Origin of the sequence: Pseudomonas brassicacearum subsp. neoaurantiaca (assembly GCF_013608025.1) — a bacterium.
In the GTDB taxonomy this organism is placed as follows: Bacteria; Pseudomonadota; Gammaproteobacteria; order Pseudomonadales; family Pseudomonadaceae; genus Aquipseudomonas.
Map to the genome: position 1 here is coordinate 131355 of NZ_VDLV01000044.1, position 57671 is coordinate 189025.

Annotated in this window: 37 protein-coding genes and 2 tRNA genes (1 of these 39 only partly in view); 26 read left to right on the forward strand and 13 right to left on the reverse strand. The window is 62.0% G+C overall.

What is annotated here, in order from left to right; all coding sequences use genetic code 11:
• Positions 1-104: 104 nt before the first annotated feature.
• From FHK92_RS21610 to FHK92_RS21645, 8 genes are all read left to right on the forward strand, one after another.
• Positions 105-180, forward strand: a tRNA-Glu gene (locus FHK92_RS21610).
• Between the two features lie 2 nt (positions 181-182).
• Positions 183-258, forward strand: a tRNA-Gly gene (locus tag FHK92_RS21615).
• A 271-nt stretch (positions 259-529) separates the two neighbouring features.
• The gene (locus FHK92_RS21620) at positions 530-3805 is read left to right on the forward strand and encodes a non-ribosomal peptide synthetase (RefSeq protein ID WP_181289862.1); all 3276 of its coding nucleotides are present in this window, start codon (positions 530-532) and stop codon (positions 3803-3805) included.
• Positions 3806-3850: 45 nt separating this feature from the next.
• A complete protein-coding gene (locus FHK92_RS21625; RefSeq protein WP_181289863.1) occupies positions 3851-5515 on the forward strand; it encodes a cyclic peptide export ABC transporter in 1665 nt (554 codons plus the stop codon).
• A 246-nt stretch (positions 5516-5761) separates the two neighbouring features.
• Positions 5762-7843: a TonB-dependent siderophore receptor gene (locus FHK92_RS21630; RefSeq protein ID WP_258232715.1), complete on the forward strand. Its 2082-nt coding sequence runs from the start codon at positions 5762-5764 to the stop codon at positions 7841-7843.
• Between the two features lie 91 nt (positions 7844-7934).
• Complete coding sequence (locus tag FHK92_RS21635; protein WP_181289865.1) at positions 7935-8246, forward strand: hypothetical protein; 312 nt, start codon at positions 7935-7937, stop codon at positions 8244-8246.
• Complete coding sequence (locus FHK92_RS21640; RefSeq protein WP_181289866.1) at positions 8246-9793, forward strand: PepSY-associated TM helix domain-containing protein; 1548 nt, start codon at positions 8246-8248, stop codon at positions 9791-9793. Before FHK92_RS21635 ends, FHK92_RS21640 begins: the two co-directional genes overlap by 1 nt.
• 16 nt (positions 9794-9809) lie before the next feature.
• Positions 9810-10097: a DUF3325 domain-containing protein gene (locus FHK92_RS21645; RefSeq protein ID WP_258232716.1), complete on the forward strand. Its 288-nt coding sequence runs from the start codon at positions 9810-9812 to the stop codon at positions 10095-10097.
• A gap of 55 nt (positions 10098-10152) precedes the next feature.
• On the opposite strand, the gene FHK92_RS21650 is transcribed toward FHK92_RS21645, so the two are convergent.
• Genes FHK92_RS21650 through FHK92_RS21675 form a run of 6 tightly spaced genes read right to left on the reverse strand, consistent with a single transcriptional unit; the run spans position 10153 to position 33720 of the window.
• Positions 10153-14781, reverse strand: coding sequence for a non-ribosomal peptide synthetase (locus tag FHK92_RS21650; protein ID WP_181289870.1), 4629 nt, complete (start codon positions 14779-14781; stop codon positions 10153-10155).
• 46 nt (positions 14782-14827) lie between these two features.
• Positions 14828-15880, reverse strand: coding sequence for a TauD/TfdA family dioxygenase (locus FHK92_RS21655; protein WP_181289872.1), 1053 nt, complete (start codon positions 15878-15880; stop codon positions 14828-14830).
• A gap of 3 nt (positions 15881-15883) precedes the next feature.
• A complete protein-coding gene (locus tag FHK92_RS21660; protein ID WP_181289874.1) occupies positions 15884-20650 on the reverse strand; it encodes a non-ribosomal peptide synthetase in 4767 nt (1588 codons plus the stop codon).
• 23 nt (positions 20651-20673) lie between these two features.
• Entirely contained in the window at positions 20674-23790 is a 3117-nt protein-coding gene (locus tag FHK92_RS21665) for a non-ribosomal peptide synthetase (protein WP_181289876.1), read from the reverse strand.
• Positions 23791-23798: 8 nt separating this feature from the next.
• On the reverse strand, positions 23799-32732 hold the full coding sequence (locus FHK92_RS21670) for a non-ribosomal peptide synthetase (protein ID WP_181289878.1): 8934 nt from the start codon (positions 32730-32732) through the stop codon (positions 23799-23801).
• A gap of 1 nt (position 32733) precedes the next feature.
• A complete protein-coding gene (locus FHK92_RS21675; protein WP_181289880.1) occupies positions 32734-33720 on the reverse strand; it encodes a TauD/TfdA family dioxygenase in 987 nt (328 codons plus the stop codon).
• A 201-nt stretch (positions 33721-33921) separates the two neighbouring features.
• On the opposite strand from FHK92_RS21675, the gene FHK92_RS21680 reads away from it, so the two are divergent.
• Together FHK92_RS21680 and FHK92_RS21685 are read left to right on the forward strand one after the other, a co-directional pair.
• On the forward strand, positions 33922-34137 hold the full coding sequence (locus FHK92_RS21680) for an MbtH family protein (protein ID WP_181289882.1): 216 nt from the start codon (positions 33922-33924) through the stop codon (positions 34135-34137).
• A gap of 24 nt (positions 34138-34161) precedes the next feature.
• Positions 34162-35562 carry a diaminobutyrate--2-oxoglutarate transaminase gene (locus FHK92_RS21685; protein ID WP_181289883.1) on the forward strand — a complete coding sequence of 467 codons (1401 nt, stop codon included), beginning with the start codon at positions 34162-34164 and terminating at the stop codon, positions 35560-35562.
• 103 nt (positions 35563-35665) lie between these two features.
• On the opposite strand, the gene FHK92_RS21690 is transcribed toward FHK92_RS21685, so the two are convergent.
• A complete protein-coding gene (locus FHK92_RS21690; RefSeq protein ID WP_181289885.1) occupies positions 35666-36535 on the reverse strand; it encodes a response regulator transcription factor in 870 nt (289 codons plus the stop codon).
• 300 nt (positions 36536-36835) lie between these two features.
• On the opposite strand from FHK92_RS21690, the gene FHK92_RS21695 reads away from it, so the two are divergent.
• From FHK92_RS21695 to FHK92_RS21750, 12 genes are all read left to right on the forward strand, one after another.
• Entirely contained in the window at positions 36836-37030 is a 195-nt protein-coding gene (locus FHK92_RS21695; protein ID WP_181289887.1) for a Flp family type IVb pilin, read from the forward strand.
• 129 nt (positions 37031-37159) lie between these two features.
• On the forward strand, positions 37160-37354 hold the full coding sequence (locus tag FHK92_RS21700) for a Flp family type IVb pilin (RefSeq protein ID WP_181289889.1): 195 nt from the start codon (positions 37160-37162) through the stop codon (positions 37352-37354).
• A 22-nt stretch (positions 37355-37376) separates the two neighbouring features.
• Complete coding sequence (locus tag FHK92_RS21705) at positions 37377-37907, forward strand: A24 family peptidase (protein ID WP_181289891.1); 531 nt, start codon at positions 37377-37379, stop codon at positions 37905-37907.
• A 2-nt stretch (positions 37908-37909) separates the two neighbouring features.
• On the forward strand, positions 37910-39238 hold the full coding sequence (locus tag FHK92_RS21710; RefSeq protein ID WP_181289893.1) for an AAA family ATPase: 1329 nt from the start codon (positions 37910-37912) through the stop codon (positions 39236-39238).
• A 15-nt stretch (positions 39239-39253) separates the two neighbouring features.
• On the forward strand, positions 39254-40069 hold the full coding sequence (cpaB, locus tag FHK92_RS21715; RefSeq protein ID WP_181289894.1) for a Flp pilus assembly protein CpaB: 816 nt from the start codon (positions 39254-39256) through the stop codon (positions 40067-40069).
• A gap of 69 nt (positions 40070-40138) precedes the next feature.
• On the forward strand, positions 40139-41476 hold the full coding sequence (locus FHK92_RS21720) for a Tad domain-containing protein (protein WP_181289896.1): 1338 nt from the start codon (positions 40139-40141) through the stop codon (positions 41474-41476).
• An 8-nt stretch (positions 41477-41484) separates the two neighbouring features.
• Positions 41485-41964: a TadE/TadG family type IV pilus assembly protein gene (locus FHK92_RS21725; protein WP_181289898.1), complete on the forward strand. Its 480-nt coding sequence runs from the start codon at positions 41485-41487 to the stop codon at positions 41962-41964.
• A complete protein-coding gene (locus FHK92_RS21730; RefSeq protein WP_181289900.1) occupies positions 41964-42458 on the forward strand; it encodes a TadE/TadG family type IV pilus assembly protein in 495 nt (164 codons plus the stop codon). Before FHK92_RS21725 ends, FHK92_RS21730 begins: the two co-directional genes overlap by 1 nt.
• Entirely contained in the window at positions 42452-43672 is a 1221-nt protein-coding gene (locus FHK92_RS21735; RefSeq protein WP_181289902.1) for an AAA family ATPase, read from the forward strand. The genes FHK92_RS21730 and FHK92_RS21735 overlap by 7 nt, the downstream gene beginning before the upstream one ends.
• A gap of 3 nt (positions 43673-43675) precedes the next feature.
• Positions 43676-45118: a CpaF family protein gene (locus tag FHK92_RS21740; protein ID WP_181289903.1), complete on the forward strand. Its 1443-nt coding sequence runs from the start codon at positions 43676-43678 to the stop codon at positions 45116-45118.
• Positions 45115-46101: a type II secretion system F family protein gene (locus FHK92_RS21745; RefSeq protein ID WP_181289905.1), complete on the forward strand. Its 987-nt coding sequence runs from the start codon at positions 45115-45117 to the stop codon at positions 46099-46101. Before FHK92_RS21740 ends, FHK92_RS21745 begins: the two co-directional genes overlap by 4 nt.
• 26 nt (positions 46102-46127) lie before the next feature.
• The gene (locus FHK92_RS21750) at positions 46128-47093 is read left to right on the forward strand and encodes a type II secretion system F family protein (RefSeq protein WP_181289907.1); all 966 of its coding nucleotides are present in this window, start codon (positions 46128-46130) and stop codon (positions 47091-47093) included.
• A gap of 1032 nt (positions 47094-48125) precedes the next feature.
• Here the strand turns inward: FHK92_RS21750 and FHK92_RS21755 are convergent.
• The 5 genes from FHK92_RS21755 to FHK92_RS21775 form a co-directional block, all read right to left on the reverse strand.
• A complete protein-coding gene (locus FHK92_RS21755; RefSeq protein ID WP_181289908.1) occupies positions 48126-48395 on the reverse strand; it encodes a DUF3613 domain-containing protein in 270 nt (89 codons plus the stop codon).
• Between the two features lie 22 nt (positions 48396-48417).
• On the reverse strand, positions 48418-49131 hold the full coding sequence (locus FHK92_RS21760) for a tetratricopeptide repeat protein (protein ID WP_181289910.1): 714 nt from the start codon (positions 49129-49131) through the stop codon (positions 48418-48420).
• A gap of 56 nt (positions 49132-49187) precedes the next feature.
• A complete protein-coding gene (locus tag FHK92_RS21765) occupies positions 49188-50411 on the reverse strand; it encodes a type II and III secretion system protein family protein (RefSeq protein WP_181289912.1) in 1224 nt (407 codons plus the stop codon).
• A 474-nt stretch (positions 50412-50885) separates the two neighbouring features.
• On the reverse strand, positions 50886-51293 hold the full coding sequence (locus tag FHK92_RS21770; RefSeq protein WP_181289914.1) for a PA2817 family protein: 408 nt from the start codon (positions 51291-51293) through the stop codon (positions 50886-50888).
• A gap of 78 nt (positions 51294-51371) precedes the next feature.
• The gene (locus FHK92_RS21775) at positions 51372-53819 is read right to left on the reverse strand and encodes an acyl-CoA dehydrogenase (protein WP_181289915.1); all 2448 of its coding nucleotides are present in this window, start codon (positions 53817-53819) and stop codon (positions 51372-51374) included.
• Positions 53820-54113: 294 nt separating this feature from the next.
• Between FHK92_RS21775 and FHK92_RS21780 the strand changes: the two genes are divergently transcribed.
• The 3 genes from FHK92_RS21780 to FHK92_RS21790 all read left to right on the forward strand — a co-directional run bounded on the left by FHK92_RS21780 (position 54114) and on the right by FHK92_RS21790 (position 56580).
• Positions 54114-54737: a glutathione S-transferase family protein gene (locus FHK92_RS21780; RefSeq protein WP_181289917.1), complete on the forward strand. Its 624-nt coding sequence runs from the start codon at positions 54114-54116 to the stop codon at positions 54735-54737.
• 134 nt (positions 54738-54871) lie between these two features.
• Positions 54872-55804 (forward strand): ABC transporter ATP-binding protein, encoded by a 933-nt coding sequence (locus tag FHK92_RS21785; RefSeq protein WP_181289919.1) that lies wholly within the window; start codon positions 54872-54874, stop codon positions 55802-55804.
• A complete protein-coding gene (locus FHK92_RS21790) occupies positions 55801-56580 on the forward strand; it encodes an ABC transporter permease (RefSeq protein ID WP_181289921.1) in 780 nt (259 codons plus the stop codon). The genes FHK92_RS21785 and FHK92_RS21790 overlap by 4 nt, the downstream gene beginning before the upstream one ends.
• A 165-nt stretch (positions 56581-56745) precedes the next feature.
• On the opposite strand, the gene FHK92_RS21795 is transcribed toward FHK92_RS21790, so the two are convergent.
• Positions 56746-57261 carry a DUF2062 domain-containing protein gene (locus FHK92_RS21795; protein ID WP_181289923.1) on the reverse strand — a complete coding sequence of 172 codons (516 nt, stop codon included), beginning with the start codon at positions 57259-57261 and terminating at the stop codon, positions 56746-56748.
• Positions 57262-57405: 144 nt separating this feature from the next.
• On the opposite strand from FHK92_RS21795, the gene FHK92_RS21800 reads away from it, so the two are divergent.
• Positions 57406-57671, forward strand: the 5' end (the start) of a protein-coding gene (locus tag FHK92_RS21800; protein ID WP_181289924.1) for a DNA internalization-related competence protein ComEC/Rec2. It continues 1981 nt past the right edge of the window; only the first 266 of its 2247 coding nucleotides appear in the window; it begins with the start codon at positions 57406-57408; its stop codon lies off the right edge, out of view.

Below are 57671 nucleotides of genomic sequence, written 5' to 3' on the forward strand. Positions count from 1 at the left end.
TTTTAAACAGCGTTGCTTTCGGGCAGGGCTGAGTGAAGCCAGAGCCGACATCTTCGGGTGCGGATTTGGGCACTGGAATACACACCATGTGTTTCAGTTAGTGTGTCCCCTTCGTCTAGTGGCCTAGGACACCGCCCTTTCACGGCGGTAACAGGGGTTCGAGTCCCCTAGGGGACGCCAATGCGGGAATAGCTCAGTTGGTAGAGCACGACCTTGCCAAGGTCGGGGTCGCGAGTTCGAGTCTCGTTTCCCGCTCCAAATACCTCGCTTCAGAGTTCTGATGAGCTCTGCGGGCGGCCAAAAAAGGACCTTCGGGTCCTTTTTTCGTTCTTGCGATTTTTTATTCGAAATCCCGCCCCAGCGTCGTCATCGAACCGCGCTGCGCTATCCCGTGCGTCCTGATCAAGTGCTTCCAGCCAATACAAAACGGCACGAAAGCGCTTCGTTGCAATTGACATTAATTATCATTGGCATCTAATATTCGTTCCCCTTGTTACCGGTCGGACCGTATAAGGATATAGAAGCGCCGATGAATGACTTTGATGATGCTTTGCTTGCCTTGCTTCAGGACGATGAGTTGCAGCTGCCGGACAGTCTTCAAAGGCAGTATGGGGGCGGGCCTCAGGTCCTTTCCTTCGCGCAGCAGCGTCTCTGGTTCCTGCAGCGGCTGGAACCGGATGCTACGGCTTACAACCTGACCCGCGCCTTTTTGTTGACTGGCAATCTGGACGTTCGCGCTTTGCGCCTTGCGTTCGAGGCGCTGATCAAGCGCCATGGGGTCTTGCGCACACGTTTTATCGAAGTGGATGGCGAACCCCGGCAAGAGCTGCTGGATGAGGTGTCGTTTGCCCTGCAGCGGTACGAGATGCCAGGCATCGATCGTGCATCACGGCTTCAGCACCTGGCGTCGTTGATGGCGCTGGAGGACCGGGCGGCGTTTATGCTTTCCCAGGCGCCGTTGCTGGAAGTGAAACTGATTCGCTATGAAGAGTCCTGCCATGCGCTGCTCTTGAAAATGCATCACATCGTCACTGACGCCTGGTCCAATCCGATTCTGGTGGGTGATCTCGCGACGGCCTATGCGCAGGCTATCCGAGGTGAGGCCCCGGCCCTGGCCCCGTTGCCCGTGCAATATGTCGATTATGCGATCTGGCAGCGTGAACGCCTGGACACCGACGGCGTGCAGGCTGATCTCGAGTACTGGAAAAACTATCTCGGCCCGTCGGTACCGGTGCTGGAGTTGCCTACCGACTTTACCCGTCCCGCCCAGCAAAGCCAGCGTGGACAACGGCTGCGGTTCGGCCTGGACCCCGGGCAGTGCAGCCGGATCCAGGCGTTCTGCCGCGATTGCGCATCGACCCCCTTTGTCATTCTCCTGGCAGCCTGGCAATTGCTGTTGGCGCGTTATAGCGGGCAGCAGGCATTCGCCGTGGGCGTGCCCCACGGGGGGCGCAGCCGCGAAGAGCTTGAGCAGTTGCTGGGTTTCTTCGTCAATACCCTGGTCTATCGTGTCCAGTTGGACCCGCAACTGACGGGCCGTGCGCTATGCCAGCGTCTGCGCGGTGAGTCGCTGTCCGCGCTGCAGCACGCCGAGCTTCCGTTCGAGCTTTTGCTGGAACATCTTGAAGTCGAGCGTGACGTCAGCCGCACTCCGGTGTTCCAGGCGATGTTCAATTTGAGCACGGGTTCGGCAGTCAACCTTGCGCTGCCCGGACTCGAGGTCGAACGCGTATTGCCGACCCAGGACAGCGCCAAGTTCGATCTGACCCTGGACGTAGCGGTTCGACCAGACGGTGTGTATTGCGAGCTGGAATACAATCTTGACCTGTTCACGCCTGCCACCGCCGAGCGTCTCGCCGGATGCTACCGGCAATTGCTCGACGGCTTGTTGACCCAACCCGACGTGCCGGTCTGGCATCTGCCGATGCTCGATGAGGCCCAACGCTCCCACCACTTGGAGGCCTGGAACCGGACTCAACGCGCGCTATTACCGACTCAAGACTTGCCCAGCTTGTTCGAGCGACAGGTCGATCGCGATCCAGATCGCTGCGCGTTGATCTGCGGCGACCAACAGTTGAGTTACGCAGTGCTTAACGCCCGTGCCAATCGACTGGCCCATTGGTTGAGAGCGGCCGGTATTGTCGAGGAGCTACGGGTAGGCGTCTGCCTGGATCGCGAAGCTGATTTGCTGGTGACGTTGCTTGCCATCCAGAAAAGCGGCGGCGCCTACCTGCCAATCGACCCTGGTCAACCCGCGGCGCGCAATGCCGATATCATCGAGCAGGCCCGTCCTGGCCTGGTGCTGACACGTGAGGCCTTGCGAGGCGTGGTGGGTTCCGCCGCTCGGGTGATCACGCTGGAGTCGCTGGACGATGCACTGCCAGCATTGCCCGATACCAACCTGGCGCTGGACAGCCATCCCCGTCAGTTGGCTTATACCCTTTATACATCCGGCTCCACTGGACGACCCAAAGGCGTCGACATCGAGCGCCAGGCATTCACCAATTTCCTGCTGGGTATCCAAGAGCACGCGCAGTTGGACAATACCGATCGGCTCCTGGCGGTGACCACGCTGGGCTTCGATATCGCCGGGCTTGAACTGTTCCTGCCGTTGACGCAGGGCGCGACGGTGGTCCTGGCCAGTCGCGAAGCCGCCTTGGCCCCAACGGAACTGATCGACATGCTCGAGCGCCATGGGATCAGTGTCATGCAAGCAACACCGGCCACCTGGCAGATGCTGGTCGATCACGATTCAACCGCCTGGAAAGGGTTGCGCGTCCTTTGCGGCGGCGAAGCCCTGGGCTCGGAACTGGCTGAACGCCTGTTGGCGCGTCAGGTCAGGCTGTTGAACGTCTACGGACCCACGGAGACCACGGTGTGGTCGGCGGTGCACGCCGTGGACCGGGTGGACAGTGCGGTCATCCCGATTGGTCGTCCGTTGGCCAACAACCGCTTGTATGTCCTGGATGAGTTCCTTGAGCCGCAGCCGGTTGGCGTTGCTGGCGACCTGTACATCGGCGGCAGCGGTGTCGCCCGGGGATATGCTGATCGGCCGGAATTGACCGCCGCGTCATTCATTCCCAATCCCTTCGTACAGGCCGATGCGCCGGGCGTCCAGGCGGGCAGCCGGTTGTACCGCACGGGTGATCGTGCGCGTTTTCGCGATGACGGTGGGTTGGAGTTCCTGGGACGCAGCGATTTCCAGATCAAGCTGCGCGGCTTCCGCATCGAGCCGGGTGAGATCGAGGCGGCATTGGCCGCGTTGCCAGGCGTGGCCCAGGCTGTGGTGGTGTTGCGACGCGGCCCGGGTAATCAGGACGTGCTGGTGGCGTATCTGTGCGGTGAAATCGCCGAGGTCGACAATGCGGCCGTGACCCAGCGACTGCGCGAGCGGCTGCCGGCCTACATGATTCCACAAGCTTTTGTGGTGGTGACGAAACTGCCGCTCAACACCAACGCAAAGGTCGATCGCAAGGCATTGCCGGAGCCAGTCTGGAGCGCCGGGGAGGGCGGCGAAAAGCCTGTGGGCCATTGGCAGGCCGGCCTCGCTGAAATATGGAAAGACGTGCTAGGGGTCTCGCCTATCGCAGCCGACTCCGATCTGTTCCGGCTGGGCGCGCAATCGCTGCAACTGGTCAGGATTCAGGCGCGGATCAGGCATCAGTTCGGTTGTGAGGTCGCACTCGCGCAGTTGTTCGCTTGCCCGGTGCTCAGCGACATGGCGGCGCTGATCGAACGAGCCTGCGCTACGCCCGAGGTTGATGAATTGTCTGCCATTGAAAAATTGTTGCTGGCCTTCGAATAAATCATTCGATCCGCCACGCGCCTATGCGGCTTCCGAGGAATTTGCATGACCCTGTTTTTATCTCTGCTCAAGCGTCACCGTACGTTGCTGAGCCTGGGCCTTTTGGCCAGCCTGGTCAGCGCCGCTGCCGGCATTGGGTTGCTCAATGAAATCAATCGCCTGATTTCGGGTGCAGTCGTCATCGATCCGTTGCTGGGTGCGAAGTTTCTTGGCTTGCTGGTGCTGCTGTTTGCCTGCGGCTTCGGTTCCCAGGCCTTGCTGACCGCGCTGGGCCATCGAGTGGTCTACGAGTTGCGCCTGCAAATGGTCAAGCGCTTGCTGGACACCTCCATCGAACAGTTGGAAAAAATCGGCGAAGCCAGCCTGTATGCGACGCTGAGCAAGGATATCGTCAGCATCGGCCAAGCCTTCAACCGCTTGCCGTTCGTGTTCTATAACACCGTCCTGATGCTCGGTGGTTGCCTCTACATGGCCTGGTTGTCTTGGCAGCTGTTGCTGATCTGCGCCGTGGGCTTAAGCCTGGGGACCTGGCTGGCCCACGGCTGGTTCAACAAGATGCGCCAGTTGATGACTCGCGTGCGGGAAACCGACGACCGCTTGTACGCCGCTTACCAAGGCGCCATCGAGGGGCGTTTTGAGCTGGCTCTCAACGCCCGGCGCAAGGAGCGCTTTTATTCACTGGACCTGCAACCTGCCGCCGAATACGCCCGGCGCAACGAAGTGCACGCCGATCGTTACTGGACCTTGAGCCTGAACTGGACCGTGGCCCTGATCCTGGCGCTGGCGGGCGGTTTGTTCGCCGCCGGAGCCTGGTTGGGCTTGAGCAACGGCGTCATAGGTGCCTTTGTCCTGGTGTTGATGTTCTTGCGCATGCCACTGAATGACCTGATCGGAAGCTTGCCGACCCTGGTGGCGGGCAACGTGTCGCTGGCCAAGATTGAGACCCTGGCCTTCGCTGACTATCGCACCGAATTCTCGACCCGGACCGGCGAGCCGGACCTGCGGCAACCCATGCTCGAACTGCGCGGGCTGGGCTACGACTATCCCCACGCGGCCGACGATTATGGTTTCCGCCTGGGGCCGGTGGATTTGAGTGTTGCCAAGGGTGAAATCCTGTTCATTGTCGGCGGCAACGGCAGCGGCAAGTCGACCCTGGCCAAATTGCTGACCGGGTTGTACGAACCCAGCACCGGCACCCTGTGCCTGCAAGGCGTGGAAATCACACCCCAGTTGCGGGACTGGTACCGGTCGCATTTCTCCACTGTGTTCTCCAGCTTCTATCTATTCGAGCGCCTGGTCGGCCCGAGCGGGGACTTTGACAGGGACCTGGCGCAGGCATGGCTGGAGCGTCTGCGCATGGAGCGCAAGGTCACCATCGACGAACAGGGCGGCCTGTCCACCACCCGACTGTCCCAAGGCCAGCGCAAGCGGCTGGCGTTGCTGGTGGCATTGGTGGAAGAACGGCCAATCCTGTTGCTGGATGAGTGGGCTGCGGACCAGGATCCCGGTTTTCGCGGGTTCTTCTATCAAGAGCTTCTGCCTGAGCTGAAAGCCCAGGGCAAAACCATCATCGCAATCAGTCATGACGATCGTTATTTCTCCATCGCGGATCGGGTTCTCAAGTGCGATGGCGGCCAGCTGTATCCGTTCGACGCTGCCGGGGCGGATGTCGAACAGCTTTCAGGGCCGGAGCGTTGTATTCCTGTCTGAAAGACAGTCTCTGCAGTGTTTCTTGGCGAGCAGCGTTTTCGCACTACAACAATCAAAAAAATGAGGGTCCTGATAGGGCCACACATAGGAGCAAGCGGCATGCAACAACGGGCTAAAGGTCGACCGACGACCAGGGTGGGGAATCTGCTGTTGGTACCGATGGTGAGCGGGGGGATGTTGCTCACGACGTCGGCATGGGCAGAAGAAAGCGAAGCCACACAGGCGCCAACGGAGACGACGAGCACGATGACACTGCCGATGCAGTCGATCGTGGGCATGCAGACTGAAGCGCCGACGGTGTCGGTGGGGACCAAGGTGCCGTTGCGTCTTCGTGAAGTGCCGCAGACCATCAACGTGATCGGCCAGGAGCGTATCCAGAAGCAGAACCTGTATACCCTCGAGGATGCCCTGGGCAAGGTCGGCGGTGTCACCGTGCAGCGTATCGACGCCAGCCGCCTGAGCTTTTATTCCCGTGGTTTCGAGATCACCTCGTTGCAGCTGGACGGCACGCCGACCACCATGGACAACCGGATTTTCCTGTCTCCGGACCTGACCATGTACGACCGCGTCGAAGTGCTCAAGGGCCCGGCCGGCAGCCTGACCGGCGCCGGCGGCCCCGGCGGCAGCATCAACCTGGTACGCAAGCGTCCATTGAGCGAGGCGGCAGCGTCGGTCGAGATCGGCGCCGGATCCTGGGACGACTATCGGGGCATGGTCGACGTCACCGGACCGTTGATCGAGAGCGGCAATGTACGTGGACGCCTGGTGCTCAGCGAACGCCAGCAAGGGTTCTACTACGACGGTGGTGGTAAGCGCGAGTCGAACCAGATCTACGGCGTTGTCGACATCGACCTGACGCCCGATACCGTCTGGACCATCGGTGCCAGCAACCAGAACACCGATATCCGGGGCGCCCAGCGCTCGCTGCCAGCCTATCGCTACACCAACGCCGCCGGCGAACCGGCCATGTCGTTGCCGGACGCTTCGCGCAAGGATTTCTTCGGCGCCGACTGGAACCGCGATTACTTCTGGAGTACCGCTGTCTTCACCGAAGTCGAGCACCAGTTGGGCGACGGCTGGACCACCAAACTGGCCTTGCGTCACGCTGACAACAACTATGACCTGACCCAGGCTTATGCTCGCAATAGCGGAGGAATCAACCCAGCGGACAACCTGGTGTCCATGAACTCGGTCATGTTCGACTATCGGGAAAAGCAGGACGAGGCGGACGTCTACCTCGACGGGCCGTTCAACTTCCTCGGCCGTGAGCACAAGCTGCTGGTCGGCGCCAACTACTCGCGCTCCGAGTTTTCCTCGAACGGTGGATACTTCTCCAACGTCCTGGGGAATGTGGACCTTGACGATCCGCAGGTGGACTTCCCTTATCCAGCGTTCCCGGACTCGGACAAACTGCCGACCAGCGTGGCCAACACCCGCTCCAAAGCGGTCTATGGCAACCTGCGCCTGAGCCTTGCGGACCCCTTGACCCTGGTTCTTGGCGGACGGGTAACGTGGTTGGATATGCACCGCAGCCAGCATCAGCCCACCCCAGGTTCACCCGCGGAAAAAGTCAGCGATGGAGTTTCGCAGAAGTTCACGCCGTTCTATGGCCTGATCTATCAGCTCAACGACACCTACTCGCTGTACGGCAACTACGCCGGCGTGTTCCAGCCGCAGCCGGTCAGCAACCTGGACAGGAAAAACGGCATTCTCAAGCCGCTCGAAGGTGAGCAGTACGAGCTGGGCATCAAGGGCGAGTTCCTTGACGGCGCGTTGAACGCTTCGCTGGCGGCATTCCAGATCGAAGAAGAAAACCGCGCGGTTCCCGACATGAACGACCCGAGCTCCCGGGCAAGTGTCGCCAGCGGCAAGGCCAGGACCCGGGGTTTCGAAGCTGAGCTGAGCGGGCAGTTGACGCCGGACTGGTTCCTCACCGCCAACTTCACTCACACCTACAAACGCTACGACAGCCCCAACGAGCAGCTGCAGACTTACCTGCCGAAAAACATGCTGCGCGTCTGGACGCTCTACAAATTGTCGGGCGAGTTTGAAAAGTGGAGCGTGCAGGGCGGCGTGAGTGCTGTCAGCGAAACGTTCAACAAGCTGGATGTTCCTTCGATCGGCATGGATGGCACCAAACTGCGCCAGGGCGGCTATGCCCTGTACGATGCTGGCATCGGCTACCAGATCACGCCGAACCTGTCGGCTGACCTGCTCGGTACCAACCTGACCGACAAGAAATATTTCCAGCGCATCAACACTTTCCAGGACGGGAATATCTTTGGTGATCCCCGTGCAGTGTCCATGACGTTGCGCGCCAAGTTCTGACCGGGACAGCCCGGAACAAGCCCGGCATACTTCGGTATGGCCGGGCTTTTGTCGTTATCGGGCAGCCTGTCGGGTAATCAGGGAGGGTAGGGTGACGCGTCGAACGGTAAAACAGGACAAGAAGGCGCTGGATCGGCAACGAACGGTATGGCTGGTGCTGGCGTTGTCGATCGGCTATCTGTGCGTCTGGGCGCTGACGACTCTGGCGGGGCTGGGCCTGTCGTGGCTGGGCCTGCAGCGAAGTGAAGCGGTGCTGGCGAGCACGATAGCGGCTTTTGTAAGTTATCCGTTGTTGGTGCTCTGGTTATTCTGCGCCCGCCCCGCCAGGCGCAACGGTCTACTGGTCGCTGGCGCGTCTTTGCTGGCGCTGGGGATGGCCCACTGTCTGGCGGGAGGATCGTGATGTTCGACAGTGCGCGCCAGTCCATGCTGTGGTTGCATCGGTTCATCGGTGTCGGGTTTTCCGGCCTGTTGCTGATTGCCTTTTTCATGGGCAGCCTGGCGGTATACGACCGTGAGCTGGACAGTTGGATGTTGCCGCAGACCCGCCTGGCGCCTGTCGATGCGCCGATCTCCCTGGATCGGCGTGTGCTGCCCCATGTCGCAAGCCTGAGCGAGGGCAAACCGCTCATGCAGTGGTACGTCGAATTGCCCGATGCTCGTCGGCCGTTGCTGCGTTTCCAAGCCTGGACCCTCGAGGGCAAAGGCTACAGTCGATTTCTCGCTCCAACGGGGGATCAGGTGTTGCCGGACGCCGGCAGTCGCGGCGGCGATTTTTTCTATCGATTGCATTACACCCTGAACATTGCCACCTGGAGCGCCGGTACCCGTTTGCTCGGGCTGGCGGCGATGGTGGGCTTGATTGCGCTGATTGCCGGGGTCTGCATCCATGCCCGGCTTTTCCAGGACATGTTTACCCTGCGCGCTGATAAATCACCCCGGCGCTTGTTGGATTTGCACAACCTCACCGGGGTGTTCGCCCTGCCGTTTCATTTCGTCATCATGTTGACCGGCTTGTTGATCCTGTTTCCGTTGTACCTGCCCGCCGGCGTCCAAGCGGTGTATCAGGAGCAGGCCGATCAGTTCGGTGCCGAAGCCAGCGCGGCGTACCGTCGCCAAGCTTCAGGTACGCCGGGGCCCCTCGCGTCGCTCGATCAGATGATGGCGCAAGCCCGGTTGCACTGGGGCAACGGCGAGCCCACGTTCCTCAGGGTGTGGCATCCGGGGGACGCCAACGCGTACGTTGAAATCAGTCGCTCTGCCGGCGACCGTCTCAGCAAGGACGAACAAACGTTGTATTTCGACGGCGCCAGCGCCAGCCTGTTGCACGAGTCACGGTTGCCTGCCGCTGCCGGGACGTTCAAGTTCCTGGCGGGCCTGCACGTTACGCATTTCCAGCAGCCGTGGTTGCGCGCCTTGTATTTCCTCGCCGGCTTGAGTGGTTGCGTGATGCTGGGCAGCGGCCTGTTGTACTGGCTGGAGAAGCGCCGGCTGCAGAACGCCAACGGGCGGTTCGGCATTGCCTCGATGACGCTGTTTACCAGCGCACTGATCACCGGGATGCCACTGGCCACCCTGGCGATGCTCGTTGCCAATCGCTGGCTGCCGGTGGGGTTGAACGCCCGGGCCGATTGGGAGGTCCAGGTGTTCTACGGTGCCTGGCTGTTGGCGACCGCCCATGCCGCACACGCTATCTGGCGATCACCGCAACGGCGCGCGCCGTGGTCAGTCCATTGCCTGGCGATCAGCGTGTTGGCCGTGCTGGCGGTGGTTTCGAATGCCTGGAGTACCGGCGATCATCCATGGCAGGCCATCAAACACGGGCTCACGGCAGTGGCGGGGGTGGATTTGGTCCTGCTGGGGGTTGCGCTGCTGGTGGCAAGAGTTGGTTGGCGATTGCGTGGTCGCTCAGGCGCGGCCGTCGCCCTCGGTGAGGTGAAGAATGGTTGAGGGATTGTCGAGCCTTATGGTGATGATCTTGCTGGTGGCTGGGCTCAGCATGCTGGCCCTGAGTCAGATCGTTCATTGGCGCAAGGTCATGGCGAATGAAGCATTCCCAGGGACCCGGGCGTTGCGCTGGGGCGCGTTATCGGCGTTGGTCCTGGCATGGGTGTTGAGCCAGGCCGTCTTGGGGTTCGCCATGGGCACGGTCTTCTGGTTCCTGGGGCTGGTGCCCTGCGGCATGGTTGTAACGCTGTTGCTTTGCTGGCGAAGTGCGTGGCTGCGCGGGGTGGGACGTCTGTTCGGCACTTGAGTGCCTGTGCTGGTCGACAGGCCCCGAGGGGTTCCCCCCGAGGCCTGTCATTTGGCTAGCCAGCGCTTTTGGCGTAACGGCTCAAGACGTTGGCCAGGTCAGCCAATATCGGGTTCAGGAAGACCAGGTGAGCGGGGATTTTTATGTCCCACCATTCCTGTAGCCGGGCGCACAACAATACGGCCTTGAGCGAACTGCCGCCGATTTCGAAGAAGTTCGCCTGCTCGTCTGGATCGGCGAGTTCAAGCACCGCCCGCAACGCCTCGAAAACCTGAGCTCGCGGATTTGCCGAGCGTTCCACCTGGGGTCGGTTCATAGGGCTGAGCTGCTTGGACAGCGTTTCGAAGGAAGGTGATGCCTGGCCCAGGATGGTATCGAGCAGGGCACGGAAATCTGCGCCCAGCGCCACGATGCTGTCGTGTTCGAACAGATCGGTGCTGTAGGTGAACGTCGCGATCAGGCCTTGCTCTCGCTCACTGACATCGAGCATCAGGTCGAACAGCGTGCTGCGCTTGCCGTTGTCCTCTTTGACCGGCTCGATCCTCAGGTCGCCAAACTCCGAAGAAGTCAGGATGCGTTCGCGGTGCAGGTCGAACATCACCTGGACCAGCGGCGCGCTGTGTTGCTGGGCGCTGGGCAGCGCTTGCAGCAATTGTTCGAACGGCAAGTCCTGGTTGGCATGGGCGCTCAGCAGGTTATCGCGTACTTGTTTGAGCAGGGAGTCGAATCCCGGATTGCCTGACAGGTCCGTGCGCAAGGCCAGCGTATTAACGAAGAAGCCGATCAGGCCTTCCAGTTCCTGGCGATGACGGTTGGCAATGGGAATGCCGATCCGTATGGCCTGCTGTGCGCTATGGCCAGCCAGCAATACGTTGAACGCCGCCAACAACGTCATGAACAACGTTGCGCCCTGTTCACGGCTGTAGGCATGCAGCGCTTGCGTGGTCTCCAGGCCGAGCTCGAACGTGTATTCGGCGCCCCGATGACTGGGCAACGCCGGACGCGGCAACATGCAAGGCAGTTGCAGGAGCGTTCGCTCGGTTCCCAGGTGTTGCAGCCAGAAGTCCAGTTGCGGCTTGAGCACTTCGTGGCTGAGCTCACGGCGTTGCCATTGGGCGAAATCGGCGTACTGCAAGGCCGGTTCGGCCAGGGGAGAAGCCTCTCCCTTGCTCAATGCCGCGTAGAGCTGGGTCAACTCGCGGGTAAACACGCGCATCGACCAGCCATCGAAGACGATGTGATGCAAGGTCAGCCACAACACATGCTCCTGGGCCGACAGCCGAATCAGGCCTGCACGGATCAAAGGCCCCTGCGCCAGATCGAACGGATGCGCGGCCTGGGCCTGGAGTTCGGTTTGCAGGCGCTGATGCCGATCGCTTTCGCCCAGATGGCTCAGGTCAATCAATGGCAGCGTGAAACCCTGCGCCGCGCCGATACGCTGTACCGGTTGATTGTTTTCCAGCGTGAAGGTGGTTCGCAGGGCTTCATGGCGTTGCAGCAGCAGGGCAAAACTGCGCTCCAGCGCCAGCACGTCTAGGTTCCCATGCAGGCGAGCCGACTCGGGCACGTTGTAGGTGGTACTTCCCGGATGCAGGCGATCGAACAGCCAGAGGCGTTCCTGAGCGTAGGACATCGCCGTCGAAGGCTGGTGGCGTCGGGCGGTGATGGGCGGCAAGGTCGAGGCATCGGCCTTTGGCAGCGCCTGGTCAATGAATTCGCCCAACGTCGGATGCTGGAACAGGGACCGCACCGGCACCTCGAGCCCGAGGCTGCTGCGCAGTCGCGACACCAATCGGGTCGCGGTCAAGGAATGCCCGCCCAGTTCGAAGAAATTATCGTCCAGGCCGACACGTTCCACGCCGAGCACTTGCGTCCACAGCGTCGCCAACAGTTGCTCGCGTTCGTTGCGCGGCGCCCGGTAGTTGATCTGGCGCTCGCGGGCAGGGGCCGGCAAGGCCTTGCGGTCCAGCTTGCCGTTGGGGGTGAGGGGAAAAGCCGACAGCATCACGTAGGCGTTTGGCAGCATGTAGTCCGGCAACTGGGCACCCAGGTACTCGCGCAACGCGGTAGCCCCGGGGCAGGCCTCGCGCGCTACCAGATAGGCGACGAGCTCGGTGTCCCCGACCTCGTTCGGTCGGGCGAGGACCACGGCTTCACGTAGCCCGGGATGGCTCAGCAGGCGGGCTTCGATTTCCCCGAGCTCGATGCGGAAACCCCTGATTTTCACTTGGTCGTCGACACGCCCGAGGAACTCGATATCGCCATCGGGATTGACCCGGCCGATATCACCGCTGCGGTACCACTTGCTGCCCTGGGCGTCCTGCGGGTTGCTCAGGAAGCGCTCGGCCGTCAGGTCCGCGCGGCCCAGGTAGCCCTGGGTAATGCCGGCGCCGCTGAGGTAGATTTCGCCCGCCACGCCTGCCGCCACCGGGCGCATTTGCCCGTCGAGGACAAACACTTGCATGTTCGCGATGGCCTTGCCGATCGGCAATACCCCGTGCTCGTCACCCCTGGCGCGGTAGTAACTGCACCACACGGTGCCTTCGGTCGGACCGTATTCGTTATAGAGCTGGGCGTGTTCGCAGCGTTCGCGATGGTGTCGGGCGAGGGCTGCGGGACAGGCTTCGCCGGCGACGATGGCGCAGCGCAGGCTGCCCAACTGGTCAGCGGCCTGCTCCAGGACCTGGGCGTAGAGCGATGGCAACATCAAGGTGTGGCTGATGCGCTGGGTCGCGATCAAGCGACCCAACGCCAAGGCATCCTGGACCTGGTCGTCCTGGGGCAGGCACAGGCGGCCTCCACGGCCGAGGGTCCAGAAAAGACCCGCCACCGAACTGTCGAAGGCCAGCCCTGATACCAGCAGGAACGACTCGAGAGGCTCTTCATACGCCAGTTGCCGCGCCGAAGTCGAATGCACGGCATTGCGGTGAGTCACCATGACGCCTTTCGGGCGCCCGGTGGAGCCGGAGGTGAAAATCAGATAAGCCAGGGTGTCCGCGTCACTGATCGGTTCGGGACGCTGGTCGAAGGTGCTGTCGCTGGCCGGATGGTCGAGCCATAGCGTTTGGTAGTTGCCCGCTGGCAGGCGCGATTGCAGGTGGCTCAGGCTCAGCAGCAGCGGGGCCGCAGTCTGCTCGAGCATGTCGCTGAGGCGTTCGGCGGGGTACGTCGGGTCCAGTGGTAAATAGGCGCCGCCCGCTTTGAGAATGCCCAGGATGCCGACGAGGGCCTCACTGCAGCGCTCGATGAACAATCCCACCGGCTGCCCGGCGGTCAGGCCCGCCTCGCGCAGCCGGTGCGCCACTTGGTTGGCTTGGCATTCCAGCGCCTGGTAGCTCAGGTGGACGTCACCGTGGGTGACGGCGATGGCGTCAGGTTGCAGGTCGGCCTGTTGCTCGAACAGATGGTGCAGCAACGCCGGGCTCGCCAGTTGTGTGGCGGTCTGGTTCAAGGATTCCAACCAGTCCCGATGGGCGCGACTGATGCCGTTGGCTTCGCTCAACGGTCGTGAACTGGCATCACTGGCCTGTACGCACAGGGTCAGGAATTGATCGAGCAGCAAACGCGCGGCGTCGATGCCCAGCGCCGAGGCGTCGAAGTGCAGGCGAAATTCGAACCCTTGCGCCAGTTCGGTGACCTCCAGCAGCAGTGAGTGCGGGCATTGCTCACCTTCCACTGCCTGCATTGTCCAGGCAGAGGGCGCCGGTTTGCGCAAGCGAAAGCCGAACGGCGTCGGTGTCGCATGAGCGGGCCAGGCTTCTTGCCAGGTCTGGGCCTCGGTCAGCAGCGTGGAGAATTCTGCGAGCAGGCTGGTCAATGACTGGCTGTCATCGAATGTGAGCAACAGGGGTAGTTGCTTGGCATAGGGGCCCATCGCCGTCAGCGTGGCACTGTTGCGCCCGGAATGTTCCCAGCCGAGCATCACTTGAGGCTGGCCCAGATGGCGCCTGAGCAACACCGCCCAGCACGCGCCAAACAGATTTTGCGCCGGGGTGTCGAGGCCAGCGAGAGCACTCTTGAGTCGGTCTTGCAGTTCGGCGTCCAGCGTCTGTTCAACCAGGGCCATTTGCCGTACACCGCTTGGCGTGGCGCGCTGGAATGGGTGCATCGCGGTCATCAGGTCCGGTGCCTGTTGGCGTTGCCAGAAGGCACGGCCGGCGTCGCTGTCGCTGCCGCTGGTGTACTCGTACTGCCACTCGGCGAAGTCGGCGAACTGGACGGCGTCTTCTTCCGGCCGATTGCCCAGGTAAAGCGCTTGCCACTCCGAAAGCAGGTGCTCCAATGTGGTGGCGTCGGCATTGGCGGCAGGTAGCGCGACCAACAGGGAAGATGGCAACAGGGCAACCGCCATGGCCGGTGCAGTGTCTCGGCTCACGGCTTCGCGCAACGCCGATTTCAGGTCATCGACAGAAGACAGCGGCGTGGTGATTTCTCGCCAGTCGATGTCGATCCGTTCGGCGATCACCTGAACCGGCAGTTCCATCCCAGGTGCGGCCACCAGGCGTGTGCGCAGTATTTCGTGACGGTCTAGCACCTGCTCCAGGGCAGAGCGCAGGCGCGCACCGTCGACAGTGCCAGGCAAGGCCAGGGTCAGGAGCAGCGCGGCGTTGCGATCGATGGCACGCGACCAGTACAGGTTTTGTTGCAGGGCAGGGCGAAAACCCTCTAAGGCATTGCTGGACATAAGATAAGGCCTTGGAAATGGGGGGCAGTCAGGCGTGTGGGGCGGTTCAGGATTTCAGCGCCACGTCTGTGCTGTTCAGTGCTTCAGCCATGGAAACCAGGATGCGCCTGGGGCCGTTGTATTCGTTGCGCGCATGCACCGAGAGCATGTTGTCGAGCAACAACACATCGCCGCGTTGCCAACTGAACTCGATCATGTTTCGCAGATACACGGCTCGCAGGTGCTCGAGCACCTGCGGCTCGATAGGGCTGCCGTCGCCATAAAACGTGTTTTGCGGCAGATCGTCGTCGGCGAAGTCGGCCTGCAGGGCTTCACGTACGCTGGCCGGCAGCGTGCTCACATGAAAGAACGTGGCGTGGTTGAACCAGAGGATTTCGTCGGTACGCGGGTGGCGGACCAGTGCAGGGCCTACCTGGCGCGTGCGCAGGCGATTGTTCTCTTTCCATTCGGTCTGTATGCCGACACCGGCGCAATAGGCGTCGACCTGCGCCCGGTCTTCGGTCTGGAACACAGTCTGCCAAGGCAGGCCAAAGCCATCGCCGTAGTTGCGCACGTACATGATGCCCAGGCGCGCGAAGCGTTCACGTACCTCGGGATCGATGGCGCGGGTGATGGCGCGGGTATCGCCGATGGGCGTTTCTCCGCGCCATTGGGGCGCGACGTCGCACCACAGGAAAATCTTCAGCGGGAACACCGGTGAATAAGAGTGTTCGTTGTGGGGAAAAATGCGCTGGTCCTGCGGGTAGTCGGTCGACGTATAGATGTTCAGGCGCGGGTCGACCTGGGTTCTCGGCGAGGCCCTGAACTTGTACTCCAGCGCGCCCCCCGACAATGAGCTGATGCATTGATCGAAGGCGGTGGCGTTGTCGACCTGGAAGTTACGAAACAGCAACGCCCCGTGTTCCAGGAGCTTGCGCTCGATCAGTTCGCGCTGCCGCTGCGCCCAGGCGATGAGGCTGACACCTGGGCCGGCGGGTTCGCACAGCAACGTGTAGTTCTGGCCGTCGTTGAGCGGCTTGAAGGTGACCAGGGCGTCTTCATCCAGGCGAATCGGCTTGCGGCGCATGCCGCCCAGGGTAGGTGTCGCGGGACCATTCATGTCTTATCCCTCCATAGAGTCAGTAGTGAATCGAGTACGCCGACGTGCGCTGCCCAACCGTGCCAGGCTCTGCTCGTTGCGTGCGTTCAGGTGCTTCATGCGTTGGTCGTGGGTCTGCCGTTTCAGGTCCTGGGCGAGATCGTCGGTCAGTCGCTCGGGGTTCGTGGCGACCTGCTCCAGCAACGTGCTGAAGGCATCGGCGAAGGCCTCGGCCGTTGTCGCGTCGAACAGGTCGGTGCTGTATTTGAGGGTGCAGGCCAGCGCGCCCTGGTCTTCCTCCACCGTGAGGTGCAGGTCCAGCTGTGATTGACCGTGTTCGATGCGCTCGGGCAGCACTTCCAGCCCAGGCATCTGCAAGGCGCTGGACGGTTGGTTCTGCAGCACCAGCTTGACCTGGAACAGCGGGTTGTAGGCGAGGCTGCGCGGTGGATTGAGGGCTTCCACCAGTTTGTTGAAAGGCAATTCCTGATGCTTGAACGCGTCCAGTACCTGCGGGCGCAGACGCTGGATCAACTGGCTGAACGTCGGGTTGCCGGTCAGGTCGCCGCGAAGGGCCAACTGATTGATGAAGAAGCCGATGAGTCCTTCGGTTTCTGCCCGGTTGCGGTTGGCCACGTCAGTGCCGATCACCGGATGCTGGCGACCGCTCTGGGCATACAGGCAAACCTGCAAGGCCCCCAGCAAGCCCATGAACAAGGTCGCCCCGTTGGCCTGGCAAAGCTGTTTCAAGGCTTGGGTGGTGTGTTCGCCTATCTGGAACGACCATCGCGCACCTCTGCCGCTCATGGCCGCCGGGCGCGGTCTATCGCCGAGCAGGTCCAGCGGCGGCTGGGGCTCGCCAAGCGCCTGCTTCCAATAGCCCAGCTGACGCTCGAGCATCGGCTCGTCCAGGTACCGCTGTTGCCAGGCAGCGTAGTCGCAATACTGGATGGGCAATGGCGCCAGCGTCGGGTTGTCACCGCTCAGGGCGCTACGATAGAAGTGAGTCAATTCGCTGACCAGCAGGCCCATGGACCAACCGTCGGAGATGATGTGGTGCAGCACCAGCAACAGCAGATGTTCGTCGTCCCGCAGCTTGATCAGGTGCAAGCGCAGCAAGGGCGCCTGGCGCAGATCGATAGGACGTGTCGCCAGCTCGATGAGCAATCGTCGAGCCGCGTTTTCAGCCGTTTCGACAGGCAGGTGGCTGAGGTCATGCAAAGGCATCGGCAGGTCGACGTCCGCCTGGACCTGTACGAAAAGCTCCGCGTCCTGCTCATGGAAACTGCTGCGCAATGCTTCATGACGTTGTACCAGTTGCCTGAAGGCCTGGTGCAACGCGTTGACTTCCAAAGGGCCGCGCAGGCGCGCCGCGCTGGGAATGTGATACGCCGCGCTCTCGGGTTGCATGGCCTGCACCAACCACATCCCTTGCTGGGCGTGGGACAGCAACCGGCGGCCATCGGGCGGGACGGGAGCGGGTCCGATGGGGGGCTCGCTACTGGCCTGCGCCTTGGACAGCACCGACGCCAACTGGGCGATGGTCGGTGCTTCGAAAAGTGCCCGCAGGGGCAATTCGACGCCAAGCACCAGGCGGATGCGGGTGATCAGTTGGGCGGCCAGCAACGAGTGCCCACCCAGGGCAAAAAAATTGTCGTGCAGGTCGATGGATTCCAACCCGAGCACCTCCTGCCAGAGCAGCAGCAGTTGCCGTTCCTGCGGGGTTTGCGGTTCCCGGACCTGGGTCGCTTGCAGCGAATAATCGGGAGCCGGCAGAGCGTTCCTGTTGAGCTTGCCGCCGGGCGTCAGCGGTATCTGCTCCAGTGCGACAAAGGCGGAGGGCACCATGTAGTCCGGCAACTGCCCGGCGATGTGTTCGCGCAAGGCCGCCAGCGCCAGGGGTTCTGCCTGGTAAACCACGTAGGCGACCAGGCGCCGGTCGCCCGGCCGGTCCTCCCGTACGATCACGACGGCCTGGCGAACGGCTGGATGGCTCTGCAAGTGCGATTCGATCTCGCCCAGCTCGATCCGGAAGCCGCGCAGCTTGACCTGTTGGTCGATGCGCCCGAGGTATTCGTAGCGGCCGTTGGGCAGGCGTCGTACCCGGTCGCCGGTGCGGTACAGGCGACTGCCGGGTGGGCCAAACGGGTCGGGACAGAAGCGTTCGGCGGTCAGCCCGGGGACGTCGTGATAACCCCGGGACAAGAGTGAACCGCCGATGCACAGCTCACCGGGCACACCGACCGGCGCAAGGTTGTCATCGCGGTCGAGCAGGTAGTAGGCGCGGCCGCGCAACGGTTCGCCGATGGGCATCTGCAGCGGCAATTGTTCATCGGCCAGCAGCAGCGTGCAGTCCTGGATACTCGATACGACGGTGATCTCGGTAGGGCCGTAGATGTTCAGCAGCCGGACATGACTCAGCCCAGCCTTGCGCCAGGCGTTGAGCCCTTCGGGCGGCATGGCTTCGCCGCCGACGCTGACCAGGCGCAGGGCACCGTAGGCATCGGCCGGATCCAGGGCAAAGTCCTGGGCCAGCTGATACCAATAGGCGGTGGTCAGGCAGGCCGCGACGGTGATGCCATGGCGATACAGCCGGGCATGGAATTCACGGCTGTCCCACAGCTCGGGGCCCCGTACGACCAGGCTCGCCCCGCACACCAGTGGGGGAAACAGCTGATCGACGAAGCCATCGAAATTGAACGTGGAAAACTGCAACACCCGATCTTCGGCACTGACGCCGTAATAGTCGCGCGCGACTTCGGTGTAACCGGCGAGCGAACGATGCGTGACGGCGACACCCTTGGGTTTGCCGGTGGAACCGGAGGTATAGATGACATACGCCAGTTGTTCCCGGTGCACGGAGCGCTCCGCCATGGCGGGTTGATCGTCGCGCATTGGCGCGAGCGCGCAGACGTCCATGCACGGCCGTCGATAAGGCTCGACCACCGGCGCTGTGGAAGCGTCGACCAACACCAGGCGGATGTCGGCGTCATCGATCATGTGGCTCAGGCGTTCCGCCGGGAACTGCGGATCCAGCGGCACGAAGGTGAGTCCTGCCTGCAACACGCCGAACACTGCCGCGACGATGTCCAGCCCACGGGGCATGCACAAGCCAATGCGTGCTTGCGGTGGCAGATCGAGCGCCAGCAGGTGCTGGGCGATACGGTTGACCCGACCTTGCAGTTCAGCGTAGCTCCAGGCCAGGTCATCGTGGATCAGCGCCAGGCTGTCCGGGGTGCTTGCCGCTTGCGCCGCCAGGCGCAGGTGGACCAGCTCGGGCAATGGCGAAAGTGGCAATGAGGCCTGGCACTGGGCCAACAATTGTTGTTCGGCCTGGGCATCGCGAATTGGCAGTTGGCAGATCTTGCAGTCCGGACTGTCCACCAGGCCCTGCAGGAGGGTGTTGTAGGCGCGGCCGTGGTTGACGATGCTGTCGTGTTCGAACAGATCGGCGTTGTAGGTGAAACACACTTCGAGCCGGTCGCTGCGCTCCGACACGTTGAGTGTCAGGTCCAGTTGCGCGGTGATCTGCTGGCGCTCGATTTCCTCGATCTCCAGCCCCGGCAGTTCCAGGCGGCGCGGTGCGTGATCATCGAGCAGGTTGAACATCACCTGGAACAACGGCGAGTGGGAAAGGTGACGTTCGGGTTCGAGGGCCTGGACCAAGCGCTCGAAGGGCAGCTGTTGATACTCCAGGGCACTGCGCCGAGCATCGTTGACGTCATCCATCACCTCGTTGAAGGTGCGCCGCCCGTTGAGTTCGCAACGCATGACCAAGGTGTTGATGAAGCAACCGATCAGGCCTTCGGTTTCCATGCGCGTGCGGTTGGCCACGGGGACCCCGACACGCAGGTCGGTCTGGCCGCTGAGGCGATACAGCAGGACATTGAAAGCGCTCAGCAGCACCGTGAACAAGGTCGTGCCACGCGCCTTGGCCAGTTGTCGAAGGCCTTCGGTCAATGCTGGATCGACGCCAAGGTAATGGCGGGCGCCACGACCGCTCGACTGTTTTCCCCGGGGATGGTCGGTCGGTAATTCCAGGAAGGGTTGCTCCCCCGCCAGGCGCTCGCGCCAATAGTTCAGTTCCGGTGCCAAGGCACTGTCGCTCAGGCACGTCTGTTGCCAGGACGCGTAGTCGCAATATTGCACGGGCAATACAGGCAGTTGTGCTTCGACGCCTTGCAGCGCGGCGCTGTAGAACGCGGTCAGTTCCTTGACCAGGACACCCAGCGACCAGCCGTCCGCGACGATGTGCTGGGCGGTCAGCACCAGCACGTGTTCATCGTCGCTGAGCTTTACCAGCAGGCAGCGCAGGGCGGCCTGTTGCAGGTCGAAGGGGCGGTTGGTTTCGCTGTCGATCAGCTGTTGCAGGCGTGACGTGCCGTCGCTGCCGTGCTCGTTCGAAAGATCGATTAGCGCCACCACCAGTGGCCGCTGCGGATGAACGACCTGATGCGCCTTGCCCTCGGCTTCGTGGAAAGTGCTGCGCAGGATTCCATGCCGCGCCACCAGCTGATCGAAGCTGTATTGCAGGGCATCCATATCGAGCGTGCCCCGCAAGCGCAAGGCGGCGGGCATGTTGTAGGCGCTGCTGTCGGGGTCGAGCCGGTGGAGGAACCACAGGCGCTGCTGAGCCCAGGACAGCGGGCGCGGCCCTTCGTCCGGCGACGGCACGATCGGCAGGCGGCTGAGTGCGATGCCTTGCGCCGCCAGGGCGGCGGCGAAGGCTTCGCGTTTTTGCGGCGTGAGCCTGGCGATGCGTTCTGCCAGTTGATGCGGATTGATTTCCATAACGTGATCGCGTCCTTGGGGCATCAGACAGAAGGGCTGGAGGATTTGGCGCGCGCCTGTAAAGCGGCGCGCTCCTCGGGCGACATCGCAGCCAGCGCGCGGCGCAGTTCGGCGATTTTCAGCAGGCGGCCCGGCTGGCTTTCCTGGGCGCGCAATGCCTGCGCCAAGGTCGCGATGCTCGGGTTGTCGAACACCAACCCCGGCGGCACTTCCAGTTGCAGCAGGCTGCGCAGGCGTGTGCAGAGTTTGATGACCATCAGCGAGTGGCCGCCGAGGTCGAACAGGCTGTCGCTGATGCTCAGGCTGTCGCGCTCCAGCAGCTCCTGGTATAGATCAGCCAGCAGGGCTTCGAGGGCATCCCTTGGTGCCAGCGCGGCACGATGCTCCGTCAGGCTCTCGGGACTGGGCAGCGCGGCGTAGTCGATCTTGCCGTTGGCCAGGCGCGGCAATGTCTGCACCCGCAGCAACTGCGAAGGGGTCAGGTAGTCCGGCAGCGACGTACGCAGCTCGGCGAGCAAGTCATTGCTTTCTCGGCTGCTGACCGTGTAGGCCAGCAGCTTGCCGCCGGTGAAATGCACCACCGCCTGGCTGACGCCGGCCAGCTTCAGGAGTGCCGCCTCCAACTCACCCGGCTCGACGCGGAAGCCGCGAATCTTGATCTGTTGGTCGCTGCGTCCCGCCAGATGCAAGCGGCCATCGGGCGCCAGCCGTGCCAGGTCTCCGGTGCGATACAGGCGCTGACCCGGCTTGAACGGATCTTCGATAAACGCATCCGACGCTCGGTTCAGGTAACCGCGGCTGACTTGCGCGCCTCCCAGGTAGACCTCACCCAGGGCACCCAGCGGCGCGGGTTGCAGGCCTGCCGGGGTTCGTTCGAGGACGTAGGCGCAGGTGTTCGCCAAGGCCTGTTCCAGGGCCAGCGGCGCGCTGCTTTCGAAGGCCTGGCTGAGACTGAACAGCACGCCGACCGTGGTTTCGGTCGGGCCGTAGTGATTGTGTACCCGACTCTGGGGGGCCACTTCCTGGATGCGTTGGCGCAATGCCCCCGGGCACGGTTCGCCGCCGAGAATCACGACATCCGGCAAGACGCTGGCCTGGTCTTCGAGCAAGGCCGCCAGATGCGACGGAACGATCTTCAAGCAGTCGATGCGCTGATCGCGCACAAAACGTGCGAATGCGCTGGCATCGCGGCTGGCTTCGTCACTGGCCAGGACCATGCAGGCGCCGTTCCACAGGGCACCGAATAGCGTGGTGTTGCCCAGGTCCGCAGCCACCGAGGAGATCAGCGCGAAGCGATTGCAATCAGCCAGGTCCAGCGCTTCGCTGATCGCCGCCGTGTAGTTGAGCAATTGCCCGTGTTCGATAACCACGCCCTTGGGTTCGCCGCTGGTGCCCGAGGTGTAGAGCAGATAAGCCGCATCGTTGAGCGCAATAGTTTGCACTGCAGGTGCCTCGGCAATCGCCGAGTCCCGCAGTTCGCAAAGGCTCACGCCCCGGGCAGAGCCGATGAGCAGTTGCGGCTGCGCATCGCCGAGTATTTTTTCCAGGCGGGCGTCCGGCCAGGAGGGGTCCAGGGGGATGTAGGCGGCACCGGCTCGCATCACCGCGAGCAGGCCCAGCAGCAGATTTGCCGAGCGTGGCAGCAGCAGGGCCACCTTTGATTCGCGGCCAATACCTCGCGCGCGCAGGGCCCCGGCCAGTTGCTCGACCTGTTCGTGCAACTGGCGATAGTTCAAGGTCTGGACATCGACCTGCAAGGCCGGCGCGTCCGGCGTGGTGTGCGCCCAATGCTGCAACCGCTGGGGTAGCGTGCGGGAACCGAAGTCCCGGCTAGGGCCGCACAGCTGGAATTGGCGGGCCCGGTGCCCGGCGTTGCTCAGCGCCAGCTCGACCATGGCGCGGTTATCCAGCCCCTCGGACAGGCTTTGCAGCAGGCAGGCATATTGTTCCAGCAAGCACCGCAGCGTTGCTTCGTCGTAATGCGAGCCGGGCGCCTGGACACTGACTGTGAGGCTCGGCGAGTGCTCATCGAGGATGACTTGCAGCGCCAGCTCGAAACCCGGGTCGACACCGGGCAGTGTATCGACGCGCCAGCGCAGGCCTGCGCGGTCGATGTCCGGGCAGTGGCTCGCCAGGTTGAAACCGATTTTGCGATGACGGGTATGCGTGGAGTCGGCGACGTTCCAGTATTCCTGTTGCTGAGCGTGGGCGTCGAGCTGACTGGCCACGCTTTGCAGCCACTGCCCGAACGTGCCGTTCAGGTCGGGTTCGAGCACCAGGGGCAGGACTTTTTCGTAGACGCCGATCCCGTTGGCCAGGGTCTCGTAGTCGAAACGGCAGTCCTGTTGCCAGCCGCCGGCATATACGCCGTGCCCGCCCACACGCGCCAGCAGCAACCACCATGCCGCCTGGAGGATTGTCCCCAGCGGTTGCTCGCATCGGTCGGCGAGTTGCCGTAGCACCTGGTGCAATTCGGCGGGCAAGCGTTGATCGACCGACGATGCAGCATCCTCGGCCTGCGGTTCGCGATGCGATCCCAGCTGCAACGACGGCATGTCCGCAAGCGCCAGCGCGGCCCAATAGGCGCGACCGTCGACGGCTTCGTCATCGGCATCGAGATCGTTGCGCCATTCGACGTACTGCGAGTACTGGAACGCTTCCTCCAGCACCGCGCCGGGATGGGCATAGAATTGCGTCAGTTCACCGAAGAGATTTTGCAGGCTGAGCCGGTCGCCGGCGCAGGCAGCGACCAGCAGGTCGAGACGCCATTGGGTCGGTGCCAGCTGACGCAGGATCGCGCGAACCAGGCAACCGCTCTCAATGGCAAACGGCGCGTCAAACAGTGCAGCGCTCTGCCGTTGCTGCTCGGCGTCGGACAGCGCGGCGTCCAGCACATGCCATTGCACTGTCGCCGGCATGACGTGCTGGCGCAGGCTTCGATACAGGTTCGAGGGGCGTAGCGCAGTCCGCAGGCTGGCATGGCGGTCGATCACTTGCAGTAACGCTTCGTGCAGTTGCCCCGGGTGTAGCGGACCTTCCAGGATCATGCCCAGACGCGCTGGCGGACGGGCGCTTTGCAAGGCGATGGACTGCTCGGCGCTCAAAGGCAGATCGTGGTTCGTTGCGAAATCATTGCTCATGTCAGGGTTCAATCCTGCAGTTCCATTGCGTTTTGGTAATCGGCCAGGTGAGCCGGCTCATGCAGGTCCCCCATGGCCACGACAATTTTCCGTGGGCCTTCGAAGGGGTCCCGCGCATGCGCGGCCAGCAAGTTATCGAGCATGATCACGTCGCCCTGTTGCCAGTCGAAACGCACCGCGCATTCTTCGTAGAGGCGACCTACCAGTGCCATCGTTTCTGAGTCGATGGGGCTGCCATCACCGAAAAACACCTGGCGCGGCATACGTTCCTGACCGACCATCCGCAGCAGGTCCTCGCGTACCTGCGGGTCCAGGCAGAACGTGTGGTGCAGTTGAATCTGGTTGAAGAAGCTGCGCTCGCCGCTCAATGGATGACGAATCACCGCCGGGCAGCGCGTGCGGGTCTGCAACTCGTCATTGGCCAACCAGTGGAACTCGGTACCGCTGGCCCGGCACCGGGCCTCGACCTCGTCGCGATCGTCGGTCTTGAAGAATTCCCGCCAGTTGACGTCGAGGCGCTCGGTGAACGTGCGTACGTAGAGCAACCCTTTGCTTTCGAACCTTGCGGCCAAGGCTGGCGGCAGGCGGCGGTACAGTTCGCGGCAATCGACGATGGGCGTCGCACCGCCCACAGGCGAAGGCAGCTCGCAGAAAAACCATTGCTTGCGCGGAGACCGGGGCAGGTGCGAACTCTCGTTGTGGAACAGGATCATTTCCCGCTCGGGATAAGGCGTGGAACGGTAGATATTGCGTCCGCCTTCTTTCTTGGGCAGGTCGCCGTAGCCGCCGAACAGGCCGGGGTGGATGGCTTCGGCGAAGGCTTCGAAGGCCTTGGCGTCGTCCAGGGCGAAACCGCGGAACAGCAGGCCGGCGTGCTGGCACAACAGGGTATCGATCAGGTCCCGCGAGCTTTGTGCCCATCCCACTGGATCCAGGTCCGGGACGCAGGGTTCGATCATCAACGGGAACTCCCGTCCCGGCAGCAGCGGGGCAGTGCGGATCAGCGGCTTGGGCGCTGCGGCGCGGGCCGGCATTTTTTTCAGCTTGTCGAGTTTGCTCGATGGCGAAGGCGAATTAGCCAAGGCGGATGACTCCACAGGGGGCAACGGGATGGTGAAATGAGCCAGGGCGGCGCAGGGCTGCTCGACGACTTGCTGCAGCAGGCCCAGCCAGGCCTGGATCAGGGCCTCGATGCGTTCGCCCTTGAACAACGCACGGGCATACACCCAGTCGCCGCGCATGACATCGCCCTGGCGTTCGAGGAACAAGGCCATGTCGAATTTGCTGGTGCGTTCCGCCGCAGGCAGCAGGTGGGCTTCCAGGCCCGGGAGGGCAAACTCGGCTTGAGGGGTGTTCTGCAAGACGAACAAGGCTTGTACCAAGGGGTTGCGGCTGCGTTCGCGGGGGACCTGCAAGGCTTCCACGATACGGTCGAACGGCAGCGCCTGGTGCTCGAAGGCTTGCAGGCAGGTATCGCGGGTACGGGCGAGGAAATCACTGAAGCGTTCGTCACCCGCTCGCCGCGAGCGCAGTGGCAGGACGTTGACGAAGAACCCGATCAGGCCTTCGAGGCTGGCGTTGTCGCGCCCGGCGACATCGGTGCCCAGCAACAGCTCGTCGGTGCCGGTCAGCTGATGCAGCAGCATCTCGAACGTGCTGAGCAGCACCATGTACAGCGTGACCCCTTCGGCGAGGGCCAGCGCTTCGAGGCGCGCCAGCAATGGCGCCGGGATTTCCAAGGCCTTGGCGGCGCCTCGCGCATCGGCCTGGGCCGGGCGCGGCCAGTCGGTCGGCAGCGCCAGGACCTGCGGCGCACCGCGCAAATGTTCCTGCCAGAAGGTCACGGCTTTATCGAGACGTGGGCCCTGCAGGCACTCACGTTGCCAATGCGCATAGTCGGCGTACTGCACCGGCAAAGGTGGCAGCTGCGCAACCTTGCCGGCATGGAGCGCGGTATAGATTTCGCTGAGTTCGTTGATCAGCACGCCGACCGACCAACCGTCGGCGACCATATGATGCAAGCCGAGGAACAGCAGATGTTCATGCTCGTCGAGCTTGAGCAGCCGCGCCCGGATCAGCGGTGCTTGTGCGAGATTGAAGGGGCGCCGCAGGTTGTCCAGGCTTTCCTGGTCGGCCACGGCCTGGCGCTGCCCGGCATCCAGTTGCGAGACGTCGCGCACAGGCAGGTCCATTTCCAGGTGCGTCGCGATCGAGGATACCGGTTCGCCGTCGATGTCCGAATAGGCGGTCCGCAGGACCTCATGACGATCCAGCAAGGCGTTGAATGTCGCGCGAAGGACATTGACGTCCAGGGAACCGTGCAGGCGCAGGGTGGCGGCCATGTTATAGGCTGCGGATGGCCCATGCAGGCGATCGATCATCCACAGGCGGTGTTGGCTCAGGGACAGCGGCATGTGCGCATGGCGGTCGATGGGGCGCAACACTGGCAGGACGGCGGCGTTGGCGGGTTGAGTCGACAGGATGTCCAGGCACTGCGCCTGTTGCCACAGCAGTGGCGCGTCGAACACGCTGCGCAGCGCCAGTTCCAGGCCGCAGCGTTGGCGAATGCGAGCGATCAGGCGAGTGGCCAGGAGCGAGTGTCCACCGGCTTCGAAGAAATGACTGTTGCGTCCCAACGGCTGGGGCGGCAGCAGCGTTGCCCAGAGCTCGGCCAGCAATTGCTCGTTGGCGCTGCTCGGTGGGTCGACTTCGACGCTGTCCAGCGTGGGCGCTGGGAGGGCCTTGCGATCGACTTTGCCGTTGGCGTTCTGTGGCCAGTTGTCCATCTGCACCCACAACGAGGGCACCATGTAGGCGGGAAGACCGTCGCGGACAAACCGGGCCAGCGCGGCGTCAGTGAGCGCGTGCCCCTGACGACCCTGCCAGTAGCCCACCAGCATGTCGCTGCTGCCCAGTTTGCGCAGGCTGACCATGGCGCGAAGGATGTCCGGATGACGCTCCAGATGCGCTTCGATTTCGCCCGGTTCGATTCGGAAGCCCCGCAACTTGAGCTGGAAGTCCTTGCGCCCGAAATACTGCAACACGCCGTCCTCATCCCAGCGCGCCAGGTCGCCGCTGAGGTAAAGACGAGTGCCGGCCGCGCCGAAGGGGTTGGGGATGAAGCTTGCGGCGGTGCGCGATGGGTCCGCGAGATAACCGCGACTGACGCCGATTCCGCCGATGGCCAATTCGCCGACCACGCCCTTGGGCACCGGTTGAAGATCGTGGCCCAGGACATAGAGTTCGGCATTTGCGGTGGGCCGGCCGATCGCCACGCTGGTGCCTTGGTCGGGCGCGTTGCGCAATGGCTGGAAAGCGACGTCATCCGAACACTCGGCTGGGCCATAGGCGTTCATCAACGGAATGTGCGGGTAATGCCTGAACCACTGTTGGGCGGTTGCCACGGGCAAGGCTTCGCCGGTGGGCAACACCCAGCGCAGGTTTGGCAATGGCATTGGCTGGTCGGCCTGGCTTTCCAGCATCGCCTGCAACAACGCCGGTACCGGCTCGAACAGGCTGACATGGCGCGTGCGCAAAACTTGAAGCAAAGCCTGGGGATCACGCACGACGTTGTCGCCGATAATTTCCACGCAAGCGCCGAACAGCGGCGCGGTGAGGGCTTGCCAGACGGAAATGTCAAAACAGGCCGGCGCGGTCTGGGCAATGACATCGTTCTGGTTCAGGCCCAACGGCTCCAGCTTGGCCAGCATGTTGTTGAGCATGCCGGCGCGGGTGACCATCACGCCCTTGGGCTGGCCGGTGGAACCCGAGGTGAACAGCACGTAGGCCAATTGATCCTGGCGTGCGGGTTGTGGTGGCAGGCGTCCAAGCGTGCTCATTTCCACCAGGTCGTTCGGCAGGGCGTATTTGCCCTGGTAGACCGAAGCCAGGCGTTCTGCGTATTCGGGCGAGCAGATCACCATTGGCTGTTCGAGCCGCGCCAGCACCTGCTGCCAGCGCGCCGGCGGTTGGGTGGGCTCCAATGCCAGCCAGCCAGAGCCCGCACGCAGGGTTGCGACCATCAGGCACAACCAGTCCAGGCCCCGGTCGGCGAGCAACGCGATCGGTTGGTCGGGTTGCGCGCCCAATGCCTGGAGGCCGCAGGCCATGATTTGCGAACGTTGCCAGAGTTGCGCATAGGTCAACGACTGGTCGGCACACCGCGCGACCAATCGTTCGGGATGCGCGGCAACCCGCTGGGCTACACGCTGCTCCCAACTGCCTTCGAGGCTGTAGTCGGCACGATGGGTGCCCCAGCCAAGCAGGCGGACACGTTCGTCGGCGGTCAGGATCGACAGCTGTTCGAGGCGGGTATCCGGCGCGGTATCCATCGCCAGCAGCAGTCGGTGCAGGTCATTGACCAGCGCTTGCAGTGATTCCACAGGCAGGCGTCGGGCGTCGGCACTGAAAAGCATCTCCAGGCGACGTCCTGGCAAGGCTTCGACCGTGAGGCCGTAGCTGGTCTGTTCGAGGTTATCCATGACCTTGAGCGTCAATTCGCCCGATTGCAGTTGCCGTTCGCCCAGGGCCGGCAGGTTCTGGAACACCAACAGGGTGTCGAACAGCGCTGCGCCCCGCGGGTGTTGCTGGAGGATTTCGGCCAGTGGCGTTTGTTCATGCTCGCGCATGGCGACACTGGTCGTCTGCACTTGGTGCAGGTACTCGCCCAAGGTGAGCCCCGAGTCCACCTGCAAACGCAGCGGCAGCGTGTTGATGAACACGCCGAGCATCTGACCGGCATCCGGCAGGTCGCCTGGTCGCCCGCTGCTGGTCACGCCGAACATGACATCCGGTTGGTTGTTGTGGCGCGCCAGCAACAGGCCCCAGGCTGCTTGTATCAGGGTATTGAGCGTGACCCGGGCGTGTTTCCCCAGCGCGTTCAGGCGGGTGGTCTGCGTTTCGTCCAGTTGCAGGCTGCGGGTGTAGTAGTGTTCGGCCGCCGCGCTTTCTGTAGGCGCGAGGACGGGCAGGGAACCGGCCCCTTCGAAACCCGCCAGGCGCTGCTGCCAGTAGGCCTGGCTCTGGGTGTCCGGTTGCGCGGCGAGCCAGTCGATGTAGGCGCGATAGGGGGGACGACTGTTGATCGCCAGGCCGTTGTACCGGGCGAGAATTTCTTCCATCAACATCACCGAACTCCAGCCGTCGGCGATCAGGTGATGGCGACTCCACACCAGCCAGGTCCGTTGCTCGTCGAGACGAATCAGGGCGATGCGTTGCAAAGGAGGGCGCTGCGGATCGAAGCCCAGGGCACGGTCGGCCACGCAGTAATCGGCCATGGCCTGCTGGCGCTGGTCTTCATCGAGTGCGCTCCAATCCAGCTGCCGTACGGGCAGTTGCAGGTCGCGATACACCCCTTGCAACGGTTCCTCCAGGCCTTGCCAGAGGATGCCGGTACGCATCAGAGGGTGCGCGGCGAAGGTGTCGCGCCAGGCCGACAGGTATCGTGCCGGGTCCAGTGGGCCTTGCAACTCGGCTTGCAGCTGGTTGACATAAACGCCGTTGCCATTTTCCAGCAGACTATGAAACAACAACCCTTTTTGCAGTGGCGACAGCGGATAGGCATCTTCCAGTTCGGTCCCGGCCAACTCCTCGACCGCTTTGCGTTCGTCCGGACTGAGGGCGAACGCTGGCGGTGCAGGATTCGCCGAAGCTTGAGGCGCTGCCTCGGCCTTTGGCGGTTCGCGATGACTGAGCAGGCTCGCCAACGCTTCGATGCGCGGGTGGGCGAAAAGCTCCTTCGGGCTGAATCGCAAGCCTTGCTTGCGGGCTTTTGCAATCAACTGCAGGGCGATGATCGAATCCCCGCCAACCGCGAAGAAATCATCCTGCCGGCCCAGCTCAGTGCGTTGCAGCACCTCGGCCCATAGGCTAAGCAGTTGTGCTTCCAGCTGCTTGAGCGGCGAATCCAGCGTGGCAGCCAGCCGTGCGATGGTGGGATGGGCGAAGAAATGTTTCGGCGTGAACTTGAGCTTTGCCTTGCGTGCGCTGGCGATCAGTTGCAGGGCGAGGATCGAGTCCCCTCCCAGGGCAAAGAAGTCGTCATGGATCGAAAGCGACGGTCTGCCGAGGACCTCGCACCACAGGTCCAGCAACAGCGCTTCCACCGGATCGCGAGGGCCGGCACCAAGCGTGTCTTGGCGCGGGTCGTCTGTCGGGGCGGGCAGGCTGTGTCGATCGACCTTGCCATTTGCCAGGCGTGGCAGTTCGGTCAATTCGACATACAGGCTCGGCAGCATCGGCTCGGGCAATTGCGTCGCCAGTTGCTCGCGCAGCTGTGCGCGATCCAGGCCGGCGTCCGGCACCAGGTAGGCGATCAGTTTTACGGCATCGTGGTCGCCCAGCGTCCGAGCCACCACCACGGCCTCGCGCACGCCGTGACAGGCCCTGATGCAAGCTTCGATTTCCCCTGGTTCGACGCGGAAGCCACGGATTTTCACCTGGTCATCGATTCGACCCAGGAACTCTATTGCGCCGCAAGGCAGCAGTCGGGCGCGGTCACCGGTGCGATACAGGCGTTGGCCCACGCCGCTGAACGGGTTCGGAATGAACCGCTGGGCCGTCTGGCCCGGCTGGCCGAGGTAGCCATCGGCGACGCCAGGGCCACCGATATAGAGCTCGCCGGCGCTGCCCAGCGGCATCGGGTCCAGATGACGATCGAGCACGTGGATGTTGACGTTGGCCAGGGGCGCGCCAATCGGTGCGAAACCTGAAAAGGTCTCGTCGGACCCGGTCACGGGTTGGGTCAGGCAACCGACGGTGGTTTCCGTGGGGCCATAGTGGTTAATGATCCGGCAGCCCGGCGAGATTGCCTGCAAACGCTTCACCAGCGTCAGGTCCAGGCCTTCACCGCCCAGCACCAGGCACTGGCGCGGGAGCAGCCGCTCTGGGGAGGCGACCGCGAGGAGGGCGTTGAGGTGCGACGGCACGATCTTCAGGCAATCGACTGGCGCGGCGGCCAGGCTTCGCGCCAACTCCTCGGGATCGGCGGCCAGTTGTTCATCGATCAGGCGCAGGGTGCGGCCGGTCAACAGCGCGCCAAACCAGGCGGTGTAGCCCAGGTCCGCCGCCACGCTGGCCAAGGCCGTCAGGCTCGCGTCCTCGCTGAGCGCCAGGCTGCGCATCACCCCGTCGACGTAGTGGATCAGGTTGCCCTGGGTCACGCGCACCGCTTTGGGCGTGCCCGTGGAACCAGAGGTGTAAATGAGATAGGCCAGTTGCTGAGCGTGTGCAAGCACGGCAGCCGTTGGTGCGGTGGTCGTGCCATGGGTCAGGCTGTGCAGGGTTTGATCGGGGCCGATCCATACGCTGGCGGCGCTGCCATCGAGCAACTGCTGGCGTCGCGACTGCGGCAAGGCTGGGTCCAGGCACAGGTAGGCCGAGCCGAGTTTCCAGCTGGCGAGCATGGCTGTCATCAGCGTGCGGCCCCGGGGCAGGACCAACGCAACGATCTGGCCCGGGCCGGCGCCGGCATTTTGCAACTGCTGGGCCAATGCTTCAGCCGCCTGGTCCAGTTGGGCGTAGGTGAGCGAGCCGTCGGCGTCGCTGAGGGCGGTTCTGTCTCGGTGCGTGCGGACTTGATGATCGAAGGCTTCGACAGCGGTTGCAAAGGCAGGCTGGCTATCCAAGCCGTGGCTGCTTGACGCTGCTGAAGGTGGGCAGGCCGGCAGGTCGCTGACCCGTGCCCCAGGCATCTGCGCGGCCTGATTGGCAAACCAGGCAAAGTGCTCGGCCAGGCTGGCGATTCGTCGTGCATCGAACAGGTCGGTGCGATAGCGCCATTGCGCCAGCAATTGCACGCCGTCATCTTGCCAACGCAGGTTGAGGTCGTTGGCCGCGCCGCGTTGGGTGAACAGGTGCTCTTGCACGCTGTACTCGCCCAATTGCTCGTCGCGACGGCTGGGCATATAGGTCAGCATGCAGCGGAACAATGGACCGTTGCCGACATCTTCCTGCATGCGCGTCGATGGGTAGCGGCGATGACGCAGGCCCTCGCGCATTTGTTGCGCGACGTCGCGCAAACAGTCGTCCAGGGTCGGGTTGTGCTCGAAACGGGCGCGCAGCGGCAGGCTGTTGAGCGTAAAGCCCATCAGGTTCTTGTATTTGGCTTTGTGCCGATCCATGGTCGGCGTGCCGATCAGGAAGTCGTCCTGATCGCTGCAGCGGTGCATGAACACTTGGAACAGCCCGGCCAGCAGCACGAACAGGCTGACCTGATGAGTGTCGGCCATCGCGCGCAGTTTGTTGCTCTGGGATTCGCTGAGCAGTAATTCGAATTCGTCGCCCTCGTAGTCAGGGTTGCGCGGGCGAGGGTGGTCCGGTGTCAACTCCAGCGCCGCAGGGGCTCCGCTGAGTTTCGCCTGCCAGTAGCTGGCCAGGGAGGCGAGCTTGCTCTCTTCGAGCAGTTCACGGTTGTCCTCCAGCCATTCGAAGTACAGGCCCGGTGCTGGCAGGTCCAGCGGTTCGCCCGTGAGGTGGGCGTGGTAAGCGGCGAAGGTCAGCTTGAGCATCCATTCGACGGTCAGGAAATCGCCGCTGATATGGTGCGCCGCCATGCACAGATAAAGTCGACCTTGATTGCGCAGTAGCCGCAAACGACAGACGTTGGCCGAAGCGAGGTCGAATGGCTCATCGGCATGATGCTCGATCCACGCCTTGACCCCCGCCGCGTCGAGGTCATCGAGGCACTCCCAGGTGGCGTTGGCGCGGAACTGTTCCGGGCGCGCCATCCACAATTGCCCCTCCACTTCCCGATAGCCGCAATGCAGCGTTTCGCAGTGTTCGACCACGCGCGCGAAGGCCGCGCACAGTGCATCGGCGTCCAGGTCGGCTCGCAGCTCGCGCGCGGCAACCATGTTGTAGGCATGGCTGCCGGGGTTGAGCTGGTGAAATTGCCACAGCGCTTGCTGGCCGGGGCTGGCCAAATGCAGGAGGGAGGACGTCATGTCAGTTTTGCTCCTGGGCGGGTTCGGCCATGGCGACGATCACTTGCCGGGGCCCTTTGAAACTGGCGCGACCATGGGCCACCAGCATGTTGTCGAGCATCAGCACGTCGCCTTTTTCCCAAGGGAAACAAACGCTGTTTTCGGCCAGCACCCCGCGGATCTCGTCCAGCGCGCTTTCTTCCAGTTCGCTCCCGTCGCCGTAATAGACATTGCGGGGCAAATCGAGAGGATCATCGTCGACTACCGCCATGAGGCTTTCACGAATCGCCGGGGCAAGGTTGGAGACGTGGAATAAATGCGCCTGGTTGAACCAGACCCAAGCCTGGGTTTTCGGATGACGGGCAACGGCCTGGCATACCTGGCGGGTGCGCAGCTCGCCGTCCTCTTTCCATTCGAACGCAATGCTGTTGGCTCGGCAGTAGGCTTCTGCCACGGCGCGGTCCTCGGTGTTGAAGGCCTGCTCCCAGGACAAATCCAGGCCGTTGCCATAATTGCGCACGTACATCAGGCGTTTATCAGTGAAGCGCTGGCGCAAGGCGGGATCGAGCTGTTGGAAAATTCGCCGGCTGTCGGCGATAGGCGTTTCGCCACCCTCGGCGCTGGGCTGGACACAATGGAACCAGATCTTCATGGGCCATTGCAGGGTGTAGGACTGTTCGTTGTGCAGGGGAATGGTTTGATGGGCGGGGTACTCAGTGGACGTGTAGACGCCTTGCTCGATGGCTTTGCGCGGTGTCGAGCCGAACTCGTAATTGAGCAGCTCATGGCCGAAACCGCGTACCAGCGCTTGAAAAGCGTGCTCCCCCAGAACGTCGAACCCGCGTAGCAGTAGTGCTCCCGTCTCGTGCAGTTGGTCGTCGACCAGCCTGTGCAGCTCGCTCAAGTCTTGACGTGTGCGATCGAGCGGTTCCACCAGCAGTGGCAATGTTTCCTGCATCAGAAGTGGGCGCACGGATAACCCTGTTGCGTGCTCGACTTCCCGTCCCATGCGCTTGCTCCTTCTTAGTACGTCATGTGTCAAAACGCCACTTTGTAGTGCGTTTCTTGAGGCGAGAAATACTATCTGATACCTGTGGTAGTTGTTAATAATATTTATTAACATTCGCATTATTAATTTTTCGCTGCCAGAATCATCGTCTCTCGCAGTGCTCAGGCTCCATTGGATAACGCTCGTACAAAGGAATAGAAAATGAGTTGGGACAACGCTGAAAGCGGTTTCATCGTGGTGGTCAATCACGAGGAGCAGTATTCGATCTGGCCGGATTACAAGGCGTTGCCCGAAGGCTGGCGCGCCGCCGGCCAGCAAGGCAACAAGGCCCAATGCCTGGCGTGGATCGAAGAGCACTGGACGGACATGCGCCCGCTCAGTTTGCGTACGGCCCTGCATACCACCCCCCAGCATTGAACGGCTGCCTATAAGGACATTCGCATGGAAAGCCTCCACCACCGGCCCGAATCCGGCCCGATTTTTACCCTCGATCATTTCCGCAGGCAGCCGCCGCGTGAGTTCAAGCCGGACGAGTTGCTCGAGCGCCAGTGCGCTCGCGAATCCAATGCCCGCTCTTATCCAAGACGCATCCCGCTGGCGCTCAAGGAAGCCCACGGGCTCTATGTGCTGGACACGCGCGGCCAGGTATTCATGGATTGTCTGGCCGGGGCGGGGACGCTGGCGCTCGGTCACAACCATCCGGTGACCATCGATGCGATGCGGGCGACGCTCGATTCCGGCTTGCCCTTGCATACGCTTGACCTCACCACGCCCGTCAAGGATGCGTTCGTCGAGGCGTTGTTCGCGGCGTTGCCGCCGTCATTCGCGGCCCAGGCACGGATTCAGTTCTGCGGGCCGACGGGGGCCGACGGGATTGAAGCCGCCCTGAAGCTGGCGAAGATCGCGACGGGCCGCAAAGGCATCTTCTGCTTCTCCGGCGGTTACCACGGCATGACCCAGGGCGCGTTGAGCCTGATGGGTAATCTTGGGCCCAAGCAATTGCCCGGTTCGCTGATGGCCGACGTGCAGGTATTGCCCTATCCCTATGATTACCGCTGCCCGTTCGGTATCGGCGGCGAGGCGGGTATCGATGCGGGTCTGAGCTACATTGAACAGCTGCTGACGGACCCCGAATCGGGTGTCCTTCCACCCGCCGCGGTCGTGGTGGAGGTGGTGCAAGGGGAAGGTGGCGTGATTCCCGCTCCGGCCCGCTGGCTTCAGGGGTTGCGTGAGCTGACCCGCCAGCATGGCGTCGCGTTGATTGTCGATGAGGTCCAGTCCGGACTGGGTCGTACCGGCCGCATGTTTGCCTTCGAGCACGCCGGGATCGAACCCGACATCCTGGTTTTATCGAAAGCGATCGGCGGTGGTCTTCCGCTGTCGGTGATGGTCTACCGCGAAGCCCTGGACCTCTGGAAGCCGGGTGCCCACGCCGGCACGTTCCGTGGCAACCAGATGGCCATGGCCGCGGGCACGGCAACACTGCGCTATATCCAGGAGCAAGGCCTGGTTACCCATGCCGAGGCCATGGGGGAGCGCTTGATGACTCAACTTCGACAACTGCAACGCGACTATCCGAGCATCGGCCAGGTGCGTGGGCGCGGCTTGATGGTCGGGGTCGAGATCGTCTCGACGGCAGCCGAAGGTGCACGGGTGCCACCGGCCGATGGCGCCTTGGCAAAAGCCATCCAACAGCAATGCCTGAAGGAGGGCGTCATTCTTGAGTTGGGCGGGCGCCACGGGGCTGTCGTACGGTTCTTGCCGCCGCTGACGATCCAGGCAGCCGAAATTGATCTGCTGATGGAGAAGTTCCGGATTGCGCTGGATCGTGCGGTAGCCTGACGACCTGGTTTGGCTGGCACCCGTAGACAGAAGGTGGTCGGTCAAATCAGGTGTCGCGCATTGGCGCCGGCGATCCTGCCTGCAAGCATGCCTGACACTCGTGTCATCCCTCGAGACTGTGTACCAGGTTTTCGAGGGCCTCCAGGGCCTCCTCGTCGGGCGGTGGCGGTGCGGGGCTGGCGCAGCGCACCTGATACGCAAGCCGGTACTCGCTGGGCGTGCAATTGGCGTACTGCTTGAAGGCGCGGGCGAAATAAGAAGGGTCCTTGAAGCCGGCCTCGTAGCCGATGCTGGTGATGGGCATCTGGCTGTTATCGAGCAGTTCCTTGGCAAAGGACATGCGCTTGTTCAGCACGTAGTCGGTAAAGCCCAGCCCGTTGGCCTCCTTGAACACCCGGCTGAAGCGAAACGTGGTCATGCCGCAACGCTTGGCCAGGTCGCGCTGGTCGATGCTGTCGCGAAAATGCTGGTCGATGTACAGCATGATGTGGCTGAGGGCCTGGTGTTTCTGGTGCCCTGAGGTCAGGCGGATGCTGTCCGGCAGGGTCGGAGAGTGATCAATCTGCGAGGTCGAGCCTCGCCCGCCAGCCTGACGGCGCAACTCGCACAGCTGCGTCACCGCGGTCAGGTAACGCTTGCGCTCGGTGGTTGCCAGGGGAAGCACCATGTATTCCCAGACGCTTGAACGCATGGCCCAGACGGCGAGTTCCTCGGAGTGTTGCACCGTGAACATGGTGATGGGGATGGCCGGGACCGTGCGCTTGATGTCCAGCAGCCGCCTCAAGCCCTGCGTATCCGGGCGATCGAAATGGATGCAGATCATGTCGGCCTGCACGCCAGTGGGCAGCAAGGCGTTTTTCGCCACAATGCAGTCGCACGCTTGCTCGAACTGGCTGATGAGTTCCTGGGTGGAACGATCGTGAGTCAGATCAAACCATAACAGCTTTGGCTTGCCAGTCAGATTCGACGCCATAGGACGACTACTCGGTGGTTCTTCCTGCCCGTTAGCTAGCAGTATTGCCAATGTGCTATCAGTTTGCCGAATTAATTTTTATAAGCCGCTCATTCTTTAGCTCCGAGTCTCTGTGGGCGCCGTTTCAGCGGTCAAAAACCTGGAAATATTGGCAGCCTGGACTATTTCGCTGTCGGCGCAAAAAAATCCTAGCGATGTGCAAAATCCTCCTAACGACACTACCGGCCTCCTGACTAGGGTTGCATCAGGCAGTTCGAAATGTACTGCCTCTTTGAAAACAACCCCGATGAGGTGTGCGAAATGACTCTTCAAACTATCAAGGCTTCGGTACTGAAGTTCGCCAAAGATGAAGACGGCCTGACCATTGTGGAATACGCCGTTGCCGGCGGGTTGATCACCGTGGCCGTGGCCGCGATGTTCGTTTTGCTGGGCGGCGCCGTGAACACCCGGATTACCGCACTGTGCGCCGCCGTCAAGGGCGCTGCCTGCACATAACGCGAGTGGGATGAAGCCCATCGAGGCGTCGATTTCAGCTTTGTTCGATAAAGCTGCGCAGTATCCGCTTAGTGGGCTTTGCCTGTTCTTTGTTGCCAATTTTGCTACCGCTGAAGTGAGGTAAAGAAGATGAAACTTCAAACATTCAGAACTTCGATAGCCAAGTTCTTAAATGATGAAGACGGCCTGACCATTGTGGAATACGCCGTGGCCGGGGGACTGGTAACGGTGGCGGTTGCCGCGATGTTCGTTCTATTGGGCGGTGAGGTGAACGCTCGAATTACCGCGCTCTGTGCCGCGGTCAAAGGTGCTGCTTGCACTTAACCACCCCTTAGGGAGACGCATCATGTCCATGGAATTGCTGATGTCGACGGTACTGTTGCTAGGACTGCTGGGTGTGGCGGTGGTGAGCGACCTGCGTCGCCACCGCATCCCCAACACGCTGGTCCTGTTGGGCCTGGCCCTGGGATTGGCCAGCCAGGCTTATATCGGCGGGATCGGCGGGCTGGGCGACGGCCTGTTGGGCATGCTGATCTGTTTCGCGCTGTTCCTGCCCATGTATGCCCTCGGTGGCATGGCCGCTGGTGACGTCAAGCTGATGACAATGGTCGGCAGTTTCCTGCCCTTTCATTTCGCACTGTGGGCGGCGCTGTTCAGCCTGATCGCTGGCGGCGTGTGCGGTTTCCTGATTGTCCTGGCCCGCGGCCAGTTGCTCCAGACCTTGCAGCGCTACTGGTTGAGCGTCCGGGCCCAGGCTTATCTGGCACCGGCGTCGGATGAAGTGGCCGGCAAACCCTTTCCTTACTCGATTGCGATCCTGATCGGCACTTTGAACAGCGTTTACTGGCAGTTGGTTGCCGGTGGCTGGGGAGTCTAGTCATGCACGTCATCAACGATAGCGATGCCTACCCCAGCGAACGGGAAGCCGTGCAACGCCTGGCGCCTCAACCGAGTTCGATACGCGACACCGGCCTGACGGACAGTTTCCTCGGCGAACTGGTGTGCAAACACCTGCACGACGCCGGTGTGCTGGACATGTCGCGGCTGGTGGAGCGCCTGGCCCTGACCGGCGCGGTGCTTGAAGAAGTCCTGGCGTTCCTGCGCAAGGACGGTCGCGTCGAAGTGCTGGGTCAGTTGGGACAAACCGGCGGACAAACGCTGCGCTATGGCCTCACAGAACGCGGCCGCAGTTCCGCCCGCGACGCCTTGGCCCGCAGCGGCTACATCGGCGCCGCGCCGTTTCCGGTCAGCACCTACCGCTCGCTGATCAAGATCCAGACCATCCACCACGGTCGCATCACCGCCAAGGACATGAACCACGCCCTGGCTGGCATGGTGCTCAGCCAAGGCATGCTCGATCAATTGGGCGTCGCGCTCAATTCCGGCCGGGCAATCATGATCTACGGCCCGGCCGGCACCGGCAAAACCTATGTCAGCAGCCGTCTGATCCGGTTGTTCGCCGAGGCCATCTGGGTGCCCCACGCCATTGTCATCAACGAGTCGGTGATCGAAATCTACGACCCGCAGGTGCATCAGCGCCTGGATGACAGCAGCCAAACGAACAACCTGATGCTCAACGAAGGCATCGACCGTCGACTGTTGTGCTGCAAACGCCCGATCGTCATCACCGGCGGCGAGTTGAGCATGGAACAGCTGGACGTGCGCTACGACCCGTTCACCCGGCAATACCAGGCGGCCCTGCAACTCAAGGCCAGCAACGGCCTGTTCATCATCGACGACATGGGTCGCCAGCGCATGGCCCCGGCCGAGCTGCTCAATCGCTGGATCGTGCCGATGGAAGAAAAGCGCGACTTCATCAACCTGGGCGGCGGGCGGCACTGCGAGCTGCCGTTCGACCTGGTGCTGGTGTTCTCCACCAACCTCAATCCCCTCGAATTGGCCGACGAGGCCTTCCTGCGGCGCATTGGCTACAAAGTCCAGTTCGGCTACCTCAAGCCCGAGGATTACGAGCGCATCTGGCGCCAGGAGTGCGAACGCCTGGGCATCCCGTATGACCCGCTGCTGGTGCGCTATGTGCTGCAACGGCTGTATGCAAGCGAAGGCATGCCACTGGTGCCTTGCCATCCCCGCGACCTGTTGAACATGGCGCTCGACCGCCAGCGTTACCTGGGCGGTTCCGGGCCCCTGTCGCCGCAAGAGCTGGAATGGGCCTGGCACAACTACTTCGTTCAGCTCGACTTCCTTTGATCTGGAGATACCGACATGAGCTCTCGTACGCTTCCGCTGATAGGCGTTTCCCTGGTAATGGGCCTTGGTGCCGCATGGATGGCTGACTCCTGGCTGAGCGCGCGACTCAACGCGACCCCCGATGATCACTTGCGAAGCGTGGTGGTCGCGACGGTGGAAATTCCCTTCGGACAAATGGTCGAGGCCCAGCAGGTCACGACCGTGCGCATGCCCATGGACACAATTCCGGACGATGCTTTCGACAGCAGCGAAAAGGCTGTGGGCAAGATCGCCACGTTCGACATCCTGCGTGGCGACATCGTGCGCGGTGCTCGTTTGAGCGAGCACCTGGGTGGCAGCACCCTGGCCTCGCTGATCGCGCCTGACAAGCGGGCGATATCGGTGCGCGTGGATGATGTGGTCGGTGTCGGTGGCTTCCTGCTGCCAGGCAACCGGGTCGATGTGCTGGCGACCAAGACCACCAGCGCCGGCAGCAACAACGCCACATCCCGAACCCTCCTCGAAAATCTGCGAGTGCTGGCGGTGGACCAGACCGCGGGCACCGACAAGACGCAACCGGTGGTGGTGCGGGCCGTGACACTGGAAATGTCCGCCAGCGAAGCGGAACTGCTGGTCACCGCACAGACCGAAGGCAAGCTGCAACTGGCACTGCGCAATCCCTTGAACCTCGAGAAAAAAGCCGTGACCGTCGCGCCGCCAGCCCCTGCGCCGGTCATGGCGGTGGCCGCCGCTCCGGTGCCAAGGCCAATGGTGCAACGCAGCGTTCGGCCTCAGGGCGGCGCGATCACGCTGATCCGTGGCGTTGAAAGCAGCGTGATCAATGTCCGCTAGATGACTTCCCCATCCCGGGCCCACTAGGGCAGGGCGATACCGATCCTCAACGCTGTAGATGAGGGCTCGATGATGAATGCCAAGATCCGGCAGCCGTTGACGCTGCCACGACGCCAGGGAGGGGCGGTAAGTGTACTGATGGTGATCGCCATGGCGGCCATTGCGATGACGGCGGCGTTGGCCCTGGACGGCGGTCATATGCTGCTGAACAAGACCCGCCTGCAAAACGCGGTGGATGCCGCGGCCCTGGGGGGCGCCAAGACCCTGAGCCAGGTCAAGGGCAGCATGAACATGGCCAGCACGACCCGCACGGCGGCCCTGGATACGCTGAGCAGAAATGCCAGCGCCGCGGGCAACACGGAACTGGCCACTGCCGTCGCTGGCAATCCGGGCACGTTTGCCGTGGTTGAATTGTCCAGCAGCGTCTACGGCCCATTCTCATACCCCGGCCCCAGCGACGCCAAGTACGTGCGGGTGTCGGTGGCTAACTATCAACTCAACGGTTTTTTCTGGAGCTTCGTCCAGTCGATGGGCAGCGGTGGCCTGGGCAGCAAAGCCGTGGCGGCCATCGCCACCGCCGGGCCCAGCCCAACTTCGCCTTGCGACGTGGCGCCCCTGATGGTCTGTGGCGATCCTGGTCAATATGACCCGTCTGCCGGGAATTTCTGGAGCTATCACTTCGGCGACCTGGTGGTGCTGAAAACGGCGGCGGGAAACACCTCACCCATCGGACCGGGTAATTTCCAACTGCTCGATTTTGGCTCCGGCGGCAGTTCGGTGCGTGAGGACCTGGCCGGCGGAGGTACGGTTTGCCGCGCCGTCGGGGATAACGTCCAGACTTCCCCAGGCAACACAGTGGGGCCAGCTTCCCAGGGCTTGAACACGCGCTTTGGCATCTACAACGGCCCGGTCAGTGCATCCAACTATCCACCGGACCTGGTCACCTCTTCGAGCTCGCCAGCGATGGTCTACAACGACACGCTTTCCCAGGCGCAATACAAAGGCCAGCCCGTCACGTCGAGTGGCGGTGACCTGTCGGCGGGCGGCGAGGCGATAGCGGACTACAACGATTGGCGCACCCAGGTCGCCGCCTGCGTGGGCGGGAGTGGCAGTGGCTGCCAAAGCAACGGCGTCTTCGAGCGCCGGATGCTGAAAATCGTGGTGGGCAATTGCACCGGCAAACAGGGCGGCTCAAGCACTATTCCCGTGCTGGGTTTCGGCTGCTACTTCGTCGTACAGCCGATGAACGGCGGCGGTACCCAGTCGCAGATATTCGGTCAGTTCGTCCACGAATGCGAAGGCGACAACGTGCCTGGCCCGACACCCAGCAGCGACGCCGGGCCGCAGATCATCCAGCTCTACAAAACCTATATCAATGGCAGCGGCACGCCGAGCACAGACTCGTAGGAGGCGTCATGAAACTTGCCCCGTTCAAATCACCCCGGGCCCAGCAAGGCGTCGCACTGGTGGAGTTCACCCTGGTGCTGCCGGTGTTGCTGTTGCTGTTACTGGCCTTCGGCGAGTTCGGTCGCATGCTGTACCAATACAACGTGCTGTTGCAGGCCAGCCGCGATGCCGACCGCTTCGTCGCCAGCCAGGCCTGGAATTCCACCCTTGGCGCGGTCTCCCTGAGCAGCGCGCTACAGACCCAGACGAAAAACGTCGCGGTGTATGGCGTGCCCAGCGCGTCCGGCACTGCCGTGGTGTCGGGCTTGACGACGGCGAACGTGCAGGTCGCCGCCGAGGGCACCAGCCATGTGCGCGTCACCATCACCTACACCTTCTGCCCGGTGATTGGCGCGGGCAGTTGCAGCGGGTCGATCCCCGGCTTTTTCGGCAGCGCCATTGCGCTGGGCATCCCGCTGGTGGCGACCACTGTCATGAGGGCGCTGTGATGAATCGCAAGCAGATGCGCGGCACCTACATCGTCGAGTTCGCCTTCGTTGGCCTGCTGGTGTTTACCCTGCTGTTCGGTGTGCTGGAAATGGGCCGGTTGTACTTCACCGTCAACGCCCTCGATGAAGCCGCGCGGCGAGGAGCGCGCCTGGCGGCAGTGTGCAACATCAGCGATCCGGTGATCCTGCGCCGGGCGATTTTCAATGCCGCGACGGATTCAGGCACCAGCCAACTGATCAGCAGCCTGGCTACCTCGAACCTGGTGCTGACTTACCTGGACGTCGACGGTGCCGTGGTCGCAAACCCCGGCGATACCTCTGGCAGCACGGGTTTCCGAGCCATCCGCTATGTCCAGCTGAGCCTGCAGAATTTCGTTTTCAACTTGTTCATTCCCGGACTGGGCGTGCCCATTACCTTGCCCACCTTCAGGGCAACCTTGCCACGCGAAAGCCTAGGGCGTCATTCCGATTCAGGGGAGATCACACCATGCTGAACACCCGGGAAACTCCGCTCACAAGCGCCACCGGCAAGGCCGGGCTGCGCATATTGATCAGCAGCCGTGATGCCGCGTCGTTGCGCGATCTGCAGTGCGTCTGCCAGCGCATGCCTGGCCTTGAAGTGAGCACACGCCTGGTCAGCAACGGCCATGTCGATCCGCTCTACGGCCTGGACCGGATGCCCGATCTGTTGCTGTTGCGGGTCAGCCATCTGTGGCGCGAGGAGCTGTCGGCGCTGCTGCAACGTCCGGCTCACGAACGCCCGCCGATGCTCGTCTGCGGTCTGTTGGGCGAGCAGGAAGGCATGCGCCTGGCGATGCAGGCCGGTGCGCGGGACGTGTTGCCCGAACCTTTCGCCGATACCGAACTGGTGGCTGCCCTGAATCGCCTGGTGGCGGAAGTGCGCCTCGGCAATGGGAACGAGGGCAAGTTGGTCGCGGTGATCAGCGCCAAGGGCGGCTCCGGCGGCACGCTGGTGGCATGCAACCTGGCCCAGCAACTCAGCGCCCGGTCAGGCAATACCTTGTTGCTGGACATGGACCTGCAGTTCGGCAGCGTGACCCATTACCTGGATGTCGCCCAATCCCACAGCCACCTGGAAGTGCTGCAACAAGTCGAGGACATGGACAGCGTGGCATTGCGAGGCTTCTGCAGTCACTTCAGCCCGACCTTGCATGTGTTGGGTGGCCGCGCCGGCGAATTGTGCCTGCCCCAGGATGCCCAGCCGGAGCAGCTCGACGCACTCTTGCAACTGGCCCGCACCAGCTATGACTGGATTGTGGTGGACTTGCCCCGGCAGATCGATCACCTCACCGGCTCCGTCCTTGAACAGGTGGACCGGGTCTACGTGGTGGTGCAACAGAGCGTCAGTCACCTGCGTGACGCCAGCGCCCTGGTGCGGATCCTTCGTGAAGACCTCGGCGTGCGCGGCGACCAGTTGCAGATCGTGGTCAACCGCTACGACAAGACCGCCGCGGTCAGTCTGAAGGACATCGGCGAAGCCCTGCGTTGCCCGAATATTTCGAAACTGCCCAATGACTTCAACCTGGTCAGCCAGAGTCAGAACACTGGCGTGCCATTGGGGCTGCATGCACCAAAGGCGGCCATCACCGCCGCGTTGCGCGATTTGACCGAAGACCTGGTCGGTCACCAGATGGCGGCAGGCAAAGGCCTGCTCAAACGCGCCTTCAACCGTTTCTTCGGGGGATGACCCATGATCAGCGACTTCCGCAACCGCTTGCGCAAACAGCCCGGCAAAACCGGCGCTTCAGTGGCCGCCCAGCAAGGTGACGGCCAGCCAGACTCGGCCGAAGAGTTGATGGCCTGGGAGCACGCCGTTCCCGATGTGCCTTATGAAACCCGCACCCAGGTCACCCCGGTGGAAGCCGAGTGGCGGGAAAAGATCTACCAGCAGTTGCTCAAGGTGATGGACCTGTCCTTGCTCGATGCCCTCGAACAAGTCGAGGCCACGCGGCAGATCCGCGATATTTGCCAGCGCTTGCTGGAAGAACATTCGGCGCCGGTGAGTACAGCCAGCCGGCAGTTGATCATCAAGCAGATCACCGATGAAGTACTGGGGCTCGGCCCGTTGGAACCGCTGCTGGCCGACCACAGTGTGTCCGACATCCTGGTCAACGGTTTTGCCTCGGTCTATGTCGAACGCTTCGGCAAGCTGCAACGCACCGACGTGCGCTTCCGCGATGACCAGCATTTGCTGAACATCATCGACCGCATTGTTTCCAGCCTTGGGCGGCGCATCGACGAGTCTTCGCCGTTGGTGGACGCCCGGCTCAAGGACGGTTCGCGGGTCAACGCGATCATTCCGCCGCTGGCCATCGATGGCCCGAGCATGTCGATCCGGCGCTTTGCCGTGGACCTGCTCAACACCGACAGCCTGATCCAGGTGGGCACCATGACGCCGGCCATTGCCTTGCTGCTCAAGGCTATCGTGCGCGGGCGCCTGAACGTGTTGATCTCCGGTGGGACCGGCAGCGGCAAGACCACCATGCTCAACGTGCTGTCGAGTTTCATCCCGCATAACGAACGGATCGTCACCATCGAGGATTCGGCCGAACTGCAACTGCAACAACCCCACGTGGTGCGCCTGGAAACCCGGCCGTCGAACATCGAGGGGCGAGGCGAGGTGAGTCAGCGCGAGCTGGTGCGCAACAGCCTGCGGATGCGCCCGGATCGCATTGTCATCGGCGAGGTGCGTGGCGCCGAAGCGCTGGACATGCTCACGGCAATGAACACCGGCCACGACGGTTCGCTGACCACCATTCACGCCAACACCGCCCGCGATGCATTGGGTCGCGTCGAGAATATGGTGTCGATGACCGGGGCGACCTTTCCGATCAAGGCCATGCGTCAACAAATTGCCTCGGCCATCGATGTGGTGATCCAGTTGGAGCGTCAAGAAGACGGCAAGCGTCGCGTCACCAGCATGCAAGAGATCAACGGCATGGAAGGGGAGGTCATCACCATGACCGAAATCTTCTCCTTTGCGCGCCACGGCATCGGTGAACACGGTGAGGTCTTGGGTGAGTACAAGCCCAGTGGAATGATCCCGGCCTTTCGCGATGTGCTGGCCAAGCGCGGTATCGAATTGCCGCTGAGCATGTTCCGGCCTGAATGGATGGAGGGCCGGCAGCCATGAAAGGTATCCCGGGCGAATTCATCCTTATCTTCCTTGGCATGGTGTTCATCGCCGTGTTCCTGCTGTCCCAGGGCGTGGTGGTGCCGGTGTTCGGCGAGGCCGGGAAAATGCGCAAGCGCATTCGCGGTCGCCTGCACGTCCTGGAGAAAGCTAATCACCTGCCCAACATGCAGACGGTACTGCGGCAGAAATACCTGACGCGCCTGTCTCCCCTGGAAGCCCGGCTGGAACAGCTGCCGTTCATGGCCAACCTGACCCAGTTGATCGAGCAGGCCGGCCATGAATACCGCGCCTACCGGGTGATGCTGCTCGGCCTGGCCATTGGCGCCGCGATGGGTGCCTTGGTGTTGATGGTCTGGCCGATCTGGTGGGTGGCGCTGTTGGTGGCGTTTGCCATGACCTGGCTGCCGCTGCTGAAAATCATGCGCGATCGCAACAAGCGTTTTGCCGCCTTCGAGGAAGGTTTGCCAGACGCCCTGGACGCCATGTGCCGGGCCTTGCGCGCCGGGCATCCGTTCAACGAAACCCTGCGCCTGGTCGCTGAGGAGCATAAGGGACCGGTGGCCCAGGAGTTCGGCATGACCTTCTCCGACATCAACTATGGCAACGATGTGCGCAGGGCCATGCTGGGCCTGTTGGAGCGCATGCCGAGCATGACCGTAATGATGCTGGTGACGTCGATCCTGATCCACCGCGAGACCGGCGGCAACCTGACCGAAGTGCTGGAGCGCCTGAGCCGGTTGATCCGCGGGCGTTTCCGTTTCCAGCGCAAGGTCCGGACGTTGTCGGCCGAAGGGCGGATGTCCGCCTGGGTGCTGGTGGCGATTCCTTTCGTGCTGGCGATCGCCATCGTGGTGACCAGCCCCAGTTACATGCCGGTACTGGTCAATGACCCCATCGGCCACAAGCTGATATTTGGCGCGTTCTGCGCCATGTTGGTGGGGATTTTCTGGATCCGGAAGATCATCCGGATCCAGGTCTAACGCTGTTGCGCCCAGAGGTATCGGTCATGGACTTTTTGCTCGGGTTGTTCAGTCGATTCACCGGGAACGAGGAGCTCGCGCGCCTGTTGTTCGTCACTGTGATTGGCGTCAGTACAGTGTTCGCGGCCGGAGCCGTGCTGCTGATGATGCTGGGCCTGCAAGACCCGGTACAGCGCAGGCTGGCATTGATCAAGCGTGGTTACGCCGGCAGCGCGGCAGGGAAGGAGGCCCCCGGTAACTTGCAACTGTTGCTGGAGCGGGTCGGTCAACGCTTCGCCTCGGCCGACGCGACCCAGGCGTCCGCTACCCAGATGTTGCTGACCCATGCCGGTTATCGATCCGCTTCGGCGGTGCAGATGTATTGGGCCGTGCGCCTGATGCTGCCCCTGGTGATGATCGGCGTGACCTTGTTGCTGCTGCCGATGGTCAAGGTCTCACTGGCCATGGGTCTGCTGGCGATAGCCCTCATGGCGGGCATCGGTTGGCTGGTGCCGGCGCTCTATGTCGGCAAACGCAAGAATGCACGGCAAGGCCGGCTGCGCGCAGCATTTCCGGATGCGCTGGACTTGATGGTGGTCTGCGTCGAATCGGGCCTGGCCTTGCCCACTACCATTGAGCGGGTGGCTGAAGAAATGTCCGTCAGCCAGGTCGAGCTGGCCGAGGAACTGGCGCTGGTCAACGCGCAGATCCGCGCCGGCATCACCAGCACCGAGGCGCTCAAGCAACTGGCCGTACGTACCGGCCTGGAGGATATCCAGGGCTTGGTCAGCCTGTTGGCGCAAAGTATCCGTTTCGGCACCAGCGTGGCCGATACCCTGCGGATCTACGCCGATGAATTCCGCGACCGGCGTACCCAGGCTGCCGAAGAAATGGGCGCCAAAATCGGCACCAAACTGATCTTCCCGCTGATTTTCTGCCTGTGGCCGAGCTTCTTCCTGGTCGCCATCGGCCCCGCCATGATCGGCGTGTTCAGGGCTTTCGGGAATATGTAGAAGAGCCGGACTGCCGAAGAACCTGTGGGAGCGAGCCTGCTCGCGAAAGCGGTGTGACAGTCAATGATGGTGTTGGCTGTGATTCCGTCTTCGCGAGCAGGCTCGCTCCCACAGGTTTTTGTGTTGTTGCCTGTGCACATGTCCGCCGCCGATCCAATGTGGGAGCGAGCCTGCTCGCGAAAGCGGTGTGACAGTCAATGAAGATGTCGACTGTGGTTCCGTCTTCGCGAGCAGGCTCGCTCCCACAGGTTTTTGAGTTGTTAGCTGTGTCATGTGTCCGCCGCCGATCCAGTGTGGGAGCGAGCTTGCTCGCGATAGCGGTGGGTCAGTCAATGAAGGTGGTGGCTGTGATTCCGTCTTCGCGAGCAGGCTCGCTCCCACAGGTTTTTGTGTTGTTGCCTGTGCACATGTCCGCCGCCGATCCAATGTGGGAGCGAGCCTGCTCGCGAAAGCGGTGGGTCAGTCAATGATGGTGTTGACTGTGGTTCCGCCTTCGCGAGCAGGCTCGCTCCCACAGGTTTTTGTGTTGTTGCCTGTGCACATGTCCGCCGCCGATCCAATGTGGGAGCGAGCCTGCTCGCGAAAGCGGTGGTCAGTCAATGATGGTGTTGGCTGGGATTCCGTCTTCGCGAGCAAGCTCGCTCCCACAGGTTTTTGTGTTGTTGCCTGTGCACATGTCCGCCGCCGATCCAATGTGGGAGCGAGCTTGCTCGCGATAGCGGTGGGTCAGTCAATGAAGGCGTTGGCTGTGGTCCCGCCTTCGCGAGCAGGCTAGCTCCCACAGGTTTTTGTGATGTTAGCTGTGCCATGTGTCCGCCGCCGATCCAATGTGGGAGCGAGCTTGCTCGCGAAAGCGGTGGGTCAGTCAATGAAGGTGGTGGCTGTGATTCCGTCTTCGCGAGCAGGATCGCTCCCACTGGCGGCCCTGGCTTGCTTCAGTTAACACCTTCAAGCCAAAAGACCGCAGCCTCCGGCAACGCCTACTTCACACATAAGGCTGCCGGAGGCTGCGGTCTTTACGTTTGTGACGCTTCACTCACTCTTGCTGACGTCACCCCCCATGTCCTGTTCGAAGAACATCGGGATCGGGTAAGTAAAGCTGTTCAGCCAACGCTGCATGGCCAGCTCGCGTTCGGCGGCCGATGCGGTTTGCAGGTTGGTGGAAGCCACCACGCCACGGATTTGCAACTGCATCCAGCTCTCGGTCCCTTGCTGCGCCGCCGAAGACGGGCCTGGGTCGATCGCCCAGGCGGAAGTGGACAGGCAAGTCAGGCATACGATCAACAATTGTTGGGTTTTCATCTCTCGGACTCCTCGAAACGCGCTACTTGACCGCGCCGGTTGAGGCATCGACGACCTCGGTCAGGCGGTTCGATTGTGAGGTCGTTGCATTACCGGCAGAGCCGCGGATTTTTTCCGCGCGGGCTTGTGCATCCGCCACCTGTTGAGGACTCAGCTTGGCCATGCTCGCCAGTTGCGCCGCCTGCTTCCAGTTGTCCTGGTAGATCAGCAGAGTCACCATGTTGAGTGCCGCCAGCGTGTCTGACTGCTGCAGCTCCATGGCCGTCATGAACTCGAAGCGAGCTTGAGGAATCCGCTTCTGATTAAGGTAGACAACCCCCAGGTCATTGCGGATTTTTCCTTCGGTGGGTGCCATCTTTGCTGCGCGTTCAAGGTGTTCCATGGCGTTGGCGTTGTCATTCTTGGCCGCAGCCAATTGACCAAGACCATGTTCACCATCGGCAGCCAGGCAAGTTCCAAGCAGGCTTTTATACAAAGGCTCGGCTTCGCTGCGTCCCATCAGGCGCAGCACCCGGGCCTTGCGCAAACGGACCTGGACCAAGTCTTCGGGTAAGCGTTCAAGATTCGCCAGGCTGGCGTACAAACGACCTTCGTTGGCCATGTCATCGGCCAGGTTCAGGGCCAGTTCCTGGTCGGCGCCGGGCTTGGCGCAACTGGCCGGGCTTGAGGCCACGGTGCCGTGGCTGGCACAACCGGCGAGCATCAAGGTCGCTGTTATCGCAATCATCGCTTTCATCCCATGCCCCTTGGAAACCGGTTGAATGGCTAACGCTTCGCACTGCACGTAGCGGCTCATTGGGACAGCCCGCTGCGGTTGTCGAACTCGCCATGTTCAAGGAAGTACATGCGATAGAAATTCGGATCGTAGTTGCGCAATTGCTCGCCCGGCAACGTTGGCAGTTGCGCGTCGGCGGCCAGCGGTTGGACCAGGTGCGGAGTGACAATCATCAACAGCTCGCGCTCTTCGCGGTTGATGGAATTGTCGCGAAAGAACGCGCCAAGAATGGGTATATCGCCCAAGCCTGGAAACTTGTTCACCTGTGAACTGTTGCGGGTGCTGATCAGGCCGCTGATGACGAAACTTTCGCCGTCGGCCAAGGCAATACTGGTATCGGTGCGGCGCACGGTCAGTGCGGGTACCAGTGTCCCGGCAATGTTCACGGCGTTGGTGAAATCCAGTTCGCTGACTTCCGGCGCGACCTTCAAAGCGATGCGGTTTTTACCGATCACGGTGGGCGTCAGGGTCAGGCGAATACCGAATTCCTTGTACTCGATAGACACGTTGTCGCTGCCGGCACTGGGCACGGGAATCGGCACTTCGCCGCCGGCCAGGAAGCTGGCGCTCTGGCCGCTGAGGGCCACCAGGCTTGGCCGCGCCAGGGTGTAGGCAAAACCGCTGCCTTCCAGCGCATTGATCATCAACAACGTCTTGCCGGTGGCGAACGACAGATTGAACATGTCGTTATTGACCGGCAGGGAAGGCCGGACGATGCCGCCGACAGTGGGCAAGGTTCTCGGCGCGCCGAACAGGAAGTTGCCACGGGTACCGAAAATCGAAGTGGAGGCCTCCTTGAGCTTGGTCCGGCTGACTTCGACAAAACGAATGTCGGTCTGCACCTGGGCGAGCAGCATAGGATCTTCAGACGGTACGCTCGCGGCACTGGTCAGTGCCGCTGTGGCGCGACCCGTGACGAAGACCATGCTTTGGCGCGGTATCTTCGAACAGGCCGTCCATACCATCAGGCTGGTTGCGCCGGGCATGAGGCCTGTAAGAATGAAGGCATCGTTGCCACTGGGCTGTACGTCGGCAATTTTCGGATCGCCCACCGCCAGCTTCGTTACGGGGGCAAGAATACGCAGCTCGCTCTGCAGTCCCTGGCCGACCTCGAAGGTGGCCGGCAAGTTGTCCAGTTGCGAACAACTATCCGCCGCGGCGTGAGCCGCATCCAGGCCGAGGCCCATCCAGAACAAGCCATGAACAAGGTGTTTCAACACGGGCACAGTACGATAGCTCATAAAATGATCCTCGACAGACAGGCCGTCCTTAGGCTAACCAGTGCCTCGGATCATTTATGGGGCCCGGGCTGCCCCCCCATTTTCATCAAATCACTCAATGTCGCCGGCAAATGGCCTGGGGCACATTGGACGTCCTGACTGGATGGCACGCTGTATTCAGTACATCTTTAAACGCCCTTCATAACCGGGCTGGCGAGCAGGACGACGGTTGCCGATCAGGTCGGCTATGGATCGGTTCGCCTGTTCCCTGCCCGCTTCTGATTGACAGTAGTTCAACAATGGCAAAGCGCCACGGCGTTTGTGAAAAAAACGTCTAAAAAGTGACGGGGGCGAAAAGCATGGGGTGATGTGCGTCAATAAACTGTCTTTTGCTGTCATTCTGCAGGACAAATCCCAGGCGCCGCTATCAACAAAAAGCCGCAAAAAAGCCCGCAGGGTCAGAACCGTGCGGGCCTTGGCATTGCTGTTTCGTGATCAGTGCTTGCTGTCCTGATCCGACATTGCCAGCAATTGTTTTTCCTGGTTCCAATCAAAGGGCTCGTCGTTTTGTTCTGCTTCGAAACGACGCTCTTCCAAAGCCTGGTACAGACTGATTTCTTCGTCGGGCATGTAGTGCAGGCAATCACCGGCGAAATACCACAGCAGGTCGCGAGGCACCAGGTGGGCAATCTGTGGATAACGGACGATCAACTGGCACAGCAGGTCCTGACCCAGGTACTGGCTTTCGATCGGGTCGACAGGCAGTTGCGCGCGCAAGTCATCAAAGCGCTCCAGGAACAGCGCATGGCTTTCTTCGGGAACCTGTTCGGCCTCACCCACGGCGACCAGGATGCTGCGCAAGTGGTCAAGCAAGACAAGGTGATCGGCAACGACATTGGACACGAGATAAGTCCTCAAGAGCAAAACGGGCGCAGGAGTATAAAGCGCCTGCGCCCGCTTTTACATGCTAGTCCGTCTGGATCACCTGACTTTGTCCTCGGCGAGTGTCAGCGCTTCCTTATCAAAATCATCGACATCGATGACTTTCCGCCTCGCCGCTTCGGCCGCGCGCAGGGCCTGTGCTTCACCGGCCTGCAACACGCCGGCTTCAAGAGCCGCATCGATAAGGTGTTCTCCAGGCGCTGGGTTGAGCTGGCCCTGCTTGAGGGCAGCATGGAGTTTTTTCTGCAACGGATGGGCGGCCGCCAGCAGGTCGGCGGCGTGTTGCAGCGCGCCCACCGGATCTTCTGTTGATTGCGGGCGATAGCAGCCCTGCAGCAATTCTTCCAGGGTCGGGTCGCCTTTGGGCCGTCCGATGACTGCCGCGACCTTGGCATCGAGCCTGTCGCTTGGTCCCTTGTGTCGCCGGCCAAAGGGGAACACCACCAGGCGCAACAGACAGCCCAGCACCCGGTTGGGGAAGTTGTTTAGCAGTTCATCCAACGCTCGCTCCGACTGGCCCAGGCTTTCTTCCATGGCCCACTGGAACAGCGGCGCCATATGATCCGGCGAGTCGAGATCGTGGTAGCGCTTGAGCGCGGCCGATGCCAGGTAGAGATTGCTCAGCACATCCCCCAGGCGCGCGGACAAGCGTTCGCGACGTTTGAGTTCGCCGCCCAGCAACATCATGCTCAGGTCCGCCAGCAGGGCGAACGCTGCCGCCTGCCGGTTGAGGGCGCGGAAATAACCTTGGCTCAGGGCATTGCCTGGCACGTTGTCGAAATGCCCCAGGCCCAGGTTGAGCACCAGCGTACTGGCGGCGTTGCTGATGGCGAAACCGATGTGCTTGAGCAACAGCCGGTCAAACTCGATCAGGGCCTGATCCTTGTCTTCGCGGGTGACCAGGGCCATTTCCTTGAGGACGAACGGATGGCAGCGGATCGCGCCCTGGCCGAAGATCATCAAGTTGCGCGACAGGATATTCGCGCCTTCCACGGTGATGAAAATCGGTGCGCCTTGCCAACTGCGCCCCAGGTAATTGTTCGGCCCCATGATGATGCCCTTGCCGCCATGCACATCCATGGCGTGGCTGATGCATTCGCGGCCGCGTTCGGTCAGGTGGTATTTGAGGATCGCCGACAACACCGAAGGTTTCTCGCCGAGGTCCACCGCGTTGGCGGTCAGCATGCGCGCGGCGTCCATCAGCCAGGCATTGCCGCCGATCCGCGCCATCGCTTCCTGGATGCCTTCGAACGCCGACAACGGTACGTTGAATTGCTCACGCACCTGGGTGTATTGGCCAGTGACCAGGCTGGTGAACTTCGCCGCGCCGGTACCGACCGCTGGCAGGGAAATCGAGCGCCCGACCGACAGGCAATTCATTAGCATCATCCAGCCCTTGCCGAGCATGGCCTGGCCGCCAATGAGGAAATCCAGCGGGATGAAGACGTCCTTGCCCCAGTTCGGTCCGTTCATGAAGGCCGCGCCAAGGGGGAGGTGGCGACGACCGATATGGACGCCAGGAGTATCGGTGGGGATGAGCGCAAGGCTGATTCCCAGGTCTTCTTCGTCGCCCAACAGGTGATCCGGGTCATAAGCCTTGAAGGCCAGGCCGAGGAGGGTAGCGACCGGGCCGAGGGTGATGTAGCGTTTTTCCCAGTTCAAGCGCAGGCCGACGGTTTCATGACCCTGCCACTCGCCTTTGCAGATGATTCCGGTGTCGGGCATTGCCCCGGCGTCGGAGCCGGCCAATGGACCGGTCAGTGCGAAGCAGGGGATGTCGTCGCCACGGGCCAGGCGCGGCAGGTAGTGGTTGCGTTGTTCGTCGGTGCCGTAGTGCAGGAGCAGTTCCGCCGGACCGAGGGAGTTCGGGACCATCACGGTGGAAGCCAGGTCGCCGCTGCGGGTGGCCAGCTTCATGGCTACCTGGGAATGGGCATAGGCGGAAAATCCTTTGCCGCCGTATTCCTTGGGAATGATCAGGGCGAAGAAACCGTGTTCCTTGATGTGTGCCCAGGCTTCTGGCGGCAGGTCCATGGCTTGGCCGATCTGCCAGTCGCTGACCATCGCGCAGAGTGCTTCGGTTGGGCCGTCGAGGAACGCCTGTTCTTCTTCGGTCAGTTGCACCTTGGGGTAGGCCAACAGCAAGTCCCAGTCCGGCCGGCCGCTGAACAGTTCGCCATCCCACCACACCGTGCCCGCGTCGATGGCATCGCGCTCGGTCTGCGACATGGGTGGCAGGGTTTTCTGGAACCAGTCGAACATCGGCGCGCTGAAATATTTGCGGCGCAGGTCTGGCAGCAGCAGCGGCGTCGCGATGGCGGCGAGCACCAGCCAGAGAACGAGCATCAGCCAGCCGGGCGCATGGCTGGCAATGCCCATCGCCAGCAGGTAGACCGCGACGATGCCCAGCGCCGGCAGCGGGGCGGTGCGGCGATGCGCCAGCCAGGCTATCCCGACTACCAGAACCAGTATCCACAACAACAGCATAAGTGATCCTCCATGAACCAAGGCAAAACCGACCTTCAGAGCGTAGACGGCCCCTGCAAAACCGGCGGTAGGCGCAATGGGACTGATCTCGTGGGAAACCCGCCTTGTATTACGCCAGTCTGGTTGGCAACAGCCGTGGGAAATCGTTCGTTGTCGAAGTGAGAAAACGTCATTGTTTGGCGTAAATGCCCTGTCTGCCCAGGAAGGCCTGGCAGCGCGCTCTTGCTTGGTGATTTGAGCCATTGCTGATCCGGCGTATGCTGCTGCGGCATTTATCCATCGAGGGAAGCCGTGATGCTGAAGATCTGGGGTCGGAAGAATTCGTCGAACGTGCGCAAGGCGTTGTGGTGCGCCGAAGAGCTGGGACTGGCCTATGAGGCCATCGATGCAGGCGGCGCGTTCGGGGTCGTGGACACGCCCGAATACCGCGCGAAGAATCCCAACGGCCGGGTTCCGATGATAGAAGACGACGGCTTCGTGCTCTGGGAGTCGAACACCATCGTTCGATACCTGGCTGCTCGCCATGCCCCAGGTTCGGCCTGGTATCCCGCTGATGTCCAGGCCCGGGCCACGGCGGAAAAATGGATGGATTGGACGACGTCGAGTTTTGCCGCGCCGTTTCGCACGGTGTTCTGGGGCGTCTTGCGTACCCCGGCCGAGCAGCAGGATTGGACCGCTATCAAGGCCGCGATCAAGGAATGCGAGGACCTGCTGGCAATGGTGGAGCAGACCCTGGGCGAACAGCCTTACCTATCGGGTAATGAAATCGGCATGGGCGATATCCCACTGGGCAGTTTCATTTATGCCTGGTTCGAGATGCCCATCGAGCGAGCCGCGCAGCCCAATGTACAAGCCTGGTATGCACGGCTCCAGCAGCGTCCGGCCTATCGCAAAGCCGTGATGACCGCGTTGACTTAATACTTACTATCGACACGCTTCACTGTACTTGTGCGGCGACGCCACGCACCATTGCCTTCGTGCGGGTGGTTGCATTGCTCGTCGCACGCCCTTATCTATTCTTCTCTTTTCCCCTTCTTGGTGCGTAATCCGATATGAGTTCCGCTCTGTCCATACGGCAGTTAACCAAAACCTACGGCAACGGTTTCCAGGCCCTGAGTGGTATCGATCTGGACGTCGCCGAAGGTGATTTCTTCGCCTTGCTTGGCCCTAACGGCGCCGGCAAATCCACCACCATCGGTATTCTTTCCACCCTGGTGAACAAGACCAGCGGCACGGTCAACGTGTTTGGCCATGACCTGGACCGCGAGCCCGCCGCGCTCAAGCGCTGCATTGGCGTGGTGCCCCAGGAATTCAACTTCAACCAGTTCGAAAAGACCTTCGACATTGTCGTGACCCAAGCGGGGTACTACGGCATTCCGCCGAAGATCGCCAACGAACGCGCCGAGCAATACCTGACTCAACTGGGCTTGTGGGACAAGCGCGACGTGCCGTCCCGCTCGTTGTCCGGCGGCATGAAGCGCCGCCTGATGATCGCGCGTGCGTTGGTGCATGAACCGCGCCTGCTGATCCTCGACGAACCGACCGCGGGCGTGGACATCGAGCTGCGTCGTTCGATGTGGACCTTCCTGACCGAGTTGAACCAGAAAGGCATCACCATCATCCTCACCACGCATTACCTGGAAGAGGCCGAGCAGCTATGCCGCAACATCGGCATCATCGACCACGGCACCATCGTCGAGAACACCAGCATGCGGCAGTTGCTGAGCCAGTTGCATGTGGAAACCTTCCTGCTGGATCTCAAGCATGACCTGAGCGTTGTCCCACAGCTCGTCGGCTACCCGGCTCGGTTGCTCGACGGTCATACGCTGGAAGTCCAAGTCGACAAATCCGCCGGCATTACCGGGCTGTTCACTCAACTGGCCCTGCAGGACATTGAAGTGCTGAGCCTGCGCAACAAGACCAATCGCCTTGAGGAGTTGTTCGTGTCCCTGGTGGAAAAAAACCTGGCGAAGGTGGCGGTATGAGTTCCGAACTGCGACCCAACCTGATCGCCCTCAATACCATTGTCTACCGTGAGGTCCGGCGCTTCATGCGGATCTGGCCGCAGACCTTGCTGCCCCCGGCTATTACGATGGTTCTGTACTTCGTGATCTTCGGCAATCTGATCGGTCGGCAAATAGGCGACATGGGTGGCTTCACGTACATGGACTACATCGTGCCGGGACTGATCATGATGTCGGTGATCACCAACTCCTACGGCAACGTCGTGTCGAGTTTCTTCGGTAGCAAGTTCCAGCGCTCGATCGAAGAACTGATGGTCTCGCCGGTTTCACCCCATACGATCCTGATCGGCTTCACCTTGGGCGGTGTGTTGCGAGGGTTGGCGGTGGGCCTGATCGTGACGTTGCTGTCGCTGTTTTTCACGGACCTGCAGGTGCATCACCTGGGCGTGACGATCCTGGTGGTCGTCCTGACGGCCACGATCTTTTCGCTGCTGGGTTTCATCAATGCCGTGTTCGCGCGCAACTTCGATGACATCTCCATCATCCCGACCTTCGTGCTCACGCCGCTGACTTACCTCGGTGGCGTGTTCTATTCGATCTCGTTGCTGCCACCGTTCTGGCAGACCGTGTCGCTGGCCAACCCGGTGTTGCATATGGTCAACGCGTTTCGCTACGGGATCCTTGGGGTTTCGGACATTCGAATCAGTATTGCGATTACGTTCATGCTGGTGGCGACTGTTGTGCTTTATGTGGGCTGCGCGCGGTTGTTGGTGAGCGGGCGGGGGATGCGCACCTGACAAGACGCGTCGCCTTTTTCGCGAGCAAGCCCGCTCCACACTGATCTATGTCGAACGCTGATCTGGCGTTCACTGAATATCGAATGTGGTAGCGGCCTTGCTCGCGAAGAGGCCAATAAGAACACCACAAAAAAGGCCTCCATTCCCAGGAGGCCTTTATGCATCTCACTGACGGCTTTTTTTGCGCCGTCGCCACTGCCGCGCCACCCACCAGCGCCAGTAACTCATGGTCACGAAGTAGGCCAAAGCCCCAAGCACCAACCCCGTCACCACCGAACCCAGCAAAAACGGCTGCCACAACGTCGACAGCTGATGGGTAATCCACTCCCAGGTCAATTCGTCCGGCAGCGTGCGGGCGGGCACGTTCATCAGCCAGGCACCGGTTTGATAGGTGCAGAAAAACACCGCGGGCATGGTGATGGGGTTGGTCAGCCAGACGAGGCTCACGGCAATCGGGATGTTGCCGCGAACCATGATGGACAGTGCGGCGGCCAGCAACATCTGCAAAGGAATAGGTAGAAAAGCGGCAAACAATCCGACGGCCATCGCCCGCGCCACTGAATGGCGATTGAGGTGCCAAAGGTTGGGGTCGTGCAGCAGGGTGCCAAGAAAGCGTAAGGATTTGTGTTCCCGAATGCTCGCAGGGTCAGGCATGTAGCGTTTGAATAGGCGCCGGGGCATAAGGCTTCTCGGTCGGGTCAAAGCAGTCAGGCCGCAAGTATGTCCGGATTCTACGGTCGGCAGATTCAGACTTTGTGACAATTGATAACGTTCGGGGTGCCGCAGACCGGCTAAGCCTTAGAGGGAACTCTCAAGGATGGGCTTATGCGCACAGCGATGATCGCGCTCGCACTCGGGCTGTTGGTCCCGATTTTCTTACCGGCCTTGCCGCCGCTGTGGCTGATCGTGGCGATGGTAATGGCAGCGCTTGCCATGTTGCCGTTTCGCACTTACCCGGCGAGTTTTTTTCTCCTCGGATTGGCCTGGGCCTGTGTTGGGGCGCAGCTTGCGCTGGATGACCGGTTGCCCGCTGCCCTGGATGGTGAAACCCGCTGGGTGGAGGGAAATGTCGTTGGTTTGCCGCAATACAG

Coding starts and splice junctions, on each gene's coding strand:
- FHK92_RS21710 (WP_181289893.1), top strand. CDS start 37,910: ATGCACGTCATCAACGATAGCGATGCCTACCCCAGCGAACGGGAAGCC.
- FHK92_RS21665 (WP_181289876.1), bottom strand. CDS start 23,790: ATGAGCAATGATTTCGCAACGAACCACGATCTGCCTTTGAGCGCCGAG.
- FHK92_RS21640 (WP_181289866.1), top strand. CDS start 8,246: ATGTTCGACAGTGCGCGCCAGTCCATGCTGTGGTTGCATCGGTTCATC.
- FHK92_RS21630 (WP_258232715.1), top strand. CDS start 5,762: ATGACACTGCCGATGCAGTCGATCGTGGGCATGCAGACTGAAGCGCCG.
- FHK92_RS21660 (WP_181289874.1), bottom strand. CDS start 20,650: ATGGAAATCAATCCGCATCAACTGGCAGAACGCATCGCCAGGCTCACG.
- FHK92_RS21780 (WP_181289917.1), top strand. CDS start 54,114: ATGCTGAAGATCTGGGGTCGGAAGAATTCGTCGAACGTGCGCAAGGCG.
- FHK92_RS21695 (WP_181289887.1), top strand. CDS start 36,836: ATGACTCTTCAAACTATCAAGGCTTCGGTACTGAAGTTCGCCAAAGAT.
- FHK92_RS21795 (WP_181289923.1), bottom strand. CDS start 57,261: ATGCCCCGGCGCCTATTCAAACGCTACATGCCTGACCCTGCGAGCATT.
- FHK92_RS21745 (WP_181289905.1), top strand. CDS start 45,115: ATGAAAGGTATCCCGGGCGAATTCATCCTTATCTTCCTTGGCATGGTG.
- FHK92_RS21670 (WP_181289878.1), bottom strand. CDS start 32,732: ATGACGTCCTCCCTCCTGCATTTGGCCAGCCCCGGCCAGCAAGCGCTG.
- FHK92_RS21750 (WP_181289907.1), top strand. CDS start 46,128: ATGGACTTTTTGCTCGGGTTGTTCAGTCGATTCACCGGGAACGAGGAG.
- FHK92_RS21645 (WP_258232716.1), top strand. CDS start 9,810: ATGGTGATGATCTTGCTGGTGGCTGGGCTCAGCATGCTGGCCCTGAGT.
- FHK92_RS21725 (WP_181289898.1), top strand. CDS start 41,485: ATGAAACTTGCCCCGTTCAAATCACCCCGGGCCCAGCAAGGCGTCGCA.
- FHK92_RS21730 (WP_181289900.1), top strand. CDS start 41,964: ATGAATCGCAAGCAGATGCGCGGCACCTACATCGTCGAGTTCGCCTTC.
- FHK92_RS21740 (WP_181289903.1), top strand. CDS start 43,676: ATGATCAGCGACTTCCGCAACCGCTTGCGCAAACAGCCCGGCAAAACC.
- FHK92_RS21700 (WP_181289889.1), top strand. CDS start 37,160: ATGAAACTTCAAACATTCAGAACTTCGATAGCCAAGTTCTTAAATGAT.
- FHK92_RS21785 (WP_181289919.1), top strand. CDS start 54,872: ATGAGTTCCGCTCTGTCCATACGGCAGTTAACCAAAACCTACGGCAAC.
- FHK92_RS21790 (WP_181289921.1), top strand. CDS start 55,801: ATGAGTTCCGAACTGCGACCCAACCTGATCGCCCTCAATACCATTGTC.
- FHK92_RS21685 (WP_181289883.1), top strand. CDS start 34,162: ATGGAAAGCCTCCACCACCGGCCCGAATCCGGCCCGATTTTTACCCTC.
- FHK92_RS21705 (WP_181289891.1), top strand. CDS start 37,377: ATGTCCATGGAATTGCTGATGTCGACGGTACTGTTGCTAGGACTGCTG.
- FHK92_RS21690 (WP_181289885.1), bottom strand. CDS start 36,535: ATGGCGTCGAATCTGACTGGCAAGCCAAAGCTGTTATGGTTTGATCTG.
- FHK92_RS21755 (WP_181289908.1), bottom strand. CDS start 48,395: ATGAAAACCCAACAATTGTTGATCGTATGCCTGACTTGCCTGTCCACT.
- FHK92_RS21775 (WP_181289915.1), bottom strand. CDS start 53,819: ATGCTGTTGTTGTGGATACTGGTTCTGGTAGTCGGGATAGCCTGGCTG.
- FHK92_RS21650 (WP_181289870.1), bottom strand. CDS start 14,781: ATGTCCAGCAATGCCTTAGAGGGTTTTCGCCCTGCCCTGCAACAAAAC.
- FHK92_RS21760 (WP_181289910.1), bottom strand. CDS start 49,131: ATGAAAGCGATGATTGCGATAACAGCGACCTTGATGCTCGCCGGTTGT.
- FHK92_RS21625 (WP_181289863.1), top strand. CDS start 3,851: ATGACCCTGTTTTTATCTCTGCTCAAGCGTCACCGTACGTTGCTGAGC.
- FHK92_RS21680 (WP_181289882.1), top strand. CDS start 33,922: ATGAGTTGGGACAACGCTGAAAGCGGTTTCATCGTGGTGGTCAATCAC.
- FHK92_RS21620 (WP_181289862.1), top strand. CDS start 530: ATGAATGACTTTGATGATGCTTTGCTTGCCTTGCTTCAGGACGATGAG.
- FHK92_RS21720 (WP_181289896.1), top strand. CDS start 40,139: ATGATGAATGCCAAGATCCGGCAGCCGTTGACGCTGCCACGACGCCAG.
- FHK92_RS21655 (WP_181289872.1), bottom strand. CDS start 15,880: ATGAATGGTCCCGCGACACCTACCCTGGGCGGCATGCGCCGCAAGCCG.
- FHK92_RS21735 (WP_181289902.1), top strand. CDS start 42,452: ATGCTGAACACCCGGGAAACTCCGCTCACAAGCGCCACCGGCAAGGCC.
- cpaB (WP_181289894.1), top strand. CDS start 39,254: ATGAGCTCTCGTACGCTTCCGCTGATAGGCGTTTCCCTGGTAATGGGC.
- FHK92_RS21765 (WP_181289912.1), bottom strand. CDS start 50,411: ATGAGCTATCGTACTGTGCCCGTGTTGAAACACCTTGTTCATGGCTTG.
- FHK92_RS21675 (WP_181289880.1), bottom strand. CDS start 33,720: ATGGGACGGGAAGTCGAGCACGCAACAGGGTTATCCGTGCGCCCACTT.